The 57,671-nt window shown below is 63.8% G+C and carries 45 protein-coding genes, 1 tRNA gene and 1 pseudogene (1 of these 47 running past the window's edge); 22 read left to right on the top strand and 25 right to left on the bottom strand.

The window, feature by feature from the left end; translation table 11 throughout:
- The 7 genes and pseudogenes from CDQ92_RS21755 to CDQ92_RS20015 all read right to left on the bottom strand — a co-directional run.
- Positions 1–340 (bottom strand): annotated as a pseudogene (locus CDQ92_RS21755) (beta-galactosidase); its annotated part reaches 787 nt to the left of the window's first position; the annotation flags it as partial.
- 623 nt (positions 341–963) lie between these two features.
- Positions 964–2,862, bottom strand: a complete 1,899-nt coding sequence (locus CDQ92_RS20040) for a site-specific integrase (RefSeq protein ID WP_229667604.1) — start codon at positions 2,860–2,862, stop codon at positions 964–966.
- Positions 2,863–2,950: 88 nt separating this feature from the next.
- A tRNA-Glu gene (locus tag CDQ92_RS20035) sits at positions 2,951–3,026 on the bottom strand.
- Between the two features lie 92 nt (positions 3,027–3,118).
- Positions 3,119–4,888: a single-stranded-DNA-specific exonuclease RecJ gene (recJ, locus tag CDQ92_RS20030; RefSeq protein WP_088444036.1), complete on the bottom strand. Its 1,770-nt coding sequence runs from the start codon at positions 4,886–4,888 to the stop codon at positions 3,119–3,121.
- Positions 4,885–6,408 carry a PH domain-containing protein gene (locus tag CDQ92_RS20025; RefSeq protein ID WP_088444035.1) on the bottom strand — a complete coding sequence of 508 codons (1,524 nt, stop codon included), beginning with the start codon at positions 6,406–6,408 and terminating at the stop codon, positions 4,885–4,887. The genes recJ and CDQ92_RS20025 overlap by 4 nt, the downstream gene beginning before the upstream one ends.
- Positions 6,405–6,935: a PH domain-containing protein gene (locus CDQ92_RS20020; protein ID WP_088444034.1), complete on the bottom strand. Its 531-nt coding sequence runs from the start codon at positions 6,933–6,935 to the stop codon at positions 6,405–6,407. Before CDQ92_RS20020 ends, CDQ92_RS20025 begins: the two co-directional genes overlap by 4 nt.
- 25 nt (positions 6,936–6,960) lie before the next feature.
- Positions 6,961–8,922: an alkyl/aryl-sulfatase gene (locus CDQ92_RS20015; protein ID WP_088444033.1), complete on the bottom strand. Its 1,962-nt coding sequence runs from the start codon at positions 8,920–8,922 to the stop codon at positions 6,961–6,963.
- Positions 8,923–8,988: 66 nt separating this feature from the next.
- Here CDQ92_RS20015 and CDQ92_RS20010 point away from each other — a divergent pair, with 66 nt between their 5' ends.
- Positions 8,989–9,477 (top strand): flavodoxin family protein, encoded by a 489-nt coding sequence (locus CDQ92_RS20010; RefSeq protein WP_088444032.1) that lies wholly within the window; start codon positions 8,989–8,991, stop codon positions 9,475–9,477.
- An 84-nt stretch (positions 9,478–9,561) separates the two neighbouring features.
- Here the strand turns inward: CDQ92_RS20010 and CDQ92_RS20005 are convergent, their stop codons facing one another.
- The 3 genes from CDQ92_RS20005 to CDQ92_RS19995 are packed head-to-tail and all read right to left on the bottom strand — an operon-like array spanning position 9,562 to position 12,309.
- Positions 9,562–10,533, bottom strand: a complete 972-nt coding sequence (locus CDQ92_RS20005; RefSeq protein ID WP_088444031.1) for an alpha/beta hydrolase — start codon at positions 10,531–10,533, stop codon at positions 9,562–9,564.
- A gap of 1 nt (position 10,534) precedes the next feature.
- A complete protein-coding gene (locus tag CDQ92_RS20000; RefSeq protein ID WP_088444030.1) occupies positions 10,535–10,930 on the bottom strand; it encodes a cupin domain-containing protein in 396 nt (131 codons plus the stop codon).
- 2 nt (positions 10,931–10,932) lie between these two features.
- Complete coding sequence (locus tag CDQ92_RS19995) at positions 10,933–12,309, bottom strand: pectate lyase family protein (protein ID WP_088444029.1); 1,377 nt, start codon at positions 12,307–12,309, stop codon at positions 10,933–10,935.
- 260 nt (positions 12,310–12,569) lie between these two features.
- Here CDQ92_RS19995 and CDQ92_RS19990 point away from each other — a divergent pair, with 260 nt between their 5' ends.
- Positions 12,570–15,398: a TonB-dependent receptor gene (locus CDQ92_RS19990; protein ID WP_088444028.1), complete on the top strand. Its 2,829-nt coding sequence runs from the start codon at positions 12,570–12,572 to the stop codon at positions 15,396–15,398.
- Between the two features lie 78 nt (positions 15,399–15,476).
- Entirely contained in the window at positions 15,477–17,084 is a 1,608-nt protein-coding gene (locus CDQ92_RS19985; protein WP_088444027.1) for a family 43 glycosylhydrolase, read from the top strand.
- On the opposite strand, the gene CDQ92_RS19980 is transcribed toward CDQ92_RS19985, so the two are convergent.
- A complete protein-coding gene (locus CDQ92_RS19980) occupies positions 17,081–18,562 on the bottom strand; it encodes a UxaA family hydrolase (protein WP_088444026.1) in 1,482 nt (493 codons plus the stop codon). The genes CDQ92_RS19985 and CDQ92_RS19980 overlap by 4 nt on opposite strands.
- Positions 18,563–18,733: 171 nt before the next feature.
- On the opposite strand from CDQ92_RS19980, the gene CDQ92_RS19975 reads away from it, so the two are divergent.
- Genes CDQ92_RS19975 through CDQ92_RS19960 form a run of 4 tightly spaced genes read left to right on the top strand, consistent with a single transcriptional unit; the run spans position 18,734 to position 23,573 of the window.
- Entirely contained in the window at positions 18,734–19,510 is a 777-nt protein-coding gene (locus CDQ92_RS19975; RefSeq protein WP_088444025.1) for a 2-keto-4-pentenoate hydratase, read from the top strand.
- Positions 19,511–19,531: 21 nt separating this feature from the next.
- Complete coding sequence (locus tag CDQ92_RS19970) at positions 19,532–20,848, top strand: MFS transporter (protein ID WP_088444024.1); 1,317 nt, start codon at positions 19,532–19,534, stop codon at positions 20,846–20,848.
- Positions 20,845–22,257 carry a glucuronate isomerase gene (uxaC, locus tag CDQ92_RS19965; RefSeq protein ID WP_088444023.1) on the top strand — a complete coding sequence of 471 codons (1,413 nt, stop codon included), beginning with the start codon at positions 20,845–20,847 and terminating at the stop codon, positions 22,255–22,257. The genes CDQ92_RS19970 and uxaC overlap by 4 nt, the downstream gene beginning before the upstream one ends.
- Positions 22,254–23,573, top strand: coding sequence for a mannitol dehydrogenase family protein (locus CDQ92_RS19960; protein ID WP_229667603.1), 1,320 nt, complete (start codon positions 22,254–22,256; stop codon positions 23,571–23,573). Before uxaC ends, CDQ92_RS19960 begins: the two co-directional genes overlap by 4 nt.
- Here CDQ92_RS19960 and CDQ92_RS19955 read toward each other — a convergent pair.
- Positions 23,570–24,454: a LysR family transcriptional regulator gene (locus CDQ92_RS19955; RefSeq protein ID WP_088444022.1), complete on the bottom strand. Its 885-nt coding sequence runs from the start codon at positions 24,452–24,454 to the stop codon at positions 23,570–23,572. The genes CDQ92_RS19960 and CDQ92_RS19955 overlap by 4 nt on opposite strands.
- Before the next feature lie 97 nt (positions 24,455–24,551).
- Between CDQ92_RS19955 and CDQ92_RS19950 the strand changes: the two genes are divergently transcribed.
- The 9 genes from CDQ92_RS19950 to mmsB all read left to right on the top strand — a co-directional run bounded on the left by CDQ92_RS19950 (position 24,552) and on the right by mmsB (position 32,225).
- A complete protein-coding gene (locus tag CDQ92_RS19950; RefSeq protein ID WP_088444021.1) occupies positions 24,552–26,045 on the top strand; it encodes a CoA-acylating methylmalonate-semialdehyde dehydrogenase in 1,494 nt (497 codons plus the stop codon).
- Positions 26,046–26,049: 4 nt separating this feature from the next.
- The gene (locus tag CDQ92_RS19945) at positions 26,050–26,988 is read left to right on the top strand and encodes a polysaccharide deacetylase family protein (RefSeq protein ID WP_229667602.1); all 939 of its coding nucleotides are present in this window, start codon (positions 26,050–26,052) and stop codon (positions 26,986–26,988) included.
- 47 nt (positions 26,989–27,035) lie between these two features.
- Entirely contained in the window at positions 27,036–27,560 is a 525-nt protein-coding gene (locus tag CDQ92_RS19940) for a hypothetical protein (protein WP_088444047.1), read from the top strand.
- Positions 27,561–27,577: 17 nt separating this feature from the next.
- Complete coding sequence (locus CDQ92_RS19935; protein WP_268239203.1) at positions 27,578–27,880, top strand: I78 family peptidase inhibitor; 303 nt, start codon at positions 27,578–27,580, stop codon at positions 27,878–27,880.
- Entirely contained in the window at positions 27,873–28,268 is a 396-nt protein-coding gene (locus CDQ92_RS19930) for a RidA family protein (protein WP_229667601.1), read from the top strand. Before CDQ92_RS19935 ends, CDQ92_RS19930 begins: the two co-directional genes overlap by 8 nt.
- A gap of 2 nt (positions 28,269–28,270) precedes the next feature.
- The gene (locus tag CDQ92_RS19925; RefSeq protein ID WP_088444019.1) at positions 28,271–29,416 is read left to right on the top strand and encodes an acyl-CoA dehydrogenase family protein; all 1,146 of its coding nucleotides are present in this window, start codon (positions 28,271–28,273) and stop codon (positions 29,414–29,416) included.
- Positions 29,413–30,459, top strand: a complete 1,047-nt coding sequence (locus CDQ92_RS19920) for an enoyl-CoA hydratase/isomerase family protein (protein ID WP_088444018.1) — start codon at positions 29,413–29,415, stop codon at positions 30,457–30,459. The genes CDQ92_RS19925 and CDQ92_RS19920 overlap by 4 nt, the downstream gene beginning before the upstream one ends.
- Before the next feature lie 109 nt (positions 30,460–30,568).
- Positions 30,569–31,351, top strand: coding sequence for an enoyl-CoA hydratase-related protein (locus CDQ92_RS19915; protein WP_088444045.1), 783 nt, complete (start codon positions 30,569–30,571; stop codon positions 31,349–31,351).
- A 1-nt stretch (position 31,352) separates the two neighbouring features.
- The gene (gene mmsB / locus CDQ92_RS19910) at positions 31,353–32,225 is read left to right on the top strand and encodes a 3-hydroxyisobutyrate dehydrogenase (protein ID WP_088444017.1); all 873 of its coding nucleotides are present in this window, start codon (positions 31,353–31,355) and stop codon (positions 32,223–32,225) included.
- A gap of 86 nt (positions 32,226–32,311) precedes the next feature.
- Here mmsB and CDQ92_RS19905 read toward each other — a convergent pair whose 3' ends face one another.
- The 10 genes from CDQ92_RS19905 to CDQ92_RS19860 form a co-directional block, all read right to left on the bottom strand.
- Positions 32,312–32,539, bottom strand: coding sequence for a hypothetical protein (locus CDQ92_RS19905; RefSeq protein WP_229667600.1), 228 nt, complete (start codon positions 32,537–32,539; stop codon positions 32,312–32,314).
- A 153-nt stretch (positions 32,540–32,692) separates the two neighbouring features.
- The gene (locus CDQ92_RS19900; RefSeq protein ID WP_088444015.1) at positions 32,693–34,726 is read right to left on the bottom strand and encodes a 3-hydroxyacyl-CoA dehydrogenase NAD-binding domain-containing protein; all 2,034 of its coding nucleotides are present in this window, start codon (positions 34,724–34,726) and stop codon (positions 32,693–32,695) included.
- Between the two features lie 17 nt (positions 34,727–34,743).
- Positions 34,744–35,946, bottom strand: a complete 1,203-nt coding sequence (locus CDQ92_RS19895) for a serine hydrolase domain-containing protein (RefSeq protein ID WP_088444014.1) — start codon at positions 35,944–35,946, stop codon at positions 34,744–34,746.
- A gap of 10 nt (positions 35,947–35,956) precedes the next feature.
- Positions 35,957–36,760, bottom strand: a complete 804-nt coding sequence (locus tag CDQ92_RS19890; protein WP_088444013.1) for an SDR family NAD(P)-dependent oxidoreductase — start codon at positions 36,758–36,760, stop codon at positions 35,957–35,959.
- Positions 36,760–37,536: an SDR family NAD(P)-dependent oxidoreductase gene (locus CDQ92_RS19885; protein ID WP_088444012.1), complete on the bottom strand. Its 777-nt coding sequence runs from the start codon at positions 37,534–37,536 to the stop codon at positions 36,760–36,762. Before CDQ92_RS19885 ends, CDQ92_RS19890 begins: the two co-directional genes overlap by 1 nt.
- Positions 37,533–38,600 carry a phosphotransferase family protein gene (locus CDQ92_RS19880; protein WP_088444011.1) on the bottom strand — a complete coding sequence of 356 codons (1,068 nt, stop codon included), beginning with the start codon at positions 38,598–38,600 and terminating at the stop codon, positions 37,533–37,535. Before CDQ92_RS19880 ends, CDQ92_RS19885 begins: the two co-directional genes overlap by 4 nt.
- Positions 38,597–39,688: a Zn-dependent alcohol dehydrogenase gene (locus CDQ92_RS19875; protein ID WP_088444010.1), complete on the bottom strand. Its 1,092-nt coding sequence runs from the start codon at positions 39,686–39,688 to the stop codon at positions 38,597–38,599. The genes CDQ92_RS19880 and CDQ92_RS19875 overlap by 4 nt, the downstream gene beginning before the upstream one ends.
- A gap of 107 nt (positions 39,689–39,795) precedes the next feature.
- Positions 39,796–41,085 (bottom strand): acyl-CoA dehydrogenase family protein, encoded by a 1,290-nt coding sequence (locus CDQ92_RS19870; protein ID WP_088444009.1) that lies wholly within the window; start codon positions 41,083–41,085, stop codon positions 39,796–39,798.
- A 112-nt stretch (positions 41,086–41,197) separates the two neighbouring features.
- Positions 41,198–42,664, bottom strand: coding sequence for an MFS transporter (locus CDQ92_RS19865; RefSeq protein WP_158213917.1), 1,467 nt, complete (start codon positions 42,662–42,664; stop codon positions 41,198–41,200).
- A complete protein-coding gene (locus tag CDQ92_RS19860) occupies positions 42,661–43,518 on the bottom strand; it encodes an SDR family NAD(P)-dependent oxidoreductase (RefSeq protein ID WP_088444044.1) in 858 nt (285 codons plus the stop codon). Before CDQ92_RS19860 ends, CDQ92_RS19865 begins: the two co-directional genes overlap by 4 nt.
- A 172-nt stretch (positions 43,519–43,690) precedes the next feature.
- Here CDQ92_RS19860 and CDQ92_RS19855 point away from each other — a divergent pair, with 172 nt between their 5' ends.
- The 4 genes from CDQ92_RS19855 to CDQ92_RS19840 all read left to right on the top strand — a co-directional run bounded on the left by CDQ92_RS19855 (position 43,691) and on the right by CDQ92_RS19840 (position 47,627).
- Positions 43,691–44,872 (top strand): acyl-CoA dehydrogenase family protein, encoded by a 1,182-nt coding sequence (locus CDQ92_RS19855; RefSeq protein WP_088444007.1) that lies wholly within the window; start codon positions 43,691–43,693, stop codon positions 44,870–44,872.
- 3 nt (positions 44,873–44,875) lie between these two features.
- A complete protein-coding gene (locus CDQ92_RS19850) occupies positions 44,876–45,994 on the top strand; it encodes an acyl-CoA dehydrogenase family protein (RefSeq protein WP_088444006.1) in 1,119 nt (372 codons plus the stop codon).
- 131 nt (positions 45,995–46,125) lie between these two features.
- Positions 46,126–46,929, top strand: a complete 804-nt coding sequence (locus CDQ92_RS19845; RefSeq protein ID WP_088444005.1) for an SDR family oxidoreductase — start codon at positions 46,126–46,128, stop codon at positions 46,927–46,929.
- Between the two features lie 182 nt (positions 46,930–47,111).
- Positions 47,112–47,627, top strand: coding sequence for a hypothetical protein (locus CDQ92_RS19840; RefSeq protein ID WP_088444004.1), 516 nt, complete (start codon positions 47,112–47,114; stop codon positions 47,625–47,627).
- 98 nt (positions 47,628–47,725) lie between these two features.
- On the opposite strand, the gene ppc is transcribed toward CDQ92_RS19840, so the two are convergent.
- The 3 genes from ppc to CDQ92_RS19825 all read right to left on the bottom strand — a co-directional run bounded on the left by ppc (position 47,726) and on the right by CDQ92_RS19825 (position 51,804).
- Complete coding sequence (ppc, locus tag CDQ92_RS19835; RefSeq protein ID WP_088444003.1) at positions 47,726–50,404, bottom strand: phosphoenolpyruvate carboxylase; 2,679 nt, start codon at positions 50,402–50,404, stop codon at positions 47,726–47,728.
- Between the two features lie 162 nt (positions 50,405–50,566).
- Positions 50,567–50,935, bottom strand: a complete 369-nt coding sequence (locus CDQ92_RS21890; protein WP_268239202.1) for a YbaY family lipoprotein — start codon at positions 50,933–50,935, stop codon at positions 50,567–50,569.
- The gene (locus CDQ92_RS19825; RefSeq protein ID WP_088444002.1) at positions 50,899–51,804 is read right to left on the bottom strand and encodes a HEPN domain-containing protein; all 906 of its coding nucleotides are present in this window, start codon (positions 51,802–51,804) and stop codon (positions 50,899–50,901) included. The genes CDQ92_RS21890 and CDQ92_RS19825 overlap by 37 nt, the downstream gene beginning before the upstream one ends.
- 764 nt (positions 51,805–52,568) lie before the next feature.
- On the opposite strand from CDQ92_RS19825, the gene CDQ92_RS19820 reads away from it, so the two are divergent.
- Together CDQ92_RS19820 and CDQ92_RS19815 are read left to right on the top strand one after the other, a co-directional pair.
- Complete coding sequence (locus CDQ92_RS19820) at positions 52,569–56,273, top strand: ATP-dependent DNA helicase (RefSeq protein WP_144035845.1); 3,705 nt, start codon at positions 52,569–52,571, stop codon at positions 56,271–56,273.
- 287 nt (positions 56,274–56,560) lie between these two features.
- A partial coding sequence (locus CDQ92_RS19815) for a GNAT family N-acetyltransferase (protein WP_158213916.1) occupies positions 56,561–57,671 on the top strand: 1,111 nt, incomplete at its 3' end.

Genomic DNA, 57,671 nt, shown 5'->3' with positions numbered 1-57,671 from the left:
TGCTGAAACAATAGTGTCGCCGCGATCCGAATTTTCGGGTCTCCCCGTCGCGGTCCACCGCAAGCATATCGGGCATCCGATCCACCAGCCATTTGGGCGGCGTAGCCGTCGGTGTGCCCAGAATGATTCCCAATCCCGCATCATGAAGCGTTTCGATCGCGCGGTCGAGCCAGGCCCAGTCAAATCGTCCCGCTTCCGGTTCGATCCGCGACCAGGCGAATTCGCCGATGCGCACATGCGAAAGGCCAGTTTCGGCCACTAGCAGCCGGACGGCCACTCGCTCGATTGATATGTAGAAGCCGTTGCCGAGTGAGTCTGAGCGCGCACGTGGGCTATCCATCGAAGGTAGAGCCAGCACCGAAAGTTGCGCGGATGAAAGATGCGACTCGACGGAAAGCGCGATCTCCGTTCTCTATAGGTGCGACAGCGCTCGCGACAGAGGATACCATGCCACCGCAAGCTCCAATTCCAGGGTCTCGTCGTCGTCAGGGTGCATTTCTGCGGACACAATGGTGGTGTGCTTGGAACCAAAAAATATACGGTCCTCGGTGAAATCTATGAGTTCCGCGAGTCTTCGACCGCGTAGCGCCGTTAATACGGTTGTTGGGAATTGGTGATTGCTTAAAAACAAACGTGCAAGAGGTTTGTTTGATACAGCGTTCTGGGGACTATGATAGTCCTCTAAGACTTCAGAATAATGGTATCCTGGCGATAAATAACCTAGGAAAAACGTGTTCTTTCCGTAAGTGTCAAAGCTGCCGACCCCGTGATGAATTTCGGATTGTCGGCTTACCAGCGTACGCTTGGGGGACGAGCTGTATCCCAAGCTCAGCACCTCAGAGTCTCGCCGCGACCGAATGCCAGCGAGAAAATTGGATCTACTGGTACCGGCCATCTTCAAAAATCTAACCGCATGGGCCGATATCAATGGGTTGCTCGCCAGCAGCCGATCTGCCGCGACAGTCATCGAACAGCCCGCCGACCGGGACGGACCGACATTCTTCCCGACGATCGAGTGCCTGCGTGGGCGTCGGGTAATGCTTCAGGGCGTTCGGCAGCCACTTTAATCGCATCCCAATCGACGAAACTGAACCCAATCCGCTTTAAGTGGGCTGCAAGATTGCCGATCGCCCGTCCCAAACCGTAGCCTCCGCCAACATCTGCGGGCGAATGCCCCATAAGCTGGTCGTGCACGTCCTTGGGAATGTCGGCATCACGGCAGAGATCCTTGAAGCTGTGTCGGAAACTATAAAACACGAGGCGGGGGTCGTCGCCCACGGCATTGTCGATCAGGCGGTTGGCGCGGCGGCTCGCCTCCTTGGTCTTTACGCCCAGTGAATCAGCCAGGAGGTCAGGAAAAAGCCGGACTGTTCCGTTCGAGCGCATCCGTTGGACGTAGTCGAGAAATCCGAGCTCAATTAGTTTGGTATGAAGCGGTATCACGCGAATAGAACCCTCGGTCTTCACCCGCTTGCGCTCTTCAATCTCGTCCATGACGTGGTCAGTGACGTCGATATAAGGAATCCCTTGCTCGGACTTGATGTCCGCGAGCAATATCTGACCAAGTTCCTCAATTCGAGCGCCTGTACAAAGGCCGAGCAGAAACAACCAGCGCAGGGTCGAATCGGAGACCTTCGATTTGCTCAGGGGGTCAGACCACGGAGCGGTGAACAGCTCGGCCGCAAACAGTTGAGCGAGTTCGTCCTCAGTAAATGGGCGCCGTTTGCTCTTTTTTGTGTATCCTTCGACTTTGATACCAGCGCCGGTATTCGCAGCTATGAAGCGCTCCTGGAATGCGAACCCGAGGAGAGCTTGGACCGCACCGAGATATTTTTTGATCGATTGCGGGGATATGCGGTCTACGCCCGACCTGTCGGCATAGAGCGCGTGAATATCGACGAACTTCATCATCCGATGCACTCGCGGCATACTTTTAGGTAGTACTGCTACGGCATCGCGAAATTCGAACAGATCGTTGGGCGTGATCTCGCCGATGCCGACATCGCCGATGTAGCTTTTGAAATAGCGCACGGCCGTGTTCGTAGCGGCCTGCGCTTTGAGCGTCGGCTTGCGCGCCGCGATCCATCGCGCCTCAAGAGCGTCGAGCTTCATGTCCGGCTGGAGCCGGCTCGCGTTTTCGCGGCGCCGGGCCGAGGGAAGCACGGCAACTTGTTCGCGGACTTGCGCCGAACCCAGCGCATCAGCCAATGCATCGGCAAGGGGTTCGTCGATCCCGCGATTGGCCTCCTCGGGTAGTTTTAGTTCACGTTTTAATTTCGCGACGGCGAAGCTGAGCAGGGGACGCCAACGGCGGCGCGGTACCCGTTTCTGAAAACTGAACCACAGCTCGCCAGGGTCTCGATGGACCGAAGCATGGTGAGCCTCGATTCGAGCGAGTGTTTCGGGAGAAAACTCATCGTCGATATCACTTCCCGCCAACTTCTTGCGATAAGCGATCCATTCGGCAGAACTCATGTCTTGTGCGGTGGCCCGATGGTCTCCCGATTGATCCGCGACGGCGTCGTCGAGCTCCTTGAGGAAGAAGGCGACATCCATACCGCCGCTCGCAAACCCGGTAGCGGACCGGGCGGTGAGGAGGCGGTCGACCAGGACGCGTGCCTCGTCGGAGGTGAACGATCCTGCGACACCGTTTGCGAGCGTGGCGCGAAACTGATCGCACTTCTGCTCAAATTCACCATTGGCTATCGCCAGCTTGCGTTCTGCATCACGGGGATCGGCGGTGCCGAGGCTCACCTTGTAGAGTTGGCCGCAAGCGAATGCTCTTTGCAACGGCAGCGGAATGCGGCGGCGGAGGTAAAAAATGCCGCTGCGAGGATCGCGCCAGAGTCCCTTCGGATTCATGATTGTTCGTCCTTTGTGTACTCATTTGGTGTACCCACCGAGTCACTAACGAACAGAAAACCGAGACTTCTGCGCCTTTCCGGCGATTTGGTGACCCCTACGGGACTCGAACCCGTGTTTTCGCCGTGAAAGGGCGACGTCCTAGACCGCTAGACGAAGGGGCCGTCATTCGGTGAAGCGGCGCATTAGACTCGCATCTCCATACGGTCAAGCGCGCTGGCGCTGCGCTCGCGCAAAAATATTGCGCGGCGTGGGTTCAATCGGCCCAGGCAGCGTCCTCAAGATGGAGTTCGGCGGCGGGGCGGCTGCCCCAATCGTCGCGTTTGGCGCGGCCCGCGAGCCATAATTTTCGCCCCCCGCGCGCGTGGAGCAAGGTCTGGCCGAGCTCGGTTTCGGCGCTGCGAAAGGCGACCGCCTTGAATCGTCCGCCGTCGTCTCCCGATACGATAAGCCGGACATGGTCGGTGCCGACAATGCTCGCCTCGACGATCCGTACTGGGCCGGTGGCGACGCGCGGCGCGGGCCAGCCGGCGCCATAGGGACCGGCGCTTTCGATCGCGTCGCACCAGAGCGGCGAAATCCCCCGCGGCGCGAGCACTGCGTCGATCAACAACGCCTTGTCGCCGCTCGCGCGCTCGACATCGGCGGCGAGGCGGTCGTTAAGGAAAGCCCCGAGCGCATCGACTTTGTCGGCGTCGACAGTCAGCCCGGCCGCCATCGCGTGGCCGCCGCCCGCGACGAGCAACCCGCTTTCCTTGGCGGCCAGAATCGCGGCGCCAAGGTCGACGCCGCTGATCGAGCGCCCCGATCCCTTGCCGATGCCTGCGTCATCGAGCGCAATGACGATCGCGGGGCGGTGCATCCGTTCCTTCAGTCGCCCCGCCACGATGCCGATCACCCCGGGGTGCCAACCTTGCCCGGCGACGATCGCGACCGGCGCGTTGGCGCAGGCGGTGCTGGCGGTCATTGCTTCGTCAAGCACCCCCGCTTCGATCGCGCGGCGCTCTTCGTTGAGACGATTGAGTTCCTGCGAAATGTCGGCGGCCTCCTGCGGGTCTGACGTTGTCAGCAAGCGCACGCCAAGGTCCGACTTGCCGACGCGGCCGCCGGCGTTGATCCGCGGGCCAAGCGCAAAGCCCATGTCGCTCGCAGTCGGCGGCTTGGTCAGCCGCGCTGCGTCCATCAGCGCCGCCAGCCCGGTGTTGCCGCGCCGCGCCATCACCTTCAGCCCCTGCGTCACCAGCGCGCGGTTGAACCCGGTGAGGCGCGCGACATCGGCAACGGTGCCGAGCGCGACCAGGTCGAGCAGGTCGATCAGTGCCGGCTCGTCGCGCGTTGCAAAGAAGCCGCGCGCGCGCAGGGTGCGGAGCAAGGCGGCGCCGAGCAGAAAGGCGACCCCGACCGCGGCTAGATTGCCGTGGATCGCCGCATCGGGCGCTTCGTCGAGCCGGTTGGGGTTCACCAGCGCCAGCGCCGCGGGCAGGGTGGTAGCGCATTGGTGATGATCGACGACGATCACCTCGACCCCCGAGGCATTGGCCTCGGCGATTGCCTCGAACGCCTGCGCGCCGCAATCGACGGTCACGACCAGCTTTGATCCCGCTTCGCCGATCTTGACCAGCGCCGCGCCCGAGGGGCCATAGCCTTCCATCAACCGGTCGGGAATATAGGCGCCCGCGGGCAGACCGAGTCCGCGCAAGAGCCTGACAAGCAGCGCCGCCGAGGTGGCGCCATCGACGTCATAATCGCCAAAGATCGTGACCGCCTCTTGCCGTTCGACCGCATCGGCGAGTCGCGCCGCGGCGGCTTCCATGTCGCGGAACAGCGACGGGTCGGGCATGAAGCCGCGCAGGGTCGGGGTGCGCTGGCGGTCGAGATCGTCGCGGGTTACCCCGCGCGCGAGTAGCAGCTGGGTGACCAGATCGTCGGGGGCGAGATTTTCGGCGGCCATGTCGGCGCTCGCGCGGCGCCAATGCCAGGGCTGGCCGAGGATCGAGCGGGTGATACCGAGCGCGGCGTCGCTCATGCTCGCGCTCGCGCGGTCAGGATGCGGTCGCGCAACGCGCGCGCGGTCGCGATGGGGATCGCGGGAATTTCATGGCTTGCCAGCGAACTGCCGCCGGGGACGCCGAACACCAAGGTCGCGAGGCCGAGCGGGCGCAGGATGAAATCGCTTTTGAGGTCGACGCTCTGCACCGATGCGTGCGGCAGCAGGGTCAGTTTTGGTTTCCAGAAACCGCGCCGGATCGCGACCTGTTCGCCCAGGTCGGTCCAGCGGTGGAAGCGCGCGCCGAACAGCGACGCGGCACCGATGAGGACGCCGAGCACCGGCCCGAACCAGCCGAGCGCCTGCCCGAACGACACCGCGACGAGCCCGCCGACGCTCGCGCCCAGCGCGCCGACCAGCCCGCCCAGCGCGATAATGCGGTGGCTTTGCTTCCACGCGGCGTCGCCATCGGGGCGCGTAATCGCGACTTCGGCCAGCACAGGATCGATTGATTCCAGCTGCGCGAAGGGGACGACCTGATGGTCCCGCTCCTTCTCACCGTCGCTCGCCAGGCTCTGCAGCCGCAGTTCGTGCCAGCCGAAACGCTGGCGAAACCAGCCGGTGACAAGGATCGCCGCCTGCACGCGGCGCACGGGCACCGCAACGTCGGTGCGCGTCGTCAGCCCGCGGGTGCGGCGCAGTGCGCGCGGCTCGCGGGTCAGGCGAAAATCAAAGTTGGCGAACATCATCGTGATGATCCCGCTCGCAAATCCGATCAGCAGCAGCGACAGCGCCGCGCCGATCCCTGCGACCCAGCGATGCGCGAGCAGCCATTGGTCGAGCCCAAAATCTTCGGCGACATCGGCCCAGTCCATCGGGTTGAAGATATTGAATTTGAACGGCAGCAGATTGTCGAAGAACTGCATACCCGCTCCGACGACCGCAAGCGCAGCGAGCGAGAAGTTGAACAGCCCCGCCAGCAGCAACTGGCGCGGCGTCATCGCGAACAGCAAGCGGTCTTCGGCCATTAGTGGTGCGTCGGGCGTATCGCTGGCGGCGACCACCGCCACCTCGCCGCTGCGGTGGGCGCGGATCGTCGTGCGCAGCGCCTGCGCGGCATCGAGCGCGATTGCGTCGAGGTCGGCGTCATTTTCCTTGCCACCCGCGCCGGTTTCGAACCCGACCTTGGCGATGCCCAGCGCGCGCGACACCAGCCCCTGTTCGATGCTGACGTCCTGAATGCGGTCGAAGGGGATGGTGCGGTGCTGGCGCGACAGGACGCCGCTTTCGATCACCACCTCATCGTCGCCGACCAGAAAGCGAAAGCGCAGCCAGTGTAGCCAGGCGGCGACGAGCGAAAAAAGCAGGAAGGCAAGGATCGCGGGGACGATCCACACCCAATTGCCGGTGAAACCCAGCGCCGCGACCGCGGGAAGGAAATTCAGGCTGCGCGGCCCCAGCTTGACGATCGCGAGCGCCAGCGTCGCGGGGTGCAGCCGCTGCCAGTTTGCCTCGTCGTCAATGATCGGTGCGGCCGCAGCCGCGGCGGTGTCGGTCATGCGAAATCGGTCTGGATATGCCGCCGGATCGTCTCGCGCATCGCGGCGGCCAGATCGGCGGGCAGCCCAGGCAGGGTGACAGTGCTGTTATGCGTGCCCGACGTGTGGACGATCAGGTGCGACAGCCCAAACCAGCGCTCGACCGGCCCCTGCCCGACGTCGATGTGCTGGACACGCACGAAGGGCACGATGGTGTCGGTGCGAAACAGCCAGCCGCGCGCGACGCGCAGCTGCCCGTCACCGATCTTGTAGCCCCAGCGCGACACGCGCCGCGACGGAAAGGTCAGGATGACAATGATCGCGACCAGCCACGCGAGTGCGGTGATCAGTCCGTAGGGCCCCTCGATATGGCGAACCAGCATATAGTCCAACACACTCGCCCCGATCGCGAGCGGGATCAGGTTCAGCGCCGTCGCGACGCGCAGCACCTGTGCATAAGCGGGATCGACGGGGTCGAGCCCCTCGGCAGCGTTGAGCGCCGCGGGGTCGAACGGATCGGTCGGGTGGACGGCGGGGGTGTCGGTCATGCTCCTCCGTTACCGTGTTAGAGGCCTATGGCACAACCACATTGAAGCGTGGATCGGCGGGTGGGTGCAGCGCGAACCAGCTGAGGAACGCCATACGGTCGCCCTCGATCCTGATCGCGCCCGACTGCATCAGCGCCGGGAACTGCGCCTGCCCCAGCATCACATCGTCGAGCGTCTTGCGATCGAGCGCCACCGTCGCGGTCGGCGCGGTATCGGTCACGCCATAGCGCGGCACCTCGACCCCGCCGCCGACGACCACCGCCACCGTCTCCTTGCTGTCGGGCAGCACGAACTGGAAAATCCCCTTGATCGCCAAACCCTTGGCGGCGTCGAAGCGCGTTGCGAGCGCATCGAAAAACACCGCGGTCGGGATCGCACTGACGAACGACCGGCTCTGGCCATTGCCCGACACGCTGGTGATCGCATTGCCGCGCAGGCTCGCCGCGCCCGCGAGGTAATAGTTGCGCCACGCCCCCGATTCGGCCTGATAGCCGAGCTGGTCATAGGCCGACGCGAGTGCAGCGCGCGCCGCCGGATTGTCAGGCTCGGCGAACACCAGCTTGTTCAGCAATTCCGCCGCCCAGCGATACTCGCCCGCCGCAATCGCCGCCTTGCCCGCCGCCAGCAGCTTATCGGCCCCGCCCGCCAGCGCGACATATCTGGGCCCCGATTGCTCGGGCGGCAGCGGATTGAAATTGGCCGGATTGCCGTCCCACCAGCCGAAATAGCGCTGATAGACCGCCTTCATGTCGTGGTTGAGCGTGCCATAATAGCCGCGCGTCGAGAAATCGCGGGCCTGCACCGGCGCTTCGGCGGTCGCGTCGGCGAGTTCGTGCAAGGTCGCGCCGCGATTGGCCAGGAACAGGGTGCGGTCATGGACATAACGATAGGCATCGCGCTGGTTCGCCAGCAATGTGCTGACCTCGCCCGCACCCCACGTCGGCCAGTGATGCGATGCGAGCGCCACTTCGGCCTGACCGCCCCATTTGAGCAGGGTCGCGTCGATCACCTTCGACCAGCGCAGCGCATCGCGCACCTGCGCGCCGCGCAGCGTCAAGATATTGTGCAAATTGTGCGTGACGACCTCGGTCGTGTGCAGCGCCTTATACGCGGGGATGTAGAAGACGAACTCCGACGGCGCCTCGGTGCCCCCCGCATCGAGGAAATCGAATGCCAGCCCGTCGATGGTCAGCGGCCCGCCGTTTTCGCTGACCGTCTCGGTCGGCTCCATATAGCCGATCGTTCCCGACGACAGCTTCGGCCCCAACCCGGTGTCGACCTGTCCCGCGGGTCCGGGGTTCAGGATCGACCCGAACATATAGAGCGCGCGCCGCCCCATCGCGCCGCCCGCGAGGACGTTCTCGGCGGTCGCTTCGTCCGAAAAGCCGTGCGGCGCGATGATACGGATCTTGTCGCGCTGGACCTGTTCGGGGGTGACGATGCCGCCCACCCCGCCGAAATGGTCGCTGTGGCTGTGCGAAAAAATCACCGCCTTGATCGGCCGCTTGCCCGCTTTGGCCTCGACCGTATCGGCGAACAATTTCCAGCTGGCCGCCGCCGCTTCCTCGGACAAGAGCGGGTCGACGACGATCCACCCGCTCTTGCCGCGGATGACCGTCATCACCGACAGATCATAGCCGCGCAACTGCCAGATCCTGTCCGGCACCACCTCGAACAACCCATGCACCGCGTTCAGCCGCGCCTGGCGCCACAGCGACGGGTTCACCGTGTCGGGCGCGGTCTCGCTGGCGAGAAAGGCGTAGGGGCGCCGGTCCCAGATGATCTTGCCGGCGCTGTCGGTAATCACCCCATCAGCAATCTCGGCCAGCTTGCCGCGCGTCGCATTCGCCATGTCGCGCGGATCGCCCAGCGGCAGGCGTTTAGCGAGTTCGGCCTGCGCAGTGCGCGTCGCCTCGCTAGCGGCGTCCTGCGCGATGGCGGCACAGGGCAGGGCGCTGGCAAGCAGCAGGGCGGTCAATCGGCGCATCTTGTATCTCCCCCATATTTTGGCAGCAGCTTGCGCCGCGCTCCGCCGCTTGGCAAGCATCGGCGGATGACCGACGCGCCCACCCTGCTGATCGCCTGGCACAGCCGCACCGGCGGCAGCGAAGTGCTGGCGCGCGCCGCGGCGGACGGTGCGGGTCCTGCGGCCGCGCTCGCGCGCGCCGCGGATGTGACGCCTGACATGCTGTTGGCGGCGGGCGGCTATCTCTTCATCGGCCCCGAAAACCTCGCGGCGCTGTCGGGCGCCATGAAAGAGATGTTCGACCGCTGCTATTACCCCTGTCTCGGCAGGCTCGAAGGCCGCGCCTATGCGACGATCATCTGCGCCGGATCGGATGGCGAAAATGCCCAGCGCCAGCTCGACCGCATCGCGACGGGCTGGCGGCTGAAACGCGTGGCGGACGGCGTGATCGTCAACACCGCCGCGCAGACTCCCGAAGCAATACTGGCGCCCAAAACGATTCCCGCCGACCGCTTGGCGGAAGCCAATGATCTGGGCGCGGCGCTGGCCGAAGGGCTGGCGGCGGGAATCTTCTGACCAGCGCGCGCTGACCTGCCGAGCGCCCGGTGGTCCTGCTCAACCCGTCGTCACTCCGGCGTCCTTGTTGGGGCTGCGGATCGATCACGCGATCCGGTGCGATTGCAGCCAGTTCCACAGCAGTTCGGGCCAGATCGCAACCGGCAGACCCACCGTCTTCATCAACCCAAAACCATGCTCGCCGCGTTCGAAAAAATGCGCCTCGCACGGCGGCCCGACGGCGCGTGTAGCTTCGCGTAACCGGACACTGTTCGCGGCCTTCACCACGCTGTCGTCTTCGGCATGGAGCAGCCACAGCGGCGGCTGGTCTGGGCGGACATTAAGTTCGGGTGAGTAGAGCTTTTCGCGCGCCGGGTCGGGGTTGGCGCCGACCAATTTCTCGCGACTGACCGCATGGGCGATCACCGGGTCCATCGATACGACGGGGTAGATGGCGGCGAGCGCGTCGGGGCGCGCCAACAGCGAATCGGCGGTGTCGACCGACGCATAGACCTTCGCGTCAAAGCGCGTCAGCAGGCTCGCCGCGACCTGTCCGCCCGCCGAAAAGCCGCCGAAGACGACGCGGGCGGGATCGATCTGATCGAGCGCGGCGCGGCTGCGCACCATGCGCACCGCGCGCTGGGCATCGGCGAGCGGGACGTCTGCCCCGTTTGTCCAGCCGTCGCCGGGCAGGCGGTAGAAGAGTACATAAACGGTCACGCCGCGGTCGCGCAGCCAGCGCGCCAGCTCATAGCCTTCCTTGTCGATCACGACATAGCGATAGCCGCCGCCGGGCGCGAGGATCACCGCGGCGCCATTGGGCTTGGCAGGGCGGAAAATGTCGAGACGCGGGCGGGTGATGCCTTGCAGCATGCGGTCGCTGGCGTTCGGATCGTCGCTGCGTTGGACGACCTGTTCGACGAGGCCGGGCGGTGGCTTGATATGACCCTCAGGCCAGAGTGGGATCCGCGCATCGGGCGCGACACCGGCGGGCCGCGTCCACGCCGCCTGGGCCGCCGCACTCGCGAACGGCAGCGCGAGGCTGGCGGTCAGCAGCGCACGGCGGTCGAGCGCCATCCTATTTGCCCGCTTTGTTCGGATAGGCGATGATCAGCACCAGCGGCTCGGTGCCGGTCTGGCGGATGCCAACCCTGGCTCCGCTGTAGAGCCACGCCGCCATTCCCGCTTTCAGCTCCTTCTCCGTACCGTCCGAATGGACAACGCCCGTCCCCGACAGGACGTAATAGATCTCATCATGATCGATCGGATGCACGCCGATCGCCGCGCCGACGTGCAGCGCACGCTTGCGGAATTCGAAACTGCGCGGCGCCGGGATGCTGTCGCTGATCCGGTACGCTGTGGACATGCCGATCGCGCCGTGCGGCGGCGGCTCCTCGCGCACCGTGTCGGCCTCGTCGATCACGATCATCGCGGGGGCGTTGGCACCGGCGAGCAGCAGCGCGGCGAGCCACATCGTCACTGACCCGCCCGCGAAGCGCGGTCGCGCGGCGACAGGATTTCTTGCGGCATCGGCGCGGTCTGGCCGGGGTAAAGCCCCGACCGCGGCTCCATCGTCGCCAGGTCCCAGTCGGCCTCGACAAAGGGCGCGCGAACGGGCGGCGCGACCTTGGGATAGGCGCTGACCTCATTCTCATCGTCGATCACCTCGCCGCGACCTTCGGCGATAAAGAACAGCACCCGAATCTCTTCGGCGTCGCGTGCCCATGGCCGCGCCCCCGCGCTCGCCAGCACCGATGTTTCGACGTCGCGCACCGGCAGGATCTTGTACCCCGTCAGCGGTGCGAGCGGCGTCTTGGCGCGGATCAATTGCGCGCGGGTTTCGCCATAACGACCGAATTCGGGCAGCGGCTGGCCATGGCGATCGACCAGCAGATTATCCTTGCCATAATAGGCAAGATCGCCGTCGCCGCCGAGCATCAGGAAGGGCAGGCCGGGATCGGTGTCGTTGCCGCCGCGCATGACATTGCCGACCGCGGTGATCTCGCCGGTCACATAGGGCTGGCCGACCCATTCGAGGTTCATCAGGTTATAATGCACTGCGCGGTGCTGCGGATTATAGATCAGATTGTTGACCATCAGCGCCTGCGCGCCGCCCTTGATCAGCGGGTTGCGCTCGACATTATGCGCCCAGACGTTGCGGTAGAAAACGATACCGGTGGCATTGTCGTGGATCAGCGATCCCTTGCTATGCTCGCCCTTGGGATGGCTCGCATCGGCGAGACCTTCGGCGGCGAGATTGTTCGAAAAGGTGATGTTGCGGCTGGTGCCATTACGCCAATCGGCGACCGTCTTGCCGGTGAAGCGCGGGCCCGATGCCGACATATTTTCGTCGATCCCCCACATCAACGTGCAATGATCGACGATGACGTTGTGCGCGGCGACGGTCGAGAAGGTGTCGGCTTCCCACCCGCTGCGTTTCGGCTGGCCGTCGACCCCGGTATAGATGCGCAGGTGGCGGATCACGACGTCGTGCGTCTTCACGTCGATGCCGGTGCGGATCAGCGTGATCCCCGGGCCGGGCGCCGTCTGGCCAGCGATGGTCAGATAGGGGTGGGTGACGCTGATCGTCGTGCGCCCCATGTCGATGACGCCGCCAACCTCGAACACGATGATACGCGGCCCCGGCGTTTCGATCGCCGCCTTCAGCGATCCCGGACCGTCGGGCGCGAGGGTCGTGACGCGCAGGATCTGGCCGCCGCGTCCGCCGACGGTGTGCGCGGCGGGACCGACCGCGCCGGGGAACGCCAGCGGCGCTGCGTCGGCGGTCCATGCCGGACTCGCGGGCATCGCAAAAGCCAGCAGAAGCGCAGCCAGCCAAGGTTTTTTGGGCATCCCGTCTCTCCATTTCATTGGGGTATTGACACGGTCGTTCCAATCCCTCTATCTTCCTGACACCGGTTACCCCAATCGGTCAACGATAAATTATTCCAAGGGAGAGGGGATTGGGCCGCCAGTCGCAACAGGCGACGGCGCCATCATCACTCTCAAAAAATTTCTGGCCAGGCGATCGCGCCGATTTGTCTGGTCTCGCAAAGTAACCGGTGTCATTTCTTGCCTCAGCAAGAGTTTTGGCCGACCAAGGGAGGATGATAATGGCTATTCATGCAACGCGGGGCCTTCGCGCTTTGACTCAATTGGCGTGCGGCGCTTCGCTTGCCGCGCTGGCAGTGTCGCCGGCCTTTGCGCAGGACGCGGCGCCTGCTGCCGACGATGCGGTCGCGACCGAAGACGAGATCGTTGTCACCGGCTTCCGCGCCTCGCTCGACAAGGCGCTTGATGTGAAGCGCGAGTCGGTCGCTGCGGTCGACGCAATCGTTGCCGAAGACATCGCCAAATTCCCCGACCAGAACCTGGCCGAATCGCTGCAGCGCATTCCCGGCATCACCATCCAGCGCGACGGCGGCGAAGGCCGCGGCATCACGGTGCGCGGCCTCGGCTCGCAATTCACCCGCGTCCGCGTCAATGGGCTCGAAACCGTTGCGACCTCGACCGATGGCGCCTCGGCGAACCGCGACCGCGCGTTCGACTTCAACGTCTTTGCCTCCGAACTGTTCAGCTCGATCGTCGTCCACAAGACCGCGTCGGCCGAACTCGACGAAGGCTCGCTCGGCGCGGTCGTCGACCTCAACACTGGCAATCCGCTCGCGGGCAAGAGCGGCTTCACCGCCGCGCTGTCGGCGCAGGGCAGCTATAACGACCTGTCCGAAAAGGTCGGCCCGCGCGTGGCGGGTTTGCTCAGCTGGGTGAATGATGCCGGCACGCTCGGCTTTGCGGTGTCGGCCGCCTATTCGGACCAGAAGACGCTCGAGCTCGGCAACAACACCGTGCGCTGGGCGCAAGCGCGCTTTGATTCGGTCGATGGCACGCCTTGCTTTTCAAACAACAACGCCGGCGGCACCTATGTGCCAAGCGCGGCCTGCAATGAAGTCGCGCTCGCATTCCACCCCCGCATCCCGCGTTACGGCGAAATCGCGCACGACAAGGAGCGGCTGGGCGTCACCGGGTCGATCCAGTTTGCCCCGACCGACGCGACCAAGATTTCGCTCGACGGGCTCTATTCCAGCTTCAAGCATCAGCGCCGTGAGCGCTGGGGCGAGGTGTTGCTGCGCAGCAACGAACGCTCGATCAACGTCAGCGACTATGTGATCGACGGCGACAATAACCTGATCTCGGCGACGCTCGACGATGCCTGGGTGCGCACCGAACATTATCTGCGCCAGGCGAAGACCGAATTCTACCAGTTCGGCGGTAGCTGGGACCAGGACGTCAGCGACAATTTCCGCTTCACCCTGCTCGGCGGCATGTCGAAATCGACCGCATCGATCCCGCTCGAAACGACGCTCGTTTTTGATGACCGCGACGCGCAGGACTATAGCTACGATTACAGCAATATGGCGCGCCCGGTGCTGACCTTTGGCACCAGCGTCACCGATCCGGCGAATTTCCAGCTCGCCGAAATCCGCGACCGTCCGTCGGAGGTGGAAAACAAGTTCCGTACTGCGCAGCTGCGTACCGAATGGGACGTCGCCGACGGCTTCACGGTCAAGGCGGGCGCGGTCTATCGCCGCTTCGACTTCTCCAGCATTGCCTTCACCCGCGACACCGTGGTGTGCGGCAATGGCGGGGTCGATCGCGTCCTCGGCACGCTCACCTGTTCGCCATCGTCGGCCTTTGGACCGACCGCCGTCTATGGCTTCCCGGTGACATCGTCGCTCGCCGAGCTGTTCACGCTGGGCAAGGCGGGGCAGCCCGCGGGCACCACCACCGAATGGCTCGTCCCCAACCTCGAAGCAGGGACGGCCTTTACCGGTCTTTATAACCGCACCCCCGCGCTCGACGCCGGCAACAACCGCAGCGTGCGTGAAGAGGTCAAGGGCGGCTATCTGCAGTTCGATGCCAAGGGTGAGCTTGGCGGCCTGCGCTACGCGCTCAACGCCGGTGTCCGCTATGTCCACACCGACCAGACGTCGAGCGGGCTGAGCAGCGGCGCCGCGGTCACCGTCGAGCGCAGCTATGAAGACTGGCTGCCGTCGATGAACCTCGCGCTGTTCCCGCACGACGACATCATCATCCGCGCCGCAGTCGCCGACGTGATGACGCGTCCGACGCTCGGCAATCTGACCCCGGGCGGGTCGGTCGACGGGTTCAACTACCGGATCAACTACGGCAACCCGTTCCTCGATCCGTTCCGTGCAACCTCTTACGATCTCGCCTTCGAATGGTATTTCGCGCCGCAGTCGATCTTTTCGGTCGCCCTGTTCAAAAAGGACATCGCGAGCTTCCCGGTGTCGACGACGACCAGCGGCACCTTCGCCTCGACCGGCCTGCCGACGTCGATCATCCCGCCAAGCAGTCCCGCCGCGATCAACCCGGAGGGCCAGCTGTGGACGATCAACTCGATCGGCAATGGCGAGGGAGCCAGCCTGAAGGGTGTCGAAGTGTCGCTGCAGGCGCCGTTCACCTTCCTGCCGGGCTTCCTGTCGAACTTCGGCGGCATTGCCAATGCGACCTTCGTCGACTCCGACGCCGACTATTCGGTCGCGGGCCCGTCGATCGTCCCTGGCGGCGCCAATATCGGCGCGATCCGCAACGGCACGCTCTTCAACCTGTCAAAGCGCGCTTACAACGGCACGCTCTATTATGACGACGGCAAGTTCAGCGCCCGCGCCTCGATCAGTTATCGCAGCCGTTATGCCGACGCCAATAGCGGCACCGGCAACGTGTTCGAGGGCTATGGTTCGACGATCAACGTCGATGCTTCGATGCGCTATGCGATCACCGACAATATCGAACTTTCGATCGAGGGCATCAATTTGACCGACGAATATCGCTATCGCTTCACCGATATCGATGCCGACCGCAATTACGAGAACAACCATTTCGGCCGCACCTTCCTGTTCGGTGCGCGCGTCAAGATCTGACGCATCATAAAGGGTAGTCCCGGTGAGGCCCGGTCTTCGCTTGCGGGGGCCGGGCCTTTCTTTTTCAAGGAATGCAAAATGACCGATCGCCGCGACATGCTGAAACTGGCCGGAACGGGACTGGCGGGCGCGATGGTCGGCGGTCTGGGGCTATCGCGGGCCGCGGTCGCGCAACCGAAACCGGTTGCGGCTGCACCGCCCTGGGCCAAGGGCTTCGACGGTCAGCGCAAAGCCGATCTCGGCGACGGGCGTTTCCTCAATCCGATCATGGCTGGCGACCACCCGGATCCGTCGATCCTGAAGGACGGCGCCGACTATTACATGACCTTCTCGACCTTTGACTCCTATCCGGGGCTGGTCATCTGGCATTCGCGCGACCTGGTGAACTGGCGCCCGATCGGCCCGGCGCTGACGCGCAATATCGGGTCGGTGTGGGCGCCCGAACTTTGCAAGCACGGCGAGCGCTACTTCCTCTACATCCCCACCAAAGGGCCGAACACGAGCTGGGTGATCTGGGCCGACAAGATCGAGGGGCCGTGGAGCGACCCCGTCGACCTGAACCTTCCCAATCATATCGATCCGGGCCATGCGGTCGGCGAAGATGGGTCGCGCTGGCTGTTCCTGTCGGGCGGCGACCGCGTCCGCCTGTCGGACGACGGGCTCCGCCGCATAAGCGAGCCCGAGCATGTCTATGATCCGTGGCGCTACCCGTCGGATTGGGTGGTCGAGGGCTTCGCGCCCGAAGGCCCCAAGATCACCCGCCACGGCGGCTACTACTATATGATCACCGCCGTCGGCGGCACCGCAGGACCGCCGACCGGCCACATGGTGATCGCGGCGCGGTCGAAGTCGATCCATGGGACGTGGGAAAACTGCCCGGCCAACCCGCTCGTCCGCACCACATCTGCGGCGGAAAAATGGTGGTCGCGCGGCCACGCGACGCTGGTCGAGGGGCCGGCGGGCGACTGGTGGAGCGTCTATCACGGCTTCGAAAATGGCTATTGGACATTGGGCCGTCAGGCGCTGCTCGATCCGATCGAATGGACCGACGACGGCTGGTTCCGGATGACCGGCGGCGACCTGTCGCAGCCGATCGCCAAGCCGAAGGGGGGCACGGCAGGGCCGCACGGTATGGCACTGTCGGACGATTTCAGCACGCTGGCGCTCGGCGCCAAATGGAATTTCTTCAAGCCCGCAGCAGACGAGCGCAGCCGCGCGCGGGTCGAGGATGGCGCGCTGGTCTTGAAAGCGCGCGGCAAGGCGCCGGTCGATTCGTCGCCCTTGCTGCTGATCGCGGGCGATCAGGCATACCGGTTCGAATGCGATATCGAAATCGCCCCCGGCGGCACAGCGGGGCTGATCCTCTTTTACGATGACCGGCTCTATTGCGGGCTGGGGTTCGATGGTGAGCGATTCGTCACCCATCAATACGGCATCGAACGCGCGCGCCCGGCCAACCCGCATGGTCGCAAGCTGCGGATGCGGGTGACCAACGACCGCCATATCGTGACCTATGACACCAGCGGCGATGACGGCAAAACCTGGACCAGATTCGATCGCGGCATGGAAGTGTCGGGCTATCACCACAATGTTCGCGGCGGTTTCCTGATGCTGCGCCCCGGGCTTTACTCGGCGGGAGAAGGCGAGGCGCGGTTCCGCAATTTCACGTTCCGCGCGCTCGGTTAAAGCGTCACGCCCGATTTCCAGATCGCGATGTCGCGTTCCTCATTCGCCTCCGCCCTGGTCGCCTTGCCCGATGCGGTGGCGATGATCAGGTCGAGCAGTGCGTCCGAAGCCATATCGAAGCCATCGCCGATCACCATCCCGGCATCGAAATCGATCCACCCTGATTTGCGCGCCGCAAGCTCGCTGTTCGAGGCAATTTTCAGCGTCGGGGCGGGAAAGCCGAGCGGGGTGCCGCGGCCGGTGGTGAACAGGATCACGGTCGCGCCCGCGGCGGTCAGCGCGGTCGACGACACGGCATCGTTGCCCGGCGCTTCGAGCAAAGTAAGCCCTGGGAGCGTCGCTTCACCGCCATAAAGCTGGACATCGACGAGCGGGACCTGGCCGCCCTTCTGCACCGCGCCGAGCGATTTTTCCTCGAGCGTCGTGATTCCGCCGGCGATGTTGCCGGGAGAAGGGTTCTCGCTCACAGGCTCGCCGTTGCGGGTGAAATAGGCCTTGAAATCCTGTACCAGCTGCGCCGTTCGATCGAACACGTCACGCGACACCGCGCGGTCCAGCAGCAGCTGTTCGGCGCCGAAGATTTCGGGGATTTCGGTCAGGATGACCTTGCCTTCGGCGGCCGCGACGGCATCGGCCATGCGACCGACCAGCGGATTGGCGGTCAGGCCCGACAGGCCGTCGGACCCGCCACATTTGACCCCAAGGGTCAGCGCCGACAGCGGCGCGGGGGTGCGCCGGGTATCGGCGCAGGCCTCGACCAGTTCATCCACCAACGCGAGGCTCGCCGCCTCGTCATCCTCCACCGCCTGCGCCGACAGGGTGCGGATATGGCCGCGGCGACCCTCGGGGATGGTGTCGAGCAATGCGGTGAGCTGGTTGCTTTCGCAGCCGAGCCCGACGATCAGCACTCCGCCCGCATTCGGATGCTGCGCCAACGCCGCGACCAGGCCGCGCGTGTGGCCCAGATCGTCGCCGAGCTGCGAGCAGCCGAACGGATGCTTGAACGCGTGAATACCGTCGAGACGTCCGGCATGGCGGACGCCCGCGATTCGCGCGACGCGCGCCGCCAGATTGCCGACGCAGCCGACGGTGGGCAGGATCCAGATTTCGTTGCGCGTCCCGACACGCCCATCGGCGCGGGCATAGCCCATGAACTGGTGCGCGGACGACGCGAGCGGCGGGACGGCGAGGGGCGGCGCATAGACATAATCATCGCTCCCGGTCAGCGCGGTCGCCAGATTGTGGCCATGGACATGCGCACCCGCGGCAATTTCGGCGGTCGCGACACCGATCGGAAAGCCATATTTGATCACGCTGGTCCCGCGCGCGATCGGAACGAGCGCCAGCTTGTGCCCGCGCCCTATTGCTTCGCTGATCGTCAGGCGCTGTGAACCGACGGCCACCGCGCCGTCCGCCGCCAGGTCGGCCAGCGCGGTGGCGACATTGTCGGCCGCATGGATTCGGATCGCATCGCTCATCTGCCGTTTTCCACCCTCGTTCGCGGCGCCAACATCGCTGTACCTTCCGCGCGACCCGGATGCGGCTTGGCTGCCGCCGCAAGCCGGCATTTTGTCATCGCCGCCAGCTATTCGCTTGCTTTTGACACCGGTGTCTCTTAGACGGTTTGGCGGAAGAGGGAAATCACAAAGATGCTGGCAACCCCTGAACAAGAAACGATCGCCCGCGCCTTTTTGGCCGCTCGCGCCGAAAAGACACCGCTTACCATGTATCCCGGCGCGATGCCGCAGACGATGGCGGAGGCCTATGCGATCCAGAGCGCAGCGATCGACTTCGATGGTCGCCGTATCGGGGGCTGGAAGGTCGGGCGGATCGCCCCGGACCTCGTCGAACGCTATGGCGGCGAGCGTATCGCCGGGCCGATCTTTGCCGACGAAATCGCGGCCGACGGCGCCGCCATGCCGGTCTATGCCGACGGCTTTGCCGCCGCCGAAGCCGAAGTGCTGCTGTGCCTGGGTGAGGTCGGCGACCGCGAATATGACATCGAAGCGGTTCGCGCCTGCGTCACCGAGGTGCGCACCGGGATCGAGATCGCCAGCTCGCCCTTTCCCGACATCAACCGCCACGGCCCCGCGGTCACCGCGTCCGACTATGGCAACAACAAGGGGCTGGTGCTCGGGCCGCCGATTCCTGATTGGCGCGACCGCGATCTGATCACCATGCCGGTCGAAATGAGAATCGACGGCGATCCCGTGGGCGCGGCGACCATGGAAACCATGCTCGACGGCCCGTTCGGATCAGCCCTGTTCCTGATCCGCACCCTCCGGGCGCGCGGCATCGCGATTGCACCCGGGACCTGGGTGTCGGCAGGAGCGATCACCGGGGTGCATGAAATTGCGGTCGGCCAACGCGCCGAAGCGCTGTTCGACGGAAAAATCCGCGTCGGCTGCTCGATTACCGGCTACTGAAACCATAACGGGAGAGACTTGATGGCACAGGCAATCGCGAACGGAGGTGCGGCGCTGCCGGTGCCGCGGGCGGGGCGTTACCGCTGGCTGATTATCGCGCTGCTCTTTGCCGCGACGACCGTCAACTATATCGACCGCACGATGCTCGGGCTGCTCGCGCCGGTGCTCGGCGACGAACTCGGCTGGAGCGAGAATGACTATGGCAACATCGTCACCGCCTTCCAGGCCGCTTATGCACTCGGCTTCCTTCTCATGGGCTGGCTGATCGACCGCTTCGGTCCCAAGATCGGCTACAGCATCGCGATCGCGATCTGGACGATCGGCCATGTTGCCCACGGCTTTGCCGGATCGGTCGTCTCGTTCATGGCGGCGCGCATCGTGCTGGGCGTCGGCGAAGCGGGGCATTTCCCGTCGGTCGTCCGCGCTAGCAGCGAATGGTTTCCGCAGAAAGAGCGCTCCTACGCGATCGGCTGGGTCAACAGCGCGACCACGATCGGGGTCATCCTGACCGCGCCGACGATCTGGCTGTTCATGGTCTGGATGGGCTTCGACTGGCGGCAGACCTTCATCTACAGCGGCGTCTTTGGCGTCGTCCTGCTCGTGCTCTGGCTCTGGCTGTACAGCAACCCGCGCGAAAGCGGGAAGGTCAGCGAGGCGGAGCTTGCGTGGATCGAACATGACCCGCCCGAGCAGGTCGAGCGGCTCGGCTGGTCCAAAATCGTCACCAAACGCGAAGCCTGGGCGTTTGCGATCGCCAAATTCCTGACCGACCCGGTGTGGTTCCTGATGCTGTTCTGGCTGCCCAAATATTTCGCCTCGACCTATGACGTCGACCTCAAGATCGTGCTGCTGCCGATGATCATCATGTATCTGCTTTCCGATGTTGGCAGCATCGTCGGCGGATGGACCTCGTCGAAACTGATCCAGAGCGGCCACAGCGTCAATTTTGCGCGCAAGATCACGATGATAGGCGCGGGGCTGTGCGTATTGCCGCTGTTGTTCGTGACGGGGCTGGAAAATATGTGGCTCGCGGTGGTGCTGATCGGCATTGCGCTCGCGGGGCATCAGGCGTTTTCGTCGACGATCCTGTCGATCCCGCCCGACATGTTCCCCAAACGCGCGGTTGGCTCGGTGATCGGGCTTGGCGGCTTCATGGGCGGCGTCGGCGGGATGATCATGGCGAAATCGACCGGGATGGTGCTCGATGCGACGGGGGGCAACTACACATTGATCTTTGCCGCCTGCACGACGGTCTATTTCCTCGCAGTGCTCGCCGTCCACCTGCTCAGCCCCAAGCTGGCACCGGTGCGGATCGAAAGTGCGGCCGCGCCTGCATGACCCGTCCGCTGACCCTTCATCCCGACCGGCTGTTCCCGTCCGATCCGGGGCAGCGCGACATCGCGCGGCGGCTTTATACCGAAGTCGCGGACCTGCCGATCATCAGCCCGCATGGCCATACGGACCCCAGTTGGTTTGCCGGCAATGCGCCGTTCGGCAATGCTGCGGAGCTGCTGCTCCATCCCGATCATTATGTGTTCCGGATGCTCTATTCGCAGGGCGTCTCGCTCGACGCGCTCGGTATCCGCAACCCGGATGCCGACCCGCGGACAAGCTGGCGCCTGTTCGCGCAGAATTACCATCTCTTCCGCGGCACCCCGTCGCGGATGTGGATGGACTGGGTATTCGCTGAAGCGTTCGGGATCGAGGTGCAGTTCGAGGCGGCGACCGCGGACCTCTATTACGACCGCATTACCGAAGCGCTTGCGACCGACGCGTTCCGCCCGCGTGCCTTGTTCGACCGCTTCGGGATCGAGGTGATCGCAACGACCGAAAGCCCGCTAGACACGCTCGATCATCACGCTGCGATCCGCGCCGCGAACGACAGCGGCGAATGGGGCGGGCGGGTGATCACCGCCTATCGTCCCGACCCCGTCGTCGATCCGGAATTCGAAGGCTTCCACACCAATCTCGCGCGCTTCTCTGACCTGTCGGGCGAGGATGCGTATAGCTACGCAGGCTATCTCGCCGCGCATCGGGGCCGCCGCGCCTTCTTCGCCAGCCTCGGCGCGACCTCGACCGATCATGGCCACCCGACCGCCGCAACCGCGGACCTGTCGAAGACCGAAGCCGAGACGCTGTTCGCGCGCGTTACGAACGGCGAGGTCAGCGCCGCCGATGCCGAACGCTTCCGTGCCCATATGCTGACGGTAATGGCGGGGATGAGCCTCGACGACGGGCTGGTCATGCAGATCCATCCCGGCGCGTTCCGCAACCACAATCCCCGGCTGTTCGATCATTATGGCCGCGACAAGGGTGCCGACATTCCCACCGCGACCGACTATGTCCATTCGCTGCGCCCGCTGCTCAGCAAATATGGCAATGAAGCTGCGCTGACGATCATCCTCTTCACGCTCGACGAGACCAGCTATGCGCGCGAACTGGCGCCGCTCGCGGGTCATTATCCGGCGCTGAAGCTCGGCCCCGCCTGGTGGTTCCACGACAGCCCTGAAGGCATGCGCCGGTTCCGTGGGTCAATGACCGAGACCGCAGGTTTCTACAACACGGTCGGTTTCAACGACGACACCCGCGCCTTCCTGTCGATCCCGGCGCGCCACGACGTCGCCCGCCGCATCGATTGCGGCTTTTTGGCGCAGCTCGTCGTCGAGCACAGACTTGAGGAATGGGAGGCCGCGGACCTCGCCGCCGACCTCAGCTATAATCTCGCCAAGGCGGCCTACAAGCTGTGAGGCTTGGTCCCGATACGCCGCTCCCGGCGTCGGTGCGGGCGCCGGGCTATGACCGCTCCGCGCATGCCGCTGGCATCGTCCACATCGGCATCGGCGCCTTCCACCGCGCGCATCAGGCGGTGTACACCGATGATGCAATGAACGCGGGCGACCGCGACTGGGGCATCATCGGCGTGTCGCTGCGCTCGGGCGACGTTGCCGCGCAGCTGAACCCGCAGGATGGGCTCTATACGGTCAGCAGGCGCAGCGCGGCGGGAACCGATCTACGTCTCATCGGCGCGGTGCAGCGCGTGCTGGTCGCGGCGGATAACCCCCAATCTGTGATCGATGCGATCGCGGCGCCGACGACGCATATCGTCAGCTTTACGGTGACCGAGAAAGGCTATTTGCGCGGACCCGGCGGCGCGCTCGACCTTGCCGCCGCCAAGGGACTGCCGAGCCTATATCATTTCGTCGGTGCAGGCCTCGCCGCGCGCCACGCGGCGGGGCTGCCTGGCCTGACCCTGCTGAGCTGCGACAATCTCGCGGGTAACGGCGCGGTGCTGCGTACACTTATGCGGCAATATCTCGCCGCCGCGCACCCCGACCTTGGGGACTGGTTCGATACCGAATGCCGCTGCCCGGCCACGATGATCGACCGCATCGTTCCCGCGACCACCGACGCCGACCGCGCGGCAATCGAAACCCAACTCGGCGTGCGCGACGAGGGGGCCGTTGCCACCGAAGGCTTCAGCCAATGGGTGATCGAGGATGATTTCGCCGGCCCGCGCCCGCGCTGGGAAAAGGTCGGGGCGCAGTTGGTCGCCGATGTCGCGCCCTATGAGACCGCCAAGCTGCGGATGCTCAACGGCGCGCATTCGGCGCTCGCCTATCTCGGGCTGGGGCGCGGGCATGAATATGTCCATCAGGCCATCGCCGATCCCGACATCCGGGCGGTGATCGAGCGGCTGATGCTGCGCGAAGCCGCACCGACGATCGCCGCCGCGCCGGGTCAGGATTTATCCGCATATGCCGACGCCTTGCTCGACCGTTTTGCCAATCCCGCACTCGACCATCGGCTGATCCAGATCGCCATGGATGGCAGTCAGAAGATCCCGCAGCGCTGGCTGGAAACACTAGCGTGGCAACAGCAGCGTGGCGCGCGGTGCGCGTCGCTTGAAGCAGCGGTCGCGGCATGGATCGCGTTCCTGCGCAGCGATCATCCGATCGACGATCCGCTCGCTGGAATGTTGCGCGAAGCGGCAGCGGCGCAGGATGCGTTGGAGTGCCTGTTCGGCGACGGCGGCCTGATCGCCTCCGACTGGCGTCCAGCCTAAGCCGGCAACAACAACCCCCGGCTCTCGCGCACCTCGGCATCCAGCCAGTCGATGAACGCGCGGACGCGCGGCTGCTGGGCGACGTCGCGGTGGAGCGCGAGCCAGAAGCTGCGGCTGATGGTCTGCTCGGGACGGACCCGCACCAGTCCCGGTTCGCCCGCCGCAAGGAAGCGGGGCAGCACGCCGACCCCCGCGCCGCCCGCGATCATCCGTCGCTGTGCAAGGATCGACGAGGAGCGCACATTGGCGCGCAGTCCCGGTTCGATCTCGCCCAGATAGTCGAGTTCGGGCGCATAAAGGATGTCGGGCATATAACCGATCACCGGAATGCCCGCGCGCGACAGCGGCAGGGCCGTTGCCGCATCCTGCCAGTCGCGGCGGTCGGCGGGGGCATAGAGGCCGAGGCTATAGTCCGACAGCTTGCGCGTGATCAGCGGGCCCTTGCGCGGCCGCGCCAGCAGCACCGCCATGTCGGCCTCGCGCCGCGACGGGTTCAAAAAGCCCGAAGAGGCGACCAGGTCGATTTCTAGGTCGGGATGCGCAGTCGTGAACCGCGCGAGGCGCGGCGCGATGAAGCTGCCCCCGAACCCCTCCGATACGCTGACCCGCAATTGCCCCGACAATCCCGCACCGCTCTCGGCCAGGCGGATACGCGCTGCCGCCGCAGCCATCGCCTCGGCATGCGGGACCAGCGCGCGGCCGGCTGCCGTTGGAATGAAACCGCTGGGCGCGCGTTCGAACAATGTCTGTTGCAACGCGCTTTCCAGTGCGCTCACCCTGCGGCTGACCGTCGTGGCGTCGAGGTGCAGCGCCTGCGCGGCGCGCGCGACCGTCCCCTGCCTAGCCACGGTCAGGAATATTTGCAGGTTATCCCAATCCATGACCTGCAAATATGCAGGTTGTTGCTGCAAGTCTATCCCTTGCAAATGGCGCCTACATCGTCTGTTGCAACCGCAACCAGAAACGGGAGACTCGAACATGCGACAGATTGATCACCATATCGTCGGCGGAGCCGGCGGCAGCGCCCGTCAGGGCGACGTGTTCGACCCCAATAATGGCAGCGTGCAGGCGCAGGTGGCGCTTGGCGACGCCGCGCTGCTCGATCGCGCTGTTGCTGCGGCCAAGGCCGCGCAGCCGGCATGGGCCGCCACCAACCCGCAGCGCCGCGCGCGCGTGATGTTCGAATTCAAGCGCCTCGTCGAAGCGAATATGGATGCGCTCGCGCACATGCTGTCGAGCGAGCATGGCAAGGTGATCGCCGATTCAAAGGGCGACATTCAGCGCGGCCTCGAAGTCATCGAATTCTGCTGCGGCATCCCGCATGTGCTCAAGGGCGAATATACGCAGGGCGCTGGTCCGGGCATCGACGTCTATTCGATGCGCCAGCCGATCGGCATCGGGGCGGGCATCACCCCGTTCAACTTCCCCGCGATGATCCCGCTGTGGATGTCGGGCGTCGCGATCGCGACGGGCAACGCCTTCATCATCAAGCCCAGCGAGCGCGACCCGTCGGTCCCCGTCCGCCTCGCCGAGCTCTTCATCGAAGCCGGGCTGCCCGAGGGCATTTGCCAGGTCGTTCATGGCGATAAGGAAATGGTCGACGCGATCCTCGACCATCCCGACATCGGCGCGGTCAGCTTCGTCGGCTCGTCGGACATCGCGCATTATGTCTACAACCGCGGCGTCGCGAACGGCAAGCGTGTGCAGGCGATGGGCGGCGCGAAGAACCACGGCATCGTCATGCCCGACGCCGATCTCGACCAGGTCGTCAATGACCTCACCGGCGCCGCCTTCGGCTCGGCGGGCGAACGCTGCATGGCGCTCCCGGTCGTCGTCCCCGTCGGCGAGGACACCGCCAACCGCCTGCGCGAAAAACTGATCCCCGCGATTGCTGCGCTGCGCGTCGGCGTGTCGACCGATGCCGAGGCGCATTATGGCCCGGTGGTGACACAGGCGCACAAGGAAAAGGTCGAGGGCTGGATCCAGAAATGCGCCGACGAAGGCGCCGAGCTCGTCGTCGATGGCCGCGGCTTCAGTCTTCAGGGCCATGAAAAAGGCTTCTTCATCGGCCCGACCCTGTTCGACCATGTCACCACCGACATGGAAAGCTACAAGGAAGAAATCTTCGGTCCCGTGCTGCAGATCGTCCGCGCCGCCAATTTTGAGGAAGCGCTCGAACTGCCGTCGAAGCATCAGTATGGCAACGGTGTCGCGATTTTCACCCGCAACGGCCACGCCGCGCGCGAATTCGCGGCGCGGGTCAATGTCGGCATGGTCGGCATCAACGTCCCGATCCCGGTGCCGGTGGCCTATCACAGCTTTGGCGGCTGGAAACGCTCGGCATTCGGCGACACCAACCAGCACGGCATGGAAGGGGTGAAATTCTGGACCAAGGTCAAGACGATCACCCAGCGCTGGCCCGACGGTTCGCCCGACGGAGGGAACGCCTTCGTCATCCCGACGATGGGGTAATAGCTTGCTCCGGCGGCTGCTCCTGCCTCTGCTGATCCTGTTGCTGCTGCCCGTTCAGGCTGCAGCGCAGAAGATGATCGCGCTGTCGTTCGACGACGTACCGCGCGGACGCGGCGCCTTCTTCACGCCCGACGAACGCAGCAAGCGGATCATCGCCGAGCTGAAAAAGGCGAACGCGCCGCAGGCGGTCTTCTTCGTCAATCCCGGCGCTCTCGGACGCGGCGACGGCGTTGGCGGCGAAGCGCGCATCGCCGCTTATGTCGCTGCGGGCCATGTCATTGCGAACCACAGCAATAGCCATCCGCGCCTCAATACGACCGATACCGCCGCCTATCTCGCCGACATCGACGCGGCCGAGCTGTGGCTCAAGGGCCGCCCCGGCTATCGCCCCTGGTTCCGCTTTCCCTTTCTGGACGAGGGGGGGAAAGACAAGGCCAAGCGCGATGCGCTCCGCGCGGGCCTCGCCGCACGCGGCCTGCGCAACGGTTATGTCACCGCCGAATCGTCGGACTGGCACCTCGAAGCGCTGACGCGCGAAGCGGCGAAGGCCGGCAAGCCGATCGACCGCAAGGCGCTCGGCGATCTGTATGTCAGCTGGCATGTCGAGGCGGCCGACTTTGCCGATGCGATGATGGAGCGCGTCACCGGTCGCCAGCCGGTGCAGATGCTGCTCCTCCACGAAACCGATCTCGCTGCGCTTCATATCGGCGATCTGGTGCGCGCGCTGCGCAAGGCCGGCTGGACGGTCGTCAGTGCCGACGCCGCATACGCCGACCCCATCGGCGCGGAAATGCCCGACACCCCCTCGGCAAATGGCACGCTGACCGAGGCGCTCGCATGGGCTGCGGGCGTGCCTGCGCCGCGTTGGTATCGCTACAACCAGACCGACCTTGCGACCGCGGTCTTCCGCGACAAGGTGCTCGGCGAAGGCAAGGCCGAATGAAACCCGCGCGCCGCACCGGGCATTTCTCCTGTCGAAGGAGAATGTCGATGACCCGCCCGATGCTTCCCGCCGCTTTGTTGCTGCTCGCCGCGTGCAGCGGCGGCGAGGACAAATCGCCGCCCGACGATACGGCAGCGACCGCGCCGTCGCAAGAAACCGAGCGCGCGGCGCCCGCCGCGACGACGGTCGACGCGGACCTGCCAGATGCGTCCGAAGAAGCGCCGGCGAAACCCGAACCCCAGACCGCCACCGACGGGAAGACGATCCCCGCCGCCATCCGCGGCCGCTGGGCGCTGAAACCCGCCGATTGCGCCGCGAAGAAAGGCACCGACCTGACCGCGCTGACCGTCGATGCGACAAACCTGCGCTTTTACGAATCGCACGGCGAACTCGCGCGCGTCCGCAGCAGCGATGCGGGCCGCATCGACGCCGACTATAAATTCAGCGGTGAAGGCGCGACCTGGGATCGCCGCATGCAACTCGACCTCGCCGATGGCGGCAAGACGCTCGTTCGCCGCGATCAGGGTGAGGGTGCCGACGCCGGTCCGATGCGCTATACGCGCTGTGCCTGATGCCTAAAGGGAGACTCATGATGGACATTCGCCTGCTCGCCATTGCCGTGGTGCTGCCGCTCGCCGCCTGCACCCAAGAACGGCCGCCCGAATCGACCCCGACGCCGCCCACCGAAGCGATGTGCAACGCCGACAGCGTGCAATCGCTCGTCGGCCAGACCGCAACCGCCGAAGTCGGCGCCCAGCTCATCAAGGGTAGCGGCGCGACGATGCTGCGCTGGGTGCCGCCGCGCACCGCTGTCACGATGGACTTCCGCCCCGACCGGCTCACCGTGTCCTATGACGACGCGCTCAAGATCGAGCGGATCAGCTGTGGCTGATTCCAGTCGTCGCAATCATAGCTCGGCGTCCCCCTTCGAATCGATCTACGGCTACAGCCGTGCGGTTCGGGTGGGCAGCCGCATCGATGTCGCGGGCTGCGCGCCGATCGAGCCCGATGGCACCTCGACCCCCGGCGACGCGGGCGCGCAGGCCGCCCGCTGTATCGCCATCATTGGCGAGGCGCTCGAGGCGCTCGGCGGCAGCTTCGCCGACGTCGTGCGCACCCGCATGTATATCACCGACGCCGCCGATGCCGATCTGGTTGGCCTGGCGCACGGTGCGGCATTCAAAAACATCCGACCGGCATCGACGATGCTGGTTGTGCCGGCGCTGATCCGGCCCGAATGGAAAGTCGAAATCGAAGCCGAAGCCATCATCGAGAAATGACCATGACCGACCAGTTCCAGCTTACCGACGACCAGCTCGCCATCCAGGATATGGCGCGCAAATTCACCGCCGATCGCATCACGCCCTTCGCGGCGGAATGGGACGAGAACCATCATTATCCCGTCGACGTGTGGAAGGCGGCGGGCGAGCTCGGCTTCGGCGCGATCTACGTCGCCGAGGAATCGGGCGGCATCGGGCTCGGCCGGATGGAAGCGGCGCTGATCATGGAGGCGATGGCCTATGGGTGCCCCGCGACCAGCGCCTATGTTTCGATCCACAATATGGCGACGTGGATGATCGACCGCTTCGGCGGAGCAGAGATCAAGGCGCGTTTCCTGCCCGACCTCGTCAGCATGGACAAGATCGCCAGCTATTGCCTGACCGAGCCGGGTTCGGGATCCGACGCCGCGGCGCTCAAGGCGTCGGCGAAGCGCGACGGCGACCATTATGTGCTGAATGGCACCAAGCAGTTCATCTCGGGCGCGGGTTACAACGACATCTATGTGTGCATGGTCCGCACCAGCGAGGAAAAATCGAAGGGGATCAGCTGCCTCGTTGTCGAAAAGGATACGCCGGGATTGAGCTTTGGCGCGCCTGAGAAAAAGCTCGGCTGGAATGCCTCGCCGACCGCACAGGTGATTTTCGAGGACTGCCGGGTGCCGATTGAAAATCTGGTCGGTGCTGAGGGCGACGGCTTCCGCTTCGCGATGGCGGGACTCGACGGCGGGCGTTTGAACATCGGCGCCTGCTCGCTCGGCGGCGCGCAGCGCTGCCTCGACGAGGCGGTCGCCTATACCAAGGATCGCCAGCAGTTCGGGCAACCGATCGCCGATTTCCAGAACACCCAGTTCATGCTCGCCGACATGGCGACCGACCTCGAAGCCGCGCGCGCCTTGCTCTATATGGCGGCGGCCAAGGTTACCGCCAACGCCCCCGACAAGTCGCGCTTCTCGGCGATGGCGAAGCGGCTTGCGACCGACAATGGCAGCAAGATCGTCAACGACGCGCTGCAATTGTTTGGCGGCTATGGCTATTTGAGGGATTATCCGATCGAGCGTTTCTGGCGCGACCTGCGCGTCCATTCGATCCTCGAGGGCACCAACCAGGTGATGCGGATGATCATCGGAAGGGATTTGCTGCGCCAATGACCAACGATGTGCTGATCAGCGTCGATAGCCGCTCGGGCCGTCTGTCGCTCAATCGCCCCAAGGCGATCCACGCGCTCAATCTCGCAATGTGTCAGGCGATGATCGACGCATTGCTGAAATGGCGCGACGACGACGCCATTGAGGCTGTCATCATCGACCATAGCGAAGGCCGCGGCTTTTGCGCCGGCGGCGACATCCGCATGCTCGCGGAAAGCGGCGCGAAGGATGGCAAGGAGGCGCGCGCCTTCTTCCACACCGAATATCGCCTCAACCACCTGCTCTTCACTTACCCCAAGCCCATCATCGCCTTCATGGACGGCATCACGATGGGCGGCGGGGTCGGGATTTCGCAGCCGGCGAAATATCGCGTCGCGACCGAACATACCCGCTTTGCGATGCCCGAGACGGGGATCGGCCTGTTCCCGGATGTCGGCGGCGGCTGGTACCTGCCGCGGCTCGAAGGCCGCGTCGGGGTGTTCCTCGCGCTCACCGGCGCGCGGCTCGACGGCGCCGAATGTTTGGCACTCGGCCTGGCGACGCATTATCTGCCTTCCGAAAAGCTCGACGAGGCCAAGGCGCGCATTGCGGCGCATCCCGACCGCATCGGCGGCATTTTGGGCGAGCTGTCGGTGACCGCGCCGCCTGCCGCGGTCACCCAGCATATCGACAAGATCAACCGGCTGTTTGCCAGCGACACCTATGAGGAGATCCTCGCCGCGCTCGAAGCCGATGGCGGCGAGTGGGCGGTGAAGGAGCTGGCGGCGCTGCACAGCAAATCCCCGCAGACATGCAAGGTCGCGCTCCGCCAGCTGAAAGAAGGCGGCGAGATGCACGACTTTGCGGAACAGATGCGCCAGGAATATGCGATCGGCAGCCGCGTCGTTCAGATGCACGACTTCCTGGAAGGTGTGCGCGCGCTGATCGTCGACAAGGACAACAGCCCGAAATGGGATCCGGCCAAACCCGAAGCGGTGACCGAAGACTGGATCGACGCGATCTTTGCGCCGCTGCCCGATGATGAGAAATGGACGCCGCTTACCTGACCTTGCCACCCATGCTTCGTCACCCCGGACTTGATCCGGGGTCCACGCGGCCCCGTCGGAATGGATGCCGGATCAAGTCCGGCATGACGATTTTCAGGAGATCATTGCAATGACTTACGAAACCCTCCTTGTCGAACAGCGCGGCGCCGTCACGCTCGTGACGCTCAACCGCCCGCAGGCGCTGAATGCGCTCAATTCAAAGGTGCTCGACGACCTGATCGCCGCCTTCGCCGCCTTCGAGGCCGATCCCGGCCAGCGCTGCGCCGTCCTTACCGGCTCGGGCGACAAGGCCTTCGCCGCGGGCGCCGATATCAAGGAAATGGCCGACAAGCCCGCGTCCGATTTCTACCTCGAAGACTTCTTCTCGAAATGGACGAGCGATTTCGTGAAGAAAATCCGCAAGCCGTGGATTGCCGCGGTCAACGGCTTCTCGCTCGGCGGTGGCTGCGAGCTGGCGATGATGGCCGACTTCATCATCGCCTCGGACAAGGCGAAATTCGGCCAACCCGAAATCAAGCTTGGCGTCGCCCCAGGCATGGGCGGTTCGCAGCGGCTGACCCGCGCGATCGGCAAGGCGAAGGCGATGGAAATGTGCCTCACCGGGCGGATGATGGATGCCGCCGAGGCCGAACGCTCGGGCCTCGTAGCGCGCGTCGTTGCGCATGAGTCGTTGGTGGACGAAGCCATGAAAACCGCGACCACGATCGCCGCGATGCCGCCGATGGCCGCGATGGTGAACAAGGACATGGTCAACGCCGCGTTCGAAACCACCCTCGACCAGGGGCTGATCTACGAACGCCGCCTGTTCCAGATCCTCGCCGCAACCGAGGACAAAGCCGAAGGCATGGCCGCTTTCATCGAGAAACGCGAAGGCGTTTGGAAGGGGCGCTGACATGAAAATCGCATTCATCGGACTCGGTAATATGGGCGGCGGGATGGCCGCGAACCTTGCCAAGGCGGGGCACGAGGTGCGTGCTTTCGACCTGAGCGAAGAGGCGCTCGCGCGCGCCGTTGAGGCGGGGTGCCTGCGCGCAGCCTCCGCCGCGGAAGCCGTCACCGGCGCCGAGGCCGTCGTGACCATGCTGCCCGCGGGCAAGCATGTCGCCTCGGTCTATGAAAGCAACGTGTTCCCGAACGCTGCACCCGGAACCTTGCTGCTCGATTGCTCGACGATCGACGTCGCGACCGCGCGGTCGAATATCGAAGCCGCGACCGTCAACGGCCTCGTCGCGGTCGATGCGCCGGTGTCGGGCGGCATTGCCGCTGCCAACGCTGGCACGCTGACCTTCATGGTCGGCGGCACCGACGAAGGCTTTGCCCGCGCGCAGCCGATCCTCGCGCAGATGGGCAAGGCCGTGATTCACGCCGGCGACGCGGGCGCGGGGCAGGCGGCGAAAATCTGCAACAACATGCTGCTTGGCGCCTCGATGGTCGCGACCTGCGAGACGCTCGCGCTCGCGCTCAAACTCGGGCTCGATCCGCAGAAATTCTTCGACATCGCCAGCGTGTCGTCGGGGCAGTGCTGGTCACTGACCAGTTACGCGCCGCTTCCCGGCGTCGGTCCCACGACCCCCGCCGACAATGATTACAAGGGCGGGTTCGCCGCGGCGCTGATGCTCAAGGATCTGCGTCTGGCGATGGAAGCGGCAGCGAGCGTCGATGCGGATGTGCCGATGGGCGCGAAGGCGCGTGAGCTGTATGAGGCGTTTGTTGCGGCAGATCAGGATGGCCGCGACTTTTCGGCGATTATCCAGACGTTGCAATAATAAGCGTCGCCCCCGCGAAGGCGGGGGCCGCTATCGGCGTAGCGCAAACTTGCCAGCGCCCCCCGCCTTCGCGGGGGTGACGCACTTCAGTAAAAATCCGCCGTCTGGCCCCCATCGCGGCGCTCGCCCCGATGCACCTGCGTCGGGGCGCGGCGCTCGCCGGTCCACACTTCGATCCGGCCATCGACGCGTCGCACCTCGGCGGGCGCCAATATGCGCGCGCGGGCAATAGCGACCGCGCTCGTGGGCGCCGCCGCCACCGGAGCGGTCACCGGGACGCTGCCGGTGAGCAGCAACAGGGCGAAAAACGACATGGCCATCATGCTCTGCCGTAACGGCAGATGTTGCCAGCGCTTTAACCCTGAATCGCAACTATTTGCGCGCACCCGCGGCGACGGCAGGCCAAAGCAAAGGCCGCCTGCCCCGCGGTGGGACAGACGGCCTGCTGATTATAATCGAAAGCGAGATTAGAAGCCGCTCTTCGCCTCGGCCTTTTCCTTGAGCAGGGGCGCGATCTCGAACCCGTGCTTCTCCAGCGCCGCGACGATCTTGTCGGTGCCTTCCAGCCCGGCCCAGAACATCGGGCCGCCGCGATAGACCGGCCAGCCATAGCCATAGATCCACACGACATCGATGTCCGACGCGCGCTGCGCCTTGCCTTCCGCCAGGATCAGCGCACCTTCGTTGACCATCGGATAGAGGGTGCGTTCGATGATTTCCTGATCGGTGATCTCGCGCTTTTGCGTCCCGGCCTTGGTGCGGAACTCTTCGATCAGCTCGGCAACCCGCGCGCTTTCCGACGGCTGGCGCTTGTCGTCATAATCGTAAAAGCCTGCCTGCTTCTTCTGGCCCCAGCGGCCCTCGGCGCACAGCGCGTCGCGAATGCTTTCGATGCGGTTGGGGTCGCGGTGCCAGCCGATGTCGACGCCGGCGAGGTCGCTCATCTGGAACGGCCCCATTGGCATGCCGAATTCGACGTGGACCTTGTCGACCTGCGCCGGGGTGGCGCCTTCCATCAGCAGGTTCATCGCCTCGATCTGGCGCGGCTTGAGCATGCGGTTGCCGATAAAGCCATCGCATACGCCCGCGACCACCGCGACCTTGCCGACCTTCTTGCCGATCGCCATCGCCGTCGCCAGCGCGTCGGGCGCCGTCTTTTCGCCGCGCACAACCTCGAGCAGCTTCATGACGTTGGCGGGCGAGAAGAAGTGCATGCCCAGCACGTCGCCGGGGCGGCTCGTCGCGGTCGCGATCTCGTCGACGTCGAGATAGCTGGTGTTCGACGCCAGGATCGCGCCGGGCTTGGCGATTTTGTCGAGCTTGCCAAAGATGTCCTTTTTGACGTCCATATTTTCATAAACGGCTTCGATGATCAGGTCGCAGTCGGCGAGATCGTCGAGGCTGAGCGTCGGGGTCAGGATTCCCATCATCTGCTCGACCTGTTCGGGCTTGAAGCGCCCCTTGGCGGCCGACGCGTCGTAATTCTTGCGGATCACCCCGACGCCGCGATCGAGCGCTTCCTGCTCCATTTCGACGATGGTGACGGGAATGCCCTTCTGCAGGAAGTTCATCGAAATCCCGCCGCCCATCGTGCCCGCGCCGATGACGCCGACTTTCTTGATGTCGCGCAGCTGGGTGTCCTTGGGCAGGCCGTCGATCTTTGCCGCCTGACGTTCGGCGAAGAAGATATGGCGCTGCGCAGCCGACTGGCTGCCGAACATCAGCTTCATGAACTGCTCGCGCTCGAAGGCGAGGCCTTCGTCGAAAGGCAGGCGCGTCGCGGCTTCGACGCAGGCGAGGTTGGCGTAAGGCGCCTCGAACCCGCGCCAGCGCTTGGCATTGGCGGTCTTGAGCTGTTCGATCACCGCAATATCGCCGAACACCGGGCGTTCGCGCGTCGGGCGCGGGCCATCGGCGATCTTCGCACGCGCAAAGGCGATCGCGTCGGCGGCGAGACTGTCCTCGCCGGCGAGTTCGTCGACGAGGCCGAGCTCTTTCGCCTTCGCGGCGGGCAGCGGATCGCCGGTTGAGGTCATTGTTGCCGCGGCTTCGACCCCGACAACGCGCGGGAGACGCTGGGTGCCGCCCGCGCCGGGCAGCAGGCCGAGCTTCACTTCGGGCACGCCCAGCTTCGCCGACGGGACGGCAATGCGATAATGGCAGACGAGCGCGGTTTCCAGGCCGCCACCGAGCGCGGTGCCGTGGATCGCGGCGACAACGGGCTTCGAAGCAGCTTCGATGCTGTTGAGCACCGCGTTGAAATCGGGACCGCGCGGCGGCTTGCCGAATTCGCTGATGTCGGCGCCGGCGATAAAGGTCGTCCCGGCGCAGCGCAGCACGATCGCCTTGACGCTGTCGTCGCTGAGCGCAGCGGCGAAATTATCCTCCAGCCCCTGCCGGACGTGCCAGCTCAGCGCGTTGACGGGGGGATTGTTGACGATGATGACGGCGACATCGCCATCCTTTTCCATCGTGACGGAGGTGGGGGTTTCTTCGGACATTTCAGGCTCCTGTTGGTTCAATCATTGATCGCGGCGTGGACGAGCGTCTTGACCTCGCGCCGCACGGGATAGGTGGAGGAGGGCATGAGCTGGGTCATGAACACCATGCAGATTTCTTCGACCGGATCGACGAAGAAGCCGGTCGAAAACATGCCGCCCCAATAATAGTCGCCGACCGACCCGGGGGTCATCGTCTGCGCCGGGCTTTCGTTCACCGCAAAGCCAAGTCCGAAGCCGACCCCGGCGTTTTCGGCCTCCGAAAAGATGCCGACGCTGTGCTGAACCAGGTCGCCGCCGCCGACGAGGTGGTTCGCGGTCATCAGCGCCAGCGTCTTGCGGCTGATGATGCGGACACCATCCAGCGCGCCGCCGCCGAGCAGCATCAAGCAGAAGCGGTGATAGTCGGCGAGGGTCGAAACCAGCCCGCCGCCGCCCGAATGAAAGCTGCGGTCCTTCGCCCAGCGGCTCTTGTCGCCGCTGTCGAAGGGTTTCATTTTCGCCTGCGGGTCGAATGCATAGCAGTCGGTCAGCCGGTGCTGCTGGTCGGCGGGCACCTTGAACCCGGTGTCGACCATGCCGAGCGGACCAAAGATTCGCTCCTGCAGCACCTGCCCAAAGGGCTTGCCCTCGATCCGTTCGACCACCGCGCCAAGCACATCGGTCGCCATCGAATAATTCCAGTGCGCGCCGGGGTCGAACTGCAGCGGGATTTTGGCGAGCCCTTCGATGAAGCTGTCCATCGTATAATCGGCATCGAAATCGTCGATCCGCGCCTTGCGGTACGCCGCATCGACCGGGGTGCGCTCCTGAAAGCCGTAGGTCAGCCCCGACGTGTGGCGCAGCAAGTCGACCATGCGGACCGGCTGCGTCGGCGGCCGGGTCAGGAACGGCACGTTGCCGCCGCCCGCCACAAACACGCCGGTGTCCTTGAACTCGGGGCAGAATTTCACCAGCGGGTCGGACAGCGCGACCTTGCCCTCCTCGACCAGCATCATGAAGGCGATGCTGGTGATCGGCTTGGTCATGCTGGCGATGCGAAAGATCGCATCGTCCTTCAGCGCCGCGCCGGGCCGGGCCTCGCCGACGCACGACAAATGCGCGATCTCGCCGCGCCGCGACACCAGGGTCGCGGCGTGCGGCAGGCGGCCGGTGCCGACATATTTGGCCTCGAGAAAGGCAGGAATGCGGTCCAGCCGCGCCGTATCGAAACCGTGACCCATATCTATCCTATCAATGCGAAGTCTGGCCAAGCAGCTGGCGCGTCACGGGATGCGAACTGGTGAGCCCGCCGTCAACCGCGATCGCCTGCCCGTTGACATAGCTCGCCTGGTCGCTGGCAAGGAACAGCGCGACATTGGCGAGCTCCTCGGGCTGCGCGGCGCGCTTCAAGGGATTGAGCTGGCCGAGCTTGTGGGTGACCTCTTTGGCCTTTGCATAGTCGAAGGTTGGCTTGGTCATGCCCGTTTCGGTCAGTCCGGGGCAGATCGCGTTGACGCGCACGCCGCTGGTGGTGAGCTGCTGCGCCGCGGTCTTGGCGAGGTTGATGACCCCCGCCTTCGACGCCGAATAGGCGCCCGGACCCGCGCCCGAATTCAATCCCGCGACGCTCGCGGTCAGCACGATCGCGCCGCCGCGGCCCTGATCAACCATCGCTTTTCCGGCATGCTTCACCATCAGCGCCGGGCCGATCAGATTGACGCGCAAGGTTTCGGCCCAGGCGATCGGATCGAAATCGAAAATACCGCCCATGTCGCCGATGATCCCGGCGTTGGCAAAGGCGATGTCGAGCGCGCCATAAGTGTCGTTCGCGGTCGCAACGAGCTTGGCGACGTCGGCTTCGACCCCCGCGTCAATCTCCAGTCCGACAGCTTCGCCTCCGGCTTCCTGCACCAGCTGCGCGGTCTCATGCACCGCCGCCGTCTTGTCGCCGAGCACCAGCTTCGCGCCTTCGGCCGCAAAGCGCAGCGCGCTGGCGCGGCCGATGCCCGAACCGGCACCCGTAATGATCGCAATCTTGCCGTCCAATGCGCCCATCATGCGCCTCCTGAAATCGTGGCACCGCCATCGCACACGATGGTCTGGCCGGTGGTAAATGCCCCTGCCTTGCTGGCAAGAAAGACCGCGGCGCCCGCGATCTCGTGCGGCTCGCCGATCCGCTTCAGTGTCGAAGCAGCAGTCGATCGTTTCAGATTCTCGGGATTTTCCCACAAGGCGCGCGCCATATCAGTGCGGATAAGCCCGGGCGCGATGCAATTGACGCGCACGCCGCGCGGCCCGAACTCGACCGAGAAATTGCGCGCGACCTGCATGTCGGCGGCCTTCGAGATGCCATAGGCGCCGATGATCGGCGATCCTTTCAGCCCGCCGATCGAGCTGATGATGGTGATCGACCCTTCGCCGCGGTCGAGCATCTCGGGTGCGACCATCGTGATCAGCCAGTGGTTCGACAGGATATTATTGTCCATGATCTTGCGGAACTGATCGTCGGTGATCCCCAGCCCGGGACCATAATAGGGGTTCGACGCGGCGTTACAGACCAGCGCGGTGATCTTGCCGAAGGCGGCGCGCGTCTCGTTGACGAGGTTCTGCAAATCGTCCTTCGACGAGATGTTCGCGGCGACCGCGATCGCGGTGCCGTCGCCGAACTTCGCGTTGATCTCGGCGGCGGTGGCATCGCAGGCATCCTGCTTGCGGCTCGAGATCACCACTTTGGCGCCCTGTTCGGCCATCGCTTCCGCGGTCGCCTTGCCAATGCCGCGCGACGATCCGGTGATCAGCGCGACTTGCCCCGTCATATCGAACAGGCTCATGCGCCGGCCTTTCGTGCAAAGTCCCACGCCCGCTCGGCCAGCGGACGGACGCGTTCGGACATATCCTTGGCGTGCTGCGATGAAGCGGTGCCTTCAATCACGCGCTTCTTGATCCCCTGGATGATCCCGGCGAGGCGGAAGAAATTATAGGCGAAATACCAGTTCATGTCGGGCACCCCGGTGCGGTCGGTGGCAGCGCAATAGCGTTCGACCATCTCGTCGAGTTCGGGAATGCCCAGTGCCTGCCGGTCGAGGTCCATCACCCCCGAACGCCCGCCATTTTCGGTCACCCACGCCATCGCGACATAGGTGAAATCGGCGAGCGGGTCGCCGAGCGTCGACAGCTCCCAGTCGAGCACCGCCAGAACCTCGGGCCGATCCTTGGCAAAGATCATATTGTCGATGCGGTAGTCGCCGTGGACGACGCTGGTGCGCGTCTGTTCGGGCAGGGTGGCGGGCAGGAACGCGATCAGCTGTTCCATCTCGTCCATCGTCTCGGTCTCGGCGAGGCGATACTGCTTGGTCCAGCGGTCGACCTGGCGGCCGAAATAATTGCCGGGCTTGCCATAATCGGACAGCCCTGCCGCCTCGACATCGACCTTGTGCAGCGCGGCGAGCGTGTCGATCATCGCTTCATAGGTCGCGCGGCGGTTTTCCGGGGTCGATCCCGGCATTGCGCCGTCCCAGATCGTGTGGCCATCGACCATCGCCATGACGTAAAACCAGCTGCCGGTGACGCTGTCGTCGGTGCACAGCCCATATTGGCGCGCGACCGGGAAGCCCATTTTATGCAGCCCCGACTGGACCTTATACTCGCGATCAACTGCATGCGCCGAGGGGAGCAGCGGGCCATAGGGTTTGCGGCGCAGGACATAATTGCCCGACGGCGCCGAAATCTTGTACGTCGGGTTCGACTGGCCGCCGGCAAATTTATGCTGGGTCAGCGGACCTTCAAATCCCTCGACATTGGCTTCCATCCACGCGGTCAGCTTCGCTTCGTCGAGCACGTCGGCGCCCTCGGGCGCGACGGTGCCGCTGAAGGCCTTTTGCGCGTCGAGCGTCATTGATCGAAAACGATCACCGACCGAGCGGCGTCGCCTTTCTTCATCTTGTCGAACCCTTCGTTGATCCGCTCCAGCGGGATCGTTTCGGCGACGATGCTGTCGAGGTCGAGCAGCCCGCGCAGGTAGAAATCGACCAGCCGCGGGATATCGACGGGGAAGCGGTTGCCGCCCATGATCGCACCCTGCAGCTTCTTGCCCGAGAGCAGATCCATCGCCGACAGGCCGACTTTTTCCGACAAGGGCATCATGCCCAGGATCGTCGCGGTGCCGCCGCGGCGCAGCGACGCGACCGCGAGTGCGGCCGAGGCCGGACGCCCGACGGCTTCGATTGCATGATCGACCCCGCCCTTGCTGAGTTCGAGGATCTGCTTGGCGGCATCGCCATCCATCGCGTCGACGACATCGGTCGCACCCAGCTTCATCGCCAGCGCGCGCTTTTCGGGAACCGGGTCGGCGGCGATGATCCGCCCTGCGCCCGCGATCTTCGCGGCGTTGATCGTGGCCAGCCCAACCCCGCCGCAGCCGACGACCGCGACGGTCTCGCCCGGGGTCACCTTGCACGCGTTGAAGATCGTTCCCGCGCCGGTGGTCACCGCGCAGCCGATCACCGCGGCGCGGTCGAGCGGCATGTCGGGATCGATCGCGACGCACGCATGCTCGTGGACAAGCATCGTTTCGGCAAAGGCCGACAGGTTGAGCATCTGGTTGACCAGGCTGCCGTCGGGCCGCGTGATGCGCGGCGCCGAACCGGCGGCGCGGCGGGTATCGCCGCCCATGCACAGCGACATGCGGCCGCTGACGCAAAACTCACAATGACCGCAGAAGGCCGAAAGACAGGTAACGACCGCGTCGCCGACCTTGACCGTGCGCACTTCGCTGCCGACCGCCTCGACGATGCCCGCCGCTTCATGGCCGGGGATCGCGGGCAGGGGGTGCGGATAGGCGCCGTCGATGAAATGCAGGTCCGAATGGCACAGCCCGCAGGCGGCGGTGCGGATGCGCACCTCGTGCGGGCCGCAATCGGCGATCTGCACCGTCTCGATCGACAGCGGCTGGCCGGGTTCGATCAGAAGCGCGGCTTTGGTCATTTAAACTACCCTCTCTCGCCGTTTGCCCTGAGCCTGTCGAAGCGTCCCTCTTTCCTGTGGTAAAGAAGGATGGTGCTTCGACAGGCTCAGCACGAACGGATTATCCTTTAGCGTGACACCCCGATGTCGCCCGACGAAAAGCCCGGGTCGCTCGCCGCGCTGTGCTTGGCGAATTCGATCCGCGCAATCGCGCGTTCATGGACCTCGTCGGGACCGTCGGCGAGGCGGAGCGTGCGCTGATGCGCATAGGCGTTGGCGAGACCGAAATCTTCGGACACGCCCGCGGCGCCATGCGCCTGGATCGCGTCGTCGATGATCTTCAGCGCCATGTTCGGCGCCTGCACCTTGATCATCGCGATCTCGGCAGCGGCGGCCTTGTTGCCGACCTTGTCCATCATGTCGGCGGCCTTGAGGCAGAGCAGGCGGGTCATCTCGATGTCGATACGCGCGCGCGCCAGACGATGTTCCCAGATGCTGTATTCGGCGATCGTCTTGCCGAAGGCGACGCGCGATTGCAGGCGCTTTGCCATCTTGGCGATCGCTTCCTCGGCGGTGCCGATGGTGCGCATGCAGTGGTGGATGCGGCCCGGGCCGAGGCGCCCCTGCGCGATCTCGAACCCGCGGCCTTCGCCCAGCAGCATCGCTTCCTCGGCGTTGACGCGGACGTCCTTCAGCTCGATCTCCATATGGCCGTGCGGCGCGTCGTCATAGCCGAATACGGGCAGGTGGCGCAGGATCGTCACCCCTGGCGCGTCGAGCGGCATCAGTACCATCGACTGCTGGGCGTGACGCTTGGCATTGAAATCGGTCTTGCCCATCACGATCGCGATTTTGCAGCGCGGATCGCCCGCGCCCGACGACCACCATTTGGTGCCGTTGATGACATAATCGTCACCGTCGCGTTCGATTCGGCATTCGACGTTCGTGGCGTCGGACGACGCCACCGCAGGCTCGGTCATCAGGAACGCCGAGCGGATTTCGCCGTTCATCAGCGGCAGCAGATATTTCTCTTTCTGTGCGCGCGTCCCGTAGCGGTGGAACACTTCCATATTGCCGGTGTCGGGGGCCGAGCAGTTGAACACTTCGCTGGCGAAACCGATGCGCCCCATTTCCTCGGCGCACAGCGCATATTCCAGGTTGGTCAGGCCCGGGCCTTCGAATTCGATCGTTTCGTCGACATGATGATGCGCGGCCGACTTTGGCGGCATGAACAGGTTCCAGATGCCCGCGGCCTTCGCCTCGGCCTTCAGTTCCTCGACGATCGGAATGACCTTCCAGCGGTCGCCCGCCTTGTCCTGTTCCTTGTACGTCGGGACCGCCGGACGCACCTTGCGCTCGATGAATTCGCGCACCCGGTCGCGCCAATGAGTCTGCCGGTCGGTGAGATCGAAATCCATCTAAGCATCCTTTCCGTTTACGTTCGCGTAAGCCTTTGGACCGATTCGTCCTGTTTTGCCAACCCCTGCGGGCCGATTATTACCTCATTCCGTCGTCAACTGACATTTTCCGTTACGGATGCGCGCCACTTGCGTCGACATCGGCGCGCGCCGCATCGCCCAAGATCGCAATCCGCGCCTCATGATCGGCGCGCGAGATCGGAAAACGGCGCATCACGATCAGCCCGAGAAGGCCGATGACGAGGACCGACAGCGCATAGCCGAGCGCCAGATTGCCGAGCACCGCATCGCCAACCTCGCCCGGTTTGGCGCTAGCCGGAAATTCCGCAAACGACAGGATCAGCCCGGCGAGGAAAATGCCGACCCCGGTCGCGCATTTCTGCATGAAGAAATAGCCGGCGAAGAACAGGCCTTCGGACCGCCGCCCGGTTTCGCTCTGCGACGCTTCGACCACGTCGGCCATCATCGATGACGACAGGATCATCAGGACGATCGAAAAGCTGTTGGAAACAAAAACCAGCGCAAACATCGTCGCGACACTGGGTTTTCCGGGCAAGCCGGGGAACACGCCCTGGATCCACGCGAAATAGATGCCGCTGTTGACCAGCAGCGCGATGGCGCCCGCGACAATGGCGCCGTCGCGCTTGCCAAGCTTTGCCGACAAGGGTCCAACGATCACAAAGGCGGCGATCATTGAGGCGAACAGCAGGAAGACATAAGCGACCATCTCGCCCTGCGTGAACTGCCAGAAAAAGCCGAGCAGGTAATTGTTCATCGAAAAGGTGATGCCCTGATTGATGAAGCCGAACAGCGCCGCAAAAATCAGCCATAAAAAGGCGCGGTTCGACAATGTATCGCGCATGTCGCGCAAAATCTGCCGCAGCGTCATCACCGGCTTCACATCGGTCAGGTTCGACACGGCAATTCGCTTATGCTGTCCGGCGGCCGATACCAGCACGGCGCCCGTCATCATCAGCGCCCCGGCCAATGCGTAAGGGAAATAGCCGTCAGGATCGACGAGCCCCTTCGCTCCGCCGAAAAACACCCCGTAGGCGAGCAGCAGGATCAGCAGCCCGCCGCCCCAGCCGAACAGGAAGCGAAAGCGCATCACCGCCGTGCGTTCGTCATAATCGCCGGTCAGTTCGGGGACGATTGCGACCGACGGCACTTCGCAACATGACACCAGCGAACGTACGATGATCGCGAAACCGATCAGCCACGCGACCGTCATCGTGTCGCTCATCGCGGGCGGGCTCCACAGCAGCATCCACGCGATCGCGAGCGGGATTGGGGCGATGTAGAGCCAGGGCAGGCGGCGTCCCCATCGGCTGCGCGTGCGGTCGGTGAGCTCTCCGATCACCGGATCGACGAACGCGTCGGCGATCAGCGCCATCATGATGGCGGCACCGACGATCCCGGCGTCGAGTCCGATGACCTGATTGTAAAACAGCAGCAGAAAGGTCGAAAAGCCGTTGTCCTTGACCCCGTAAGCAATGCTGCCAAGGCCGTGCGTCGCTTTCAGCCAGACCGGCAGTTTTTCGGGGCGCGGCACCGCGGCGGTTGCCGCCGCTGTGGTCACGCCGCCGCTCCGGCCTTGGCCGCTTCCTCCATCGCGACCAGCGCGTCGAACATGCCCGGTGCCTCGGGATCCCAGGCGTGGCGCTGGCCGATCGTCAGCCCGCCGTCGACCAGCAGATGCGTGCCGGTCATGAACGACGATTCGTCGCTGGCCAGGAACGCCACCGCATTGGCGATGTCGTCGGGCTGGCCGCCGCGCGCCACCGGCTGCGCCTGCGCGCTCATCCCGGCGATGACGGCATTGGCCTGTTCCTTCATTGCGTCGGGGACGTCGAGCGATGCGGTGAAGATATTGGTGTTGATGAAGCCCGGACAAATCGCGTTGACGCGGATGCCATAGCGGGCGAGGTCGGTCGCTGCGACCTTCGACAGGTGGAGCACCCCGACCTTGGCGACGGCATAAGCGGTGGGCGAATAGCCCGCGCCGAGCGCCGCGACGCTCGCGGTGTTGATGATCGACGCGCCCTTGCGCCCCTTCATGTGCGGCGCCGCATAGCGGATCCCCATCGCGACCGATTTCAGCACCAGGTCCATCGTGCGGTCCCAGCCTTCGGGGGTGATCTCGTCGATCGGGGCGCGGTCACCGCCCGCCGCGGCGTTGTTGAAGACGATGTCGATGCCGCCGCCCTTTGCCGCGGCCGTGTTCATCAGCGCTTCGATGTCGGACGGCTGGGTCACGTCGCAGCGGACAAAATCGATCTTGCCGTTCGATTGTTCGGCGAGCGCGCGTCCGCCCGCTTCGTCGATATCGGCAGCGAAGACATGCGCGCCTTCGCTGGCCAGCTTCAAAACCGTGGCTTTGCCGATTCCCGATGCGGCACCGGTGACGACGGCAATCTTGCCTGCGAATCGCATGACCCATTCTCCCGTTTTCTTTTGCCACTTAGCTTAGGGACGAAGCAGGGCGCGTCAACGGCGGCCTGTCGGACGCTACGGCGCCGTAACGGCAGGTTGGGCCGCCCAAGTTGACGCTTGCGTAAAGCAGGCGACTGCTCCTAGATTTGGGGCAGGAAGAGGAGCCTGAAACATGAGCGATCTGGACGCTTTTCGCGCCGAAGTGCGCGGCTGGCTGGAGGCAAACTGCCCCGCCGAAATGCGCGAACCCATCCGCGAGGAAGGCGATGTCTGCTGGGGCGGGCGCAATTGGGTGTTCAAGAATGACGCCCAGAAGCAGTGGCTCGAAGTCTGCGCGGCCAAGGGCTATACCGTCCCCGACTGGCCCAAGGCCTATGGCGGCGCGGGCCTCACCCCCGAGCAGACCAAGATTTTCAAACAGGAAATGAAGCGCATCCATGCGCGCTCGCCGCTCGACAGCTTCGGTATCTGGATGCTCGGCCCCGCGCTGCTGCAATTCGGTACCGAGGAACAGAAGGTCCAGTACCTCAACCCGATCGCGCGCGGCGAAATCCGCTGGTGCCAGGGCTATTCGGAGCCCGGTTCGGGCAGCGATCTCGTCTCGCTGCAAACGTTCGGCGAGGACAAGGGCGATCATTGGGTCGTCAACGGATCGAAGATCTGGACCAGCTATGCCGACCAGGCCGACTGGATCTTCTGCCTCGTCCGCACCGACAAGGCGAACAAATATCAGGGCATCACTTTCATGCTCTTCGACATGGCGAGCAAGGGCGTCACGACCAAGCCGATCCTGCTGATCAGCGGCAATTCGCCCTTCTGCGAAACCTTCTTTGACGACGTCGAAGTGAGGAAGACACAATATGTCGGCGAGATCAACCGCGGCTGGGACGTCGCCAAATATCTGCTGGGGCACGAACGCGAGATGATCTCGGGCGGCGGCGCGGGCGGCGACATGGTCAGCATCGGCGGCGCCTTTGCCAAGGCGTTCGGCAAGAATGCCGCAGGCGAACTCGACGATCCGATCCTGCGCGCCGAAATGGCGGCATTCGACGTCGATGTCTTCGCGTACCGCGCGATGGGCGAACGCTTCATGGACATGTGGAAGACCGGCCGCGCGCATCCCGCGTCGTCGAACATGATGAAATATGTCGGCACCGAACTCAACAAGCGCCGCCACGAACTCGTCATGTCGGGCGGCGGCAGCGAAGCGCTCGAATGGGACAGCGAAGAAACCAAGGGCGGCGCGCGTGCTCGCGGCTGGCTGCGCACCAAGGCCAATTCGATCGAAGGCGGCACGAGCGAAGTCATGCTCAACGTCATCGCCAAGCGTATCCTCGACTTGCCCGGAGCCTGACCCATGCCTTTGTATCACAATGACGACCAGGCGATGCTCAAGGACAGTGTCGCGCCCTTCGTCGCCGAACAGGCGCCGGTATCGCACCTGCGCAAGCTGCGCGACAGCGCCGACGCCACCGGCTTCTCGCGCGAGCTCTGGACGCAGTTCACCGAAATGGGGCTGCCCGGGATGCTCGTTCCCGAGGCGCATGGCGGGCTCGGCATGGGGCATATGGAGGCGGGCATCGTGCTCGAGGAAATCGGCCGCAACCTGACCCCATCGCCCTTCCTGTCGACCAGCGTCGGCGCGGTCGCCGCGCTCGCGAAAGCGGGCGGCACGCAGGCGGGCCGCTGGCTCCCCGCGATCGCATCGGGTGAAGCGATCATCGCGCTCGCGATCGACGAGGGCGCCAAGCACCGCCCCGACCGCATCGCGGCCACCGCGACGCGCGCCGGCAACGGCTTTCGCCTCGACGGCAAGAAAAGCTTCGTCCTCCACGGCCATGTCGCCGACATGAGCATTGTCGCGGCGAAGACCGACGGCGGGATCACCCTGTTCGCGGTGCCTAGGGACGCGAAGGGGGTCACCGCCGATCCGCGGCGGCTCGTGGATTCCAGCTTCGCCAGTCACGTCACCCTCGACGGTGTCGAAGTCGATGCCGACGCGGTGATCGGCGAAGTCGATGCGGGCGGTGAGATCCTTGACGCACTGCTTGCCGCGACGCGCACCGGCGCCGCGGCCGAAATGGTCGGTGTCGGGCAGGGCGCGATGGACATGACCGTCACTTACCTCAAGGAGCGCAAGCAGTTCGGCAAGCTGATCGGCGAGTTCCAGGGTCTCCAGCACCGCGCCGCGCATCTCTATGGCGAAATGGAAGTTGCGCGCGCGACGGTGATGAAGGCGCAGCAGCTCCTGGACGAGGGCAATGAGGGCGCGAAGCTGATGGTGTCGGTCGCGAAAGCGAAGGCCGGCCGCGCCGCCAACCTCGCGGTGCGCGAAGGGGTCCAGATGCACGGCGGCATCGGCATGACCGACGAATATGACATCGGTCTTTATATGAAGCGCGACCGCGCGCTCGCTGAATATATGGGTGATGTGCATTATCACATCGACCAGGTCGCCCGGATGAACGGCTACTAAACTTGATCCCCTCCCGCTTGCGGGAGGGGCAGCGAGCCCCGGGCTTGATCCGGGGCGCAGCGGGGAGGGCATTGCGCCCACAGGCCCCACCCCAGCCCTCCCCTCCAAGGGAGGAAAAAAAGGATGAGACAATGAACCTTCAGGACATGTTCGGCCTCGACGGCCGCATCGCGCTCGTCACCGGCGGCTCGCGCGGCATCGGCAAGATGATCGTCGAGGGCTATCTCGCCGCAGGATGCGCCCGCGTGTACATCTCGGCGCGCAAGACCGCGCAGATCGAGGAAGCCATCGCCGATTTCGAAACGCGCTATCCGGGCAGGGTCATCGGCCTGCCGGTCGACCTCGCGACGGTCGAAGGCTGCCGCGCACTCGCCAAGGAACTCGAAGCGCGCGAAGAGCGCCTCGACATCCTCGTCAACAATGCCGGCGCGGCATGGGGCGAACCGTTCGAGGGTTTCCCCGAGGCGGGCTGGGACAAGGTGATGGACATCAACGTCAAATCGCCCTTCTTCTTGACGCAGGCGCTCCACGGCCTGCTCAAGGCGGGCGGGACGCACGAACGCCCATCGAAAGTCATCAACATCGGCTCGATCGACGGCCAGCGACTCAATCCGTGGGAAACTTACAGCTATCATGCATCGAAGGCGGCGATCCTCTACCTGACCAAGCGTCTTGCGGCGCGGCTGGTCACCGATCATATCCTCGTCACCGCGATCGCACCCGGCGCCTTCCAGTCGGACATGAACAAGGCCGCGCGCGACCATGGCGACGCGGTAGCGCAGAGCATTCCGGTCAAACGCATCGGCGTTCCCGAGGATATGGCCGGCGCCGCGATCTTTCTTGCGTCGAAAGCGGGTGACTATGTCGTGGGCGACACGATCACCGTCGACGGCGGGTTGGTGCACGGCGACCTGCGGACCAGCATCGATGCATGACGCTCGCGTCTCTCTCATCGCCACCCTCGAACGAGCCATGTAGCTCGCTCGACTTGATCCGGGGTCCATGACCGCGCCCGCGGCATGGATGCCGGATCAGGTCCGGCATGACGAAAGAGGGGTCGATTGACTCGCCCAGCTTCAAGGTGTATTATTTATATAACTCACCAAGGAGATATCCCATGCGCCTCGCGTTCCTGATCCCCCCGATGATGCTCCTCGCCGCCTGCGGATCGGACGAGAAAGCCAACGACGCCACCGAAGTCTCGATCAACGCCGGCGACGAGCATGGCGGCGTCCAGATCAAGGCCGGCAAGGACGGCGGCAATATCAAGATCGGCGGCGAAGGCGCGTCGATCGACATCGACATCCCCGATTTCGTCGACCTCGACATCGAAAGCGATTTCGACATCGATGGCGTCAAACTCTACCCCGGCAGCAAGGTGACCACGGTCGACGTCGATGCCAACGAGAAGAATGGCGCCGGCAAAGCGACCGTCAAACTCGGCTTCACCTCACCCGCGGCGTCGACCAAGGCCGCCGACTGGATGGCGGGCGAATTCGCCAAAAAGGGCGTCAAGGTCACTCGCACCGGCGACACGCTGGCCGGCAAGGACAAAGACGGCGCCGATTTCCGCATCAACTTCGCCCCCGATGGCGCCAATGCCAAGGGCGAGGTGGTGATTACGAAGACCTGACACACCGCCGCCCCCGCGCAAGCGGAGGCCGCTTGAGGCCTTGATCTTCGTCGCTCCGCAAACCGGACCGCGTCCCCCGCCTGCGCGAGGGCGACGCGTCAGCCGCTATTGCGCAGCGCCGTCGCAATGGCGTTGATCGTCAGCTGGATGCCCTCGGCAATACGCGGGTCGGTCTCCCCCGCGCGGTGGCGCTTCATCAGCTCGATCTGGAGCAGGTTGAGCGGTTCGATATAGGGCAGCCGCAGCCGGATCGACGCCTCGAGCGCCGGGTTTTTTTCGAGCAGCCGCGTCTGGCCGGTGACGGCGAGCAACCCGTCATGCGCGCGGTTCCACCCGTCGCGGATGCGACCAAAGATCGCCTTATGCCCGTCGACATGCCCCGCCAGCTCGGCATAGCGCGCCGCAATCCCCATGTCGGATTTCGCGAGCACCATCTCCATATTACCGAGCAGCGCCGCAAAGAACGGCCAACCCGCCGCCATGTCCGCCAGCAGCGCCTTGTCGCCGAACGCCGCAAAACCCTCGCCCGTCCCGTACCAGCCGGGCAGCATCGCGCGCGCCTGCGCCCAACTGAACACCCACGGGATCGCGCGCAGATCCTCGATCGCACTCGACTTGGTGCGGCTCGACGGGCGCGATCCGATTTTCAGCGTCGCGATCTCGGCGATCGGGGTCATCGCGCGGAAAAAATCCTTGAACGCCGGGGTGTCGTATACCAGCCCGCGATACGCCGCGAAGGCGCTGTCCGACAGCGCATCCATCGCTGCGGTAAAGCGCGCCGCATCCGTGTCGCTCAGCGCCTCGGGCTCCAGGCTCGCGAGCAAACTCGCCGACACCATCGCCTCCAGGTTCGCCGCCGCGCTCGCTGCGGTGCCATATTTCGCCGCGATCACCTCGCCCTGTTCGGTGATGCGGATACGCCCCTGCACCGTGCCTGCGGGCTGCGCCCGGATCGCGGCAAAGGCGCTGCCGCCGCCGCGCCCGACCGCGCCGCCGCGGCCGTGGAACAATTGCATCGCGGTGTCGGCCTCGTCGAACACCGGGGTCAGCGCCTGCGACGCCTGATGCAATCCCCAGGTCGAGGTCAGATACCCGCCGTCCTTGTTCGAATCCGAATAGCCGATCATCACTTCCTGATGCCCGCGCTGTCCGACCTGCGGTCCGATTTCGGGCATCGCGAAATAGCGGCGCATGATGTCCGGCGCCTTGTCGAGATCGGCGATCGTCTCAAACAAGGGGACGACCATCAGGTTCGATTGTCCTGCCGCTTCGCCGCTGCGCCACAATCCGGCTTCGCGCGCCAGCACATGAACCTCGAGCAGGTCGGACAGGGTCTGCGCCATGCTGATGATCCACTGACAGATCGCATCGCCGCCCAGCCGCGCGCGCACATCGGCAGCGGCATGGACGATCGCGAGCTCGCCCGCGGTCTGGTCGCTCCACTGGTGCCACGGCGCCGCGAGCGGCCGGTCGCTTTGCAGTTCGGCGGTGAGCAGCGCGACGCGCGCATCTTCGTCCAGCGCCAGATAGTCGGCGCACACGCCCGATACCTTGAGCAGCTCGGCGAGCACCCGTTCGTGCACCGCGCTGTTCTGCCGCATGTCGAGCGTCGCAAGGTGGAACCCGAACACCTCGACCGCGCGGATCAGCCGCCCGAGCGCACCGATCCCGCCAAACTGCCCCTGGCTGTTCGCCGACAGGCCATTGGCGATCGTAACGAGGTCGCGGCGGAAATCGGCGGGGGTCGCGTAGGCGTCACCCTTCAGCGCCGAAGGCCGCGGCGGCGCCTTGCCGACGATCTGCATATAGGTCGCGCACAGCCGCGCATAAATGCCCGACAGCGCGCGGCGATAGGGCTCGTCGCGGCGGCTCGGCGCGCTGTCGCCGCTCGCCTCGGCCAGCGCCTCGACCGCTTCCGGAACTGCGGCCAGACTCGCCGACACCGACAATTCGGCGCCCAGCCCATGCACCGCGTCGATATAATGGCCCAGCACCGCCGCGGCATTGCGTCCCGTCGCCATCACCATCGTCTCGGCAGTGACGAACGGGTTGCCGTCGCGGTCGCCGCCGATCCAGCTGCCGACGCGCAGGAAACTCGCGGGGCGCTGCCCCAGCTCGGTTTCCCAGCGCGCGTATAGCTTCGGCACCACCGGCAGGAACACGTCGCGGAGATAGGTGAGCGCATTGTCGATCTCGTCGGCGACGAACAGTTTTTCCATGCGCAGCGGCCGCGTCTGCCACAGCAGCACGATCTGCCGCCGGATCGCATCCTCGACGACATCGCCCTCGGGCGTCTCGTCGGCGCCGCTGTCGCGCAGCAGCATCAGCTCGGCGATGCGGTTCTTGTGGTCGAGCATCGATTTGCGCCGCACCTCGGTCGGGTGCGCGGTCAGCACCGGCGCGACGAGTGAGGCGCTGAGCAGCGCGGCAATCGCGTCGCTATCGATCCCGTCGGCTTTCAGCTTGTCGATCGCCGCCGCGACGGTCGCCTCGGGCTCGGCGGCAACCCCCTGCCGGTCCTCGGCCAGATTGGCGAGCATCGAAAACAGCATGAACCCGCGCACGAACGCGACCGTGTCATCCAGGCTCAGCGCATCGAGCCCCGGATCGATCGCCTCGGCCCCCGCGATCCCGCGATGCCGATCGACGCTCGATGAGCGGATATATTCGGTCTGCCGGAACAATTTGTCGCCGCCATAGGCGCGAATGACGTCACCGAGGATCCGCCCGAGATAGCGGATGTCGGGATTTTGCGAGATCTGGATAGGCGGGCCCATAAGCCGCTTTGCTGCACCTGCGAAGGCGCAGCGTCAAGCGGCAGGGTCGCGCATAGCTATGCGCCGCCCACACCTTCGTATCCCGGCGAAAGCCGGGATCTCCCCGTATCGAATAAACGCGAGGTCGAGATCCCGGCCTTCGCCGGGATGACGAGAATAGGCCTAGCGCGTCTTCACCAGCGTCAGCGTCCCCATGTCGATCCGGCTCCGGTCATCGAACGCCACGCTATTGCGTGTGTCGGTGATGAACATCAGCCGCCCCGATGCGTCGGTGATGCGCGCCGACACCGCATAGCTGTGCCGCGGGTCGAGCGGACGCTGGTCGACGGTCAGTGAAAAGGCAAAAGGCACCTGGCGGCCGTCGGCGGTAAAGCTTGGACGATCCGCGATTTGCGGGCGGGGCCATTCAGGGACTGCATCGACCTGAATACGGCCCGGCTGCGCAAAGACGGCTACCCTTTCTCGACGCGCTGTAGCCAGCGGCTGCTGAGCGATCAGAGGTCGGCGTTCTGCCGGAGCCCATCGAGCCATTCGCGCGACACCGTCTCGACCGCGTCGCGCAACATGGTCACCGCTGACCTGATCGCCTGCAGATCATCGCTACCGATGTCGTACGCAGCCGAGTAGCGAGCCTCGACATATGCGCGTTTCGCCAGTTCAAAGCGCCGGCGGTCGAGCTTCGTTGCCCGCGGCCAGGCCTCGACGAGCCGCGGGTCACGGTCCTCGGCCAACGAGCGCAAGAACTTCAGATTATGTGAGCGCGGAACATAGTGGCTGCGTACCAGCAGGAAGCAGGTGTAGGCGCGTTCGGCGGCTTGATGCAGCGTGAAGGCGGCGTCGTTAAACTTTCGCTTCTCGATGCAAAAGTCTGCGATCTCGAGCGCATCGTTCAACTTCGCAGACCAGTCCGCAAAATAACCGCTGGCCATTTCATAGGCATCAGATGCCGTCAGCGGCATCGGCGTGGTCAGTTCACTGCCGGGCAGGTCGTAAATCACGATGCCGTCGCGCGCGATGTCGACCCAAAAATATTCGCCCCGCTTCAGGCCGCGGTTCACCTCCTCGAGCGTGTGGACGATGATGTTAATGGGCCGCGCGATCTCCGCATCGCGCAGGATCCTATCCTCGGCGACATACCAATATTCGGCAATATCGGTGAGATTGGCGTGGCTGACGATGATCAGCAGATCATAATCCGACTGATAGCCATTCTCGGGCTCGTCGACCCAGTCGCCGCGCGCATAGCTGCCGAACAGAACGATCTTCCGGACCTTGCCGTTCTTCTTCCATGGCTGCGTCGCACGCGAAGTCGCGACGGCAAATTCGTCCATCAAAATCCGCGTCGCGCGCGTCAGTTCTTCCTGCTGCGCCGGGGGCAGATGGTCGACATCATTTCTCATCACCGGATTCTCGCCATCTTCTCGCCCGGTGGCAAGACCTCATTGCGCCCGATCGCTGTCGATTGCCCCAGATCGGATGCTAAAAACTATGCCGAGCCGATCAGCGCAAAGCTGTTGGAAAGCAGGGGTTCGCGCGCCCACTCGGCATAGTGGACCGCTCGGCATAATCGAAGCACTACCGCATCACTGAGGATGAGCTGCAATGGCTTGGCGGCTGCGTCGAGGAACTGGGCCGCGCTGTTCACACAATCTGCTCAGAACGCATCGCCGAACTTGAAGCGCGCGCGGGTCAGAACCCGCCTCTCGCTCCCGTCTGATACCCTGCCTGAAACCGCGATGTTGCCGGGACACGATTCTTCGCATCGGCCCCCAGAATTTCGCGCGGATGGTGCTCGTGCGCTTACAGGACCGAGAAATTTGACCTATTTTTTGTTATTTTTCAGTATGTTGAAGAGCTTATTTTGATGGCCCCCAAGCCTGCCCCCGGAACTCCGAGGCATTTTTTTGGGGCCTTGGCGACCTTATATTGTATCGCTGGTGGCCATGCAATCTCACAGTTTCAGATCGGGCGACTCCGGTTCAGACTCTGTGGTCCGAAGCGGAAAAGTGCTCAAAGCGATAAGCAACGGCGAGCTCTAACATTCGGAGATGTCGGCGCCGGCTGTTTCAATCGCCTGTAATCTGGGCTGCATTTGGCAGTTCCCCTCATATCGAAACACTGTACCTGCTACCGCAGACACTATTCTATAATCGAGGGGGCTTTCGTGACCTGGCATATTACAGCGCGGATGGCGTGGCATGATCGTGGTTGGGACGGTCACGTGTGCGACGATCCGGCAGCGAACACCTATTGCTCGGGTAGCCACTCGCTACTGTCTGAACGTCTCGCACGCGAAAAGAAAATCGAGTGCGAGACCCCTTGCCGTGCGCTTGACGCCGATCTTCCCGGTTACCAGCCCCCCTGTTTCTGGACGTCGTCGGCCTTCGCTACCAATGCGACGCAAACACTGCATCGCCATCCCTTCTCAAGGTTGAGCGATAAAAAGCAGATCGTAGACGAGCTTCCGGCCAACACGGTCTACACATGGCCCTTTCGGCTCTCGATCACACACAATAGCAAAGAGCAGCACGGACAATATTTCCCCGATCTTGAACAGCGGATCGAGCGTTATCGAGGCCGGCTAAGCGCGGACCGCTCGTTGATTTTTCTTTATCTGAATTATGACAACCCCATCTCCGCCGACGAGTATAAATATGCTTTGGTTGGCTGCGTGCGACTAAAAGATATCAAGGATGCAGGCACCTTCCAGTTCGACGAGAAAGAGCTCGAGAAGCTTCGCAGCCAATCTGACAGTATGAAGAATTTCCCAGTCATGAATTGGGCACTGAAGCTAGAGCATCATGGGAAGGAGGCAGGCGTCGTCCTGCCCTACCATGTTTATCTCAAGCATATCGAAACGCATCCGGACGATGAAACAAAACTGGAAGAAATACGCGTCCTCATCGACGATCCGGCCCTGCTGCCGCGGTTCAAATATGTCTCCGAGCAGGTCCATGACGATCATGCACTGAACCTTCTCTACAAGTTGAGACGAGCTCTGCAGCGGGCGGAAGCGCATGGCATAGCCGATGTAGGAGGCGCTATTGACAGGCTCGAAGATATCATCGCGGATTGCTGGGCTGACCGCAGCCTTTACCCAGGTCTCGGTTCTATTGTTACCGCTCTTGCGGACCTGTCAGAAGGGGAAGTGCAGCCCCAAGGCGAGGCGGGGCAGGCTGTGGTGGCGGCACTCCGAGCGTCCCTTCCAGCTGATGTCGATTTAGCGGAGACGCTTTTTGCACATCTGTCGGAGAAAGGAACGCCAGACGTCCTTGCCCCGTTAAAACCTACTTGGCAGCGGGCACGGGCCGGCTTCCGGGACAATGCGTCGCGGCTCCCACTTTTGCGGAAGCTCGCTCTATTCACGTTAACGCCGCGCCAAATTGGTCGGATCCTATTTACCGATAGCGATGGCGGTTCGACCTTCGGCGGCTTAGCAATTGGCGACGATGATATCGCGGCCAACCCCTATCTTCTTGCAGAATCTTATATTCCGACAACTACCGTCGCGGCCGAAGAGCGCGCCGACCTTGACCGCGAGCAACGTTCGGATAGCCCGATAGATTATGCCGTCATCGATATCGGGATGTTTCCCGACTTCAACCACATGGACCGGCACGAAGATCTTCACGACCTAACCGTCGCAGGACCTGAGCGGCTCCGGGCCTTTTCCATCGAAGCTCTGCGCAGCGCCGAAGCGGCGGGCCACAGCTTTTTGTCGCAGACAGCTTTGGTAGAGCATGCCGCGCAGCACCCACTTTTCTACCGCGAGAAGCTCGCAATAAGCCCGGCCCAACTCTTGTCTTCAGGCCATCTCGCCCACTTCCGGGAGCGCCTCCACGTCGAGGTGGTCGATGGCGCTCATTATTTTTACCGCCAATCCACCTGGAATGCTGAACAGACTATCATGCGCGTCGTCTCCGAGCGTCTTGCATTGCCGACGATCAAGGCCGACTCCGCTTGGATCGAGGGCTATGTTGCAAATGAAGTGGCGGCACTTAGTGCCGCGATCGGCGCCTTCGACGCCGAACTTTTTGCGGTCGAGCGCACCCGCCTCATGACTGGTGCGCTGGCTGAGCGTTTTTATTGCGCGACCGGACGCCCTGGATCGGGAAAAAGTCAGGCCTTGTTGCGATTGCTTAAGGAGTTTGAGGACAGAGGCGAGACCACATTGGTGCTCGCGCCAACAGGCAAAGCAGCGCTCCGATTAAATCAGGAGCGAGGTAATGCCGCGTGGGAGGCTCAAACGATCGATCGCTGGATATGGCGATCGGGTCTCGGACGATTCACTGACGAAGATGCGGATCTCGCAGCCATGGTGCGATCAGGCAAACTGGAGCCGTTCGACAATCTCGTAGTCGAGGAAAGCTCGATGGTGAACCTGTTCCAGCTAGCGTTGATATTCCGCGCTATCGAGGTTCATCAGCCCACGCTAACAAAGCGTCTCATATTGGTTGGCGACGAAAACCAGCTCCCGCCTATTGGCTGTGGCAAGCCGCTCCAGGACATTCTCACGCACCTTCGCGCCAACGAACAGTTTGAGAAAAATAATCATGTGCGACTGATTACCAATTGCCGACAGAAGCATGATCCAAAGGTAATCGAGGCCGCCCACCTCTTCGCTGGCCGCAATCGCTACCATAGCGAGCTCTTCGACGCGATGTGTAAAGGTGGGAAGATCAGCGATTTTCTGACCGTTCGTTACTTTGACAACACCGATGAACTACATGGCGAGGTTGAAAACTTTATAGACGGAGTGCTTGATGACGCCGTGCCCGGCCATGCGGAGATGCCGAGGCAAGAGGCTTACAATCTGCTCCTCAATCTGTACGAAAACGGAAACGTGAAGGGGTTCAAGTCGAAAGACCTGGCTCTTGATCGCGCTCAGGTTCTTTCGCCCTATCGCGGAGGAATTAGCGGCACGCTGGGGCTCAGCCAATTTGTCGCCAGCACATGGCGGGCCGACGTGCGCGACACGAAATGGGGTGAGACTGATGGCTTCTTCCACTCGGACAAGCTTGTCCGAGTGACGAATTACTATACTTGGAACAGCGGCACAAAAACGAGAGATCTTCGCCTTTCGAATGGCTCGATCGGCGTCCTTTCCAGCACCAGAAAAAGCGGCTGGCAGGGCTTTTTTCCAGAGAGCAATTGGTCGCTGGATTGGAAAAAGATGCAAGCAGAAGACTTTGAACTCGCCTATGCATTAACCGTCCACAAAGCGCAGGGAAGTGAATTCGCGGAAGTGCTCATGGTGGTGCCGGAGCGCCGGGCCTTGCTTTCGAGCGAGCTCCTCTACACCGGTATGACGCGTTCACAGGGGCGTCTGACATTGCTGGTTGAACGCTCTGATCGCGCCAACCCGCTGCGTATCGCAAGAGATCGCTCGGTCCTAGCAATGCGCAATTCCTCTGTATTTTCAGCGCCATTCGACAGCGCCCGTCTATTCGAGCCTGAGCCCGGTGTTCGCGTGCGGTCCAAGATTGAATATATGGTCTATTCCAGCCTCGTCCGCGCCCGCGAGGAGGGAAAGTTAAGCTTCGCATATGAAGAGCCGATGAATCTTCCCTTTGGCGACCGCACCGTAAGCATCCGGCCCGATTTCACCATTCAGACGGGCGGCAAGACCTTCTTCTGGGAGCATCTTGGCATGCTCGATCGGCAAGATTATGCGCGCGATTGGCGAGAACGGCGGAGGGCGTACGAAGTTGCCGGGTTGGCGGACGCGCTGATTACCACCGATGATGCAACCGGCGTGAGGAGTGAGATACTCAACGCAGCCATTGCAGACCTTTGTACCGGGACGCTGGCGGGGCGGAGAGATCTCGGTTTTTCAGATCACCATTATCAGCTCGGGTCGACGGCTTAAGGCCGGTTGCAGTCTGGCAGTTTCGAAAAGACAGAAAGCTAAAGCTGCCATTCTTCCTGCATCATCATGTGGCGGGAGCCTTTAAGGTGATGCGATTTTGTGCCGATGGGAAAGCGAGAGACGGCGGCCCGCGGCGCGACGATGTTCCGCATCGAAAAAAGCGCCGAATTTTTTGGGCGCCTTTTCAAGGCCTTTTTAGTTTCACACGTATTCGCGCCGGACATTACTCCAGGTCGTCTCTCAGCACTTCCAGTTGCATGACGATTAGATTTCGCTCAACTGGGTCAATGAGGGGACAAATAAACACTTCCAAACAAACCGTCGAAATTAGGCTCCTGACGCTTCGGCACGAGATTGAGCCTTATGTTGGCAGGATTCGAGAGGCGGCAGATCGGGAGAAGGCAGCTTTTGGCTTTCTTCCTGCCAGGGCATATGACGAATTTGCCTATCAAGGCCGCATGATCGTGGCCGTTGATTCAGGAAGCGCGCTCGTCGGTTACACACTGTTCGGCGGCGCCTTGCCTCAGGGTCGTATCTTCCAAACGTGGGCTTCCCCGGATTTTCGAGGCCAAGGGGTCGGTCGCCGACTTCTCCTAGAAGTTATCCGGGTACTCGAAGAATCAAGCTATCTGAGCGTTAGGGCTGACGTGGCAAGCGATCTAAAGGACGCCAATGGCTTCTATTCTGATCTTGGATTCGAGGTCATTCGGACTCGCCCCGGCGGCAAGACCCGTGGCCGCACGATCAATGTTCGGGTGCTAGAACTCTCAACGCCAAGCCTTCTAGATTTCGCTATTGCCAATCCATCCGCCCTTGGGTCGCTGTCGATCGCCGCGCCGTTGGCCGGCCGCGCACCGCTGTACGTGTTGGATCTTAACGTCATTTTCGATGTAACGAAGCAGCGGGTCCGTGGACCGGCGGCGAGCAGAGTAATGGCCGCGGCATTCGAAAATGACGTCCGGCTCGCGATTACGGCCGAACTTGTTAAGGAACTGGAACGGCATTCGAAGCCCGAAAGCAGCGACCCGGTTCTTGAGCTAGCGAAGGCGCTACCTCGCCTACCATTGCCGCCTAGGTCGAGTGGGGACGCCTACATGGCGGAACTTGCGCTGATAGTATTTCCCGACCGTACCCGTGACGGAAAGCTGACGGTCCAAGACCGGTCCGATCTGATGCATTTAGTGGCAGCAATTCACGAATGTGCTGCCGGGTTTGTCACTTCTGAAAAGGCTATCCTCAGAGCAGCGAAGCTGTTGCATTCGCGATATGGCCTAGGCCGTGTTGACAAAAGGGATTCCCAATCGCGTCGACTTCTGATTCAAGACTGCTTTTTGAGGAGCAGTCATGGGTCGCGGGGATTTGTCGGAAGCGGAGTGGGATCTGATTGGGCCGCTGCTG

It is taken from the genome of Sphingopyxis bauzanensis (assembly GCF_002205675.1).
Classification (GTDB): domain Bacteria; phylum Pseudomonadota; class Alphaproteobacteria; order Sphingomonadales; family Sphingomonadaceae; genus Sphingopyxis; species Sphingopyxis bauzanensis.
This window is presented reverse-complemented; position numbering and strand designations above follow the sequence as displayed.

Excerpts from the sequence above, each read along its gene's own strand:
- CDQ92_RS19885 (WP_088444012.1), bottom strand. The coding sequence starts at position 37,536 with ATGAGCCTGTTCGATATGACGGGGCAAGTCGCGCTGATCACCGGATCG.
- CDQ92_RS19855 (WP_088444007.1), top strand. The coding sequence starts at position 43,691 with ATGAGCGATCTGGACGCTTTTCGCGCCGAAGTGCGCGGCTGGCTGGAG.
- CDQ92_RS19925 (WP_088444019.1), top strand. The coding sequence starts at position 28,271 with ATGACCGACCAGTTCCAGCTTACCGACGACCAGCTCGCCATCCAGGAT.
- CDQ92_RS19990 (WP_088444028.1), top strand. The coding sequence starts at position 12,570 with ATGGCTATTCATGCAACGCGGGGCCTTCGCGCTTTGACTCAATTGGCG.
- CDQ92_RS19915 (WP_088444045.1), top strand. The coding sequence starts at position 30,569 with ATGACTTACGAAACCCTCCTTGTCGAACAGCGCGGCGCCGTCACGCTC.
- CDQ92_RS21890 (WP_268239202.1), bottom strand. The coding sequence starts at position 50,935 with ATGGCTCGATGGGCTCCGGCAGAACGCCGACCTCTGATCGCTCAGCAG.
- CDQ92_RS19900 (WP_088444015.1), bottom strand. The coding sequence starts at position 34,726 with ATGTCCGAAGAAACCCCCACCTCCGTCACGATGGAAAAGGATGGCGAT.
- CDQ92_RS20025 (WP_088444035.1), bottom strand. The coding sequence starts at position 6,408 with ATGACCGACACCGCCGCGGCTGCGGCCGCACCGATCATTGACGACGAG.
- CDQ92_RS20010 (WP_088444032.1), top strand. The coding sequence starts at position 8,989 with ATGACCGACGCGCCCACCCTGCTGATCGCCTGGCACAGCCGCACCGGC.
- CDQ92_RS19870 (WP_088444009.1), bottom strand. The coding sequence starts at position 41,085 with ATGGATTTCGATCTCACCGACCGGCAGACTCATTGGCGCGACCGGGTG.
- CDQ92_RS19825 (WP_088444002.1), bottom strand. The coding sequence starts at position 51,804 with ATGAGAAATGATGTCGACCATCTGCCCCCGGCGCAGCAGGAAGAACTG.
- CDQ92_RS19935 (WP_268239203.1), top strand. The coding sequence starts at position 27,578 with ATGATGGACATTCGCCTGCTCGCCATTGCCGTGGTGCTGCCGCTCGCC.
- CDQ92_RS19850 (WP_088444006.1), top strand. The coding sequence starts at position 44,876 with ATGCCTTTGTATCACAATGACGACCAGGCGATGCTCAAGGACAGTGTC.
- recJ (WP_088444036.1), bottom strand. The coding sequence starts at position 4,888 with ATGAGCGACGCCGCGCTCGGTATCACCCGCTCGATCCTCGGCCAGCCC.
- CDQ92_RS19840 (WP_088444004.1), top strand. The coding sequence starts at position 47,112 with ATGCGCCTCGCGTTCCTGATCCCCCCGATGATGCTCCTCGCCGCCTGC.
- CDQ92_RS20015 (WP_088444033.1), bottom strand. The coding sequence starts at position 8,922 with ATGCGCCGATTGACCGCCCTGCTGCTTGCCAGCGCCCTGCCCTGTGCC.
- mmsB (WP_088444017.1), top strand. The coding sequence starts at position 31,353 with ATGAAAATCGCATTCATCGGACTCGGTAATATGGGCGGCGGGATGGCC.
- CDQ92_RS19985 (WP_088444027.1), top strand. The coding sequence starts at position 15,477 with ATGACCGATCGCCGCGACATGCTGAAACTGGCCGGAACGGGACTGGCG.
- uxaC (WP_088444023.1), top strand. The coding sequence starts at position 20,845 with ATGACCCGTCCGCTGACCCTTCATCCCGACCGGCTGTTCCCGTCCGAT.
- CDQ92_RS20020 (WP_088444034.1), bottom strand. The coding sequence starts at position 6,935 with ATGACCGACACCCCCGCCGTCCACCCGACCGATCCGTTCGACCCCGCG.
- CDQ92_RS19970 (WP_088444024.1), top strand. The coding sequence starts at position 19,532 with ATGGCACAGGCAATCGCGAACGGAGGTGCGGCGCTGCCGGTGCCGCGG.
- CDQ92_RS20005 (WP_088444031.1), bottom strand. The coding sequence starts at position 10,533 with ATGGCGCTCGACCGCCGTGCGCTGCTGACCGCCAGCCTCGCGCTGCCG.
- CDQ92_RS19980 (WP_088444026.1), bottom strand. The coding sequence starts at position 18,562 with ATGAGCGATGCGATCCGAATCCATGCGGCCGACAATGTCGCCACCGCG.
- CDQ92_RS20000 (WP_088444030.1), bottom strand. The coding sequence starts at position 10,930 with ATGTGGCTCGCCGCGCTGCTGCTCGCCGGTGCCAACGCCCCCGCGATG.
- CDQ92_RS19875 (WP_088444010.1), bottom strand. The coding sequence starts at position 39,688 with ATGACCAAAGCCGCGCTTCTGATCGAACCCGGCCAGCCGCTGTCGATC.
- CDQ92_RS19845 (WP_088444005.1), top strand. The coding sequence starts at position 46,126 with ATGAACCTTCAGGACATGTTCGGCCTCGACGGCCGCATCGCGCTCGTC.
- CDQ92_RS19920 (WP_088444018.1), top strand. The coding sequence starts at position 29,413 with ATGACCAACGATGTGCTGATCAGCGTCGATAGCCGCTCGGGCCGTCTG.
- ppc (WP_088444003.1), bottom strand. The coding sequence starts at position 50,404 with ATGGGCCCGCCTATCCAGATCTCGCAAAATCCCGACATCCGCTATCTC.
- CDQ92_RS19940 (WP_088444047.1), top strand. The coding sequence starts at position 27,036 with ATGACCCGCCCGATGCTTCCCGCCGCTTTGTTGCTGCTCGCCGCGTGC.
- CDQ92_RS19895 (WP_088444014.1), bottom strand. The coding sequence starts at position 35,946 with ATGGGTCACGGTTTCGATACGGCGCGGCTGGACCGCATTCCTGCCTTT.
- CDQ92_RS19950 (WP_088444021.1), top strand. The coding sequence starts at position 24,552 with ATGCGACAGATTGATCACCATATCGTCGGCGGAGCCGGCGGCAGCGCC.
- CDQ92_RS20040 (WP_229667604.1), bottom strand. The coding sequence starts at position 2,862 with ATGAATCCGAAGGGACTCTGGCGCGATCCTCGCAGCGGCATTTTTTAC.
- CDQ92_RS19880 (WP_088444011.1), bottom strand. The coding sequence starts at position 38,600 with ATGACGCTCGACGCGCAAAAGGCCTTCAGCGGCACCGTCGCGCCCGAG.
- CDQ92_RS19890 (WP_088444013.1), bottom strand. The coding sequence starts at position 36,760 with ATGGGCGCATTGGACGGCAAGATTGCGATCATTACGGGTGCCGGTTCG.
- CDQ92_RS19975 (WP_088444025.1), top strand. The coding sequence starts at position 18,734 with ATGCTGGCAACCCCTGAACAAGAAACGATCGCCCGCGCCTTTTTGGCC.
- CDQ92_RS19905 (WP_229667600.1), bottom strand. The coding sequence starts at position 32,539 with ATGTCGTTTTTCGCCCTGTTGCTGCTCACCGGCAGCGTCCCGGTGACC.
- CDQ92_RS19995 (WP_088444029.1), bottom strand. The coding sequence starts at position 12,309 with ATGCCCAAAAAACCTTGGCTGGCTGCGCTTCTGCTGGCTTTTGCGATG.
- CDQ92_RS19860 (WP_088444044.1), bottom strand. The coding sequence starts at position 43,518 with ATGCGATTCGCAGGCAAGATTGCCGTCGTCACCGGTGCCGCATCGGGA.
- CDQ92_RS19955 (WP_088444022.1), bottom strand. The coding sequence starts at position 24,454 with ATGGATTGGGATAACCTGCAAATATTCCTGACCGTGGCTAGGCAGGGG.